The organism is Mycobacterium sp. NGS18, from assembly GCF_059813185.1.
In genome coordinates, this window is sequence record NZ_JCALEC010000006.1 from 169,337 (window position 1) to 226,398 (window position 57,062).

Sequence of the window (57,062 nt, forward strand, 5' to 3'; positions counted from 1 at the left end):
TCCGAACACGCTGGTGTTGGCGCCGTCGAAGCCGTCGATGCCGTCGCCGATCAGGTCGCGGCCGAACAGCATGACGAACGGTGCGTTGATCAGGACGGCGCTGAACTCTCCGAACGGGCCGGCGAGCCACTCCTGCAGGCCGGCGTGCAGCGGGGCGTAGAAGAGTTGGTCGAACCAGGCGGCAAGGTCGAAGGCCTGGCCCGGCCCCGCCCACCCCGACACCGCGTCGATCACGCCGGACAACAGCGTGTGGGTCGACGGATCGAGTTGGTCCACCCAGGCCTGGGCAATCGTCATCAGGCTGCCCAGGTCGGTGCCCGCCGCCGGTGCGGCCGCCATCGGCTCGGCGAAATCGATTGCCCAGTCCCAGTCCGCCTGCGCGGGTGCGGCGGTGAGCACCGGTGTGGTTGCCAGCAGCGCGGCGCTCAGTGCGGCGCCGAAACCGGCCGCCCGGACGCCGCGGGAAGGCCGGACGGTGGCGATGCTCCGCCGTGGTGTGCGCATGACTCGAACGTCCTCCCGGAAGACACCTGTCGAACTAACAGGTGATGTTCAGGAGACTGTAAGCCACTTCTGGCGCCTATGAAGGTCGGACGGTGGAAGTACTTCCGGTGTTCGCGGTCAGCGGTTCAATTCGGCGAGGGCGGCGACGATCTCCGGCTTGTCGGATTGCAGGGAGCCGCGCCAGCCGACGTCTCGTAACGGGTAGTCACGTAGTTCGATGCTTCGCCGTGACCGGAGACGAACCAGAACTGGTTACCGATCAGCCGTCCTCCGATCGGGGTTTACCAGAGATAGGGGACCAAGCGGTACCGAACCCGCCGGGTGTACTCGCGGTAGCCGCTGAGCTCTTCGGTGAGCAACCGCTCCTCGTCCCGGATGCGCAGCACCAGCACGATAAGTCCAACCGGCAGGACGACCAGCCCCCAGTAGGAGTCGAGCGCGAGTGGGACCCCGGCCATCAGGAAGACGTTGCCGGTGTACATCGGGTGGCGCACCAGTCCGTACAAGCCTGTCGAGACCAGCGTCTGGCCAGACTCCACAGTGACATTAGCGGCCGCATAACCGTTTTGAGCGACCACCAACATCGCGACGCCAAGCCCGGTCGCCACCAGGACATCGCCGAAGAGGCAGACCGGCGTCGGTACCGTCGACCATCCGAGTCGGTGATCCAGCGCGCTCAGTACGAACATCGCCGGGAAGCAGATGAATATGACGGTGATGACGACCCGCTGCAAGGTCCGCGTCTCCGCCAGCGGTCCGACGCGCATCCGCCGATCCAGCGCGGCCGGATTGGTACGTAACAAGTAGATGCTGGGAATCCAGGTGGACACCGCGAACACCGCCAGGAACACCCAGGCTTGCCAGTAGTGCAGTGTTCCGGCCGGCACGAACAGCAGCAGCCCGAACGCGATCAGGCCTAACGCAGCTGAAAGGAGACCTTTGCCAACAGTTTTCACCTCTGCCTCCTCAGGCCTTCAGGTCTCGGCGGCGGAATGCCCAGCCGCCGAGGGTGATCAGTGCGGCGTCGAGCACCAGCAGCATCACCAGCGGCACGACGCTGAAGTCACCGGTGCCGACTAACGGGACGTGGGCGAACGGCTCGAGGTCCAGCAGCCACTGCGGCAGGCCGGAGATCGAGCCGAGCAGATACAGCGCGACGAACCCGATCAGCACCGTCCACCCGGCGGGAGCAAACCGCGGGGCCAGACCGAACAGCGCCACCACTACCGCCGCGGGCAACCAGACCGCGGGCAACTGCACCGCGGCGCTGGCGACCACCGTGGCCAGCTCTCCGCCGACGTCGCCGACCGCAGCCCCGTAGACGGTGCCGGCCACCACTCCGGCGGCCAGCATCGCGAGCGCCGATCCGGCCAGCGCGATCACCAGATGGCTTGCCAGCCAACGGTCACGCCCGAGCGAACCGGCGAACAGGGTCTCGGCGCGCGCTGCGGCTTCCTCCTGGTGCAGCCGCAACACCAGCGACACCGCGAAGGCGGCTGCGACCATGCCCAGCATGGTGAACGCCACCGCGACGAAAGCCTGCTCCAGTGCCGCGGTCCCGCCCAACCGGACGACGATGTCGCGAGCGCTGTCACTGCCGACCTCGTCGCCGATGCCGTGAACCACGCTGCCGACCAGCAACCCGTAGAGCACCAAGCCCGTCGTCCACAGCAGCAGTGCGCCGCGATCCAGCCGCCACGCCAAACCGAAGGCCCCGGCCAGCGCCGGCGCCGCCCGGCGCGGACCGGGACGATCGGCCAGCAGCCCGGCGCCGACATCGCGACGGGCGGCGAGCCGGTAGGCCAACCCGGTGAGGGCGGCCGCCGCCGTCAGATGCAGCAGCAGCACCCACCAGCGCTCACCCGCGTAGGGCCGGACCTGTAGTGACCAGCCGAGCGGTGAGAGCCACGACAGCGCGCCGGAGCCGGCGTCACCGACCGCGCGCAGCGTGAAGGCGGCGGCCAGCACGCCGAACGCGGCGCCGCGGGCGAACCGGGCGCCCGGAGACAGCTGCGCTGCCACCGCCGCCACCGCGGTGAACACCAGCCCGGAACAGGCCAGCGCCGCCCCGAACGCGAACGATCCGGCTGCCGGCACCTCGGTGGTGAGCAGCCCTGCCGCGCCGATGATGCCGGTGGCCACCGAGGCGCCGGACGCCAGCAGCAGTGCGCCGGTCAGCCCGGCATAGCGGCCCACCGCGGTCGAGTCGATCAACTCGGTGCGGCCGGTCTCCTCGTCGGCGCGGGTGTGCCTTATGACGGTCAGTATCACCGCCACCGCGATCAGCAGGTGGAAGATCCCGGCCTTCCAGATGCCCACCGCGCCGAGACTGTCGTTGTAGACCTGCCCGTACATGGCGCGCTGGGCCGGGCTGGCCATGATTGTCGCGGCCAGGCCGGCGCGGTCGGCTGCGGTGGGGTAAATGGCCTGGATGCTGCCGATGTAGACGCCGGCCAGCGGCAATGAGAGCAGCAGCACCCAGAGTGGCAGGACGACGCGGTCGCGGCGCAGATAGAGCCGAAGCATGCCGACGGTGCCGGAGAGCTCTGAAGTGTTCCCGGACGGCCGAAAGCCCGGATGTGCTTGGTGGGCAACAGCGGTGGTCATGCTCGCACCGTGTCGTAGTGCCGCAAGAACAACTCTTCCAGGGTCGGCGGGCGGCTGGTGAGGCTGCGCACGCCGGCGGCACCGAGCGCGGCGATGAGCTCGCCGAGGCTGGCGCTGTCGACCTGCGCGTGCAGCACGGTGCCGTTGTAGTGCACGTCCGACACGCCCGGGATTCGGGTGAGATCGCCGGGGTCGCTCGCCAAGTCGGCTTGAATCGAGGTGCGGTGCAGGTGGCGCAGCGAATCCAGCGAGCCGCTCTCGATGACGCGCCCGGCCCGGATGATCGTCACCCGCTGACACAGTTTCTCGGTCTCGGCCAGGATATGGCTGGACAGCAGGACGGTGGCCCCGCGCCGGCTCGCCTCGGCGACGCACTGCTGGAATACATTCTCCATCAACGGATCCAGTCCGCTGCTGGGCTCGTCGAGCAAAAGCAGCCGGGCCTGGGAGGAGAACGCCGAGATCAGCGAGACCTTCTGGCGGTTGCCTTTCGAGTAGGTGCGGGCCTTCTTGCTGGGGTCCAAGTCGAAGCGTTCGATCAACTCGTCACGCCGCCGTTCGTCGATTCCGCCGCGCATCCGGGCCAGCAGGTCGATGATCTCGCCGCCGGTCAGGGACGGCCACAATGTGACATCGCCTGGCACGTAGGCGATCTCCCGGTGCAGATCGACCGCGTCGGTCCAGGGGTTGCCGCCGAGCAGGCGCACCGTCCCACTATCGGCCCGGACCAGGCCCAGCAGGATCCGGATAGTGGTGGACTTGCCGGCGCCGTTGGGCCCGAGAAAGCCGTGGACCTCGCCGGCGTGCACGGTCATATCCAGGCCGTCGAGTGCCTTGACCGCACCGAAATTCTTTTCCAGTCCGCGGATTTCGATCGCCGGCCAACGGTTGTCAGATCGCATCGGGTCCCCCTTGTTCTTTCAGGAAGGCGTCGTACATGGTGCGGTCGGTCATCAGGCCCTCGGTGTAGACCTCGAGTGCGGGCAGCACCATGTCTTGGGCGTAGTCGCGCAACACGGCGCGCAGATCGGTGGGGTTCTCGTGCATCTGCAGATACAGGAGGAATCCGCCTCCGCTGGTGATGGCCAGGTATCTCGCCCTGGCCTGGGGGTTGCGGCTGGGTTTGAGGGTGCCGGCGCGCACACCCTCGTCGAGGTACCCCTCGGCGTTGTCGATCATCCGCCGCCACAAGGTATTTGCCAGTTCACCGCCGGACTGCATGGTGCGGACCACGTACGCCATCATTGGTGCGTAGGACTCGATTTCGGCCATTGCGGCGAACCAGGTCGCCGGATCCGTCGAGCGCATCGCCTCGGATTTTCCGCTGCGGATCTCCTCGGCGACGAACTCGTCGCAGGCCCTGCGCAGTCCTTCTTTGGAGCCGAAGTGGTGAATGACCAGGGCGGCGCTGACCCCGGCCGCTTCGGCAATCGCCCGCACGCTGACCCCGAAGCCATGCCGGCCGAACTGCTCGATCGCCGCGTCACGAATCTTCGCGCTGGCCGTCAGGTCGACTGAACGCATGTTCAGTATGCTAAACGCGCGTTCAGTCTTCGGTCAAGCACCTTGGCGCGAGCAGTCGCGAAAGCCCCTATTTCAGGCCCGGAATGGGGGCTTTCGTGACTGCTCGGCGGAAAAAGAGGGGAACTAGTCGCGGACGGCTGCCAACAGGCCGTCGCCTAGCGGAATCAGAGCCGGGGTCAGTCGCTCATCCTCGGCGATCAACCGCGCCGCCTCGCGCACCGCGATCACCTCGGCGTCGTTGGCCGTCGGGTCGCCCGCCCGGCCACCGAGTGCCGCTCGGTGCAGCACCACCACCCCGCCGGCCCGCAGCAACCGCACCGCCTCCAGCACGTATCCGGGCTGGTCGATCGGGTCGGCGTCGACGAAAACCAGGTCGTAGGACTCGTCGGCGAGACGGGTCAGGACTTCTTGGGCGCGGCCGCTGATGAACCGGGTCCGCGACGGCCCGATACCGGCGTCGCCGAACGCCTGCTTGGCGGTGCGCTGGTGCTCGGGCTCGATGTCGATGGTGGTCAGAACACCGTCTTCGCCCATGCCCGACAGCAGCCACAGCCCGCTGACGCCGGCCCCGGTGCCGACCTCGACCACGGCCTTGCCGCCACTGAGCTTGGTCAACAGGGCCAGCAGCGCGCCCACCGCCGCGCTGATCGAGGCGACGCCGATCTCGCCGGCCCGGTCGCGGGCGGCGGCCAGGACCGCGTCTTCGGACATCGAGGCCTCGGCGTGCGCCAGGAGGGCGTCCGCGCGGCTTTGCGGCGGCTGCGGCCCGGAAGTGTCGTCGGTGCTGGCCATGTGCGCAGCGTAGGACACACCCGGGGACGCCGGGGTAGCGGCTCGCCTGCGCGACACGCCCGGGACGCAGTCCGTGTCCGAACTGTTATCCGGATCCATCGACGCACCCTGCGGCGTATTCGAACACAAGTTCACAGTCGGCGTTCAGGGCCGACACAGAGCCGACATACCGCGATAGGCAACGGTAGCGGCATGGAACGAGGTAGGAACCGGCCTCGAGACGCTCGGAATACGAGGGGCCCGGCGCACGTTGACCGCGATAACACGCTGTCGTCGCCTGACGGCTGCCCGGATACGGAGGACGTCGCCATAACCACTTTGCTGCCCCCGGTCGCCATGTCGCACCCGACCACCCACTCGGACCGCTACGCCGACGCCGAATGGGTGGAGCCTTCGGAGGAGCCGCAGGGCACCGCGGTGTTCGACGCCACCGGGGACGTGGCGGCCATGCCGTCGTGGGACGAATTGGTGCGGCAGCACGCCGACCGGGTGTACCGGCTGGCCTACCGACTGTCGGGTAACCAGCAGGACGCGGAGGATCTGACCCAGGAGACCTTCATCCGGGTGTTCCGCTCGCTGCACAACTACCAGCCCGGGACATTCGAGGGCTGGCTGCACCGGATCACCACCAACCTGTTCCTGGACATGGTGCGCAGGCGTGGGCGGGTGCGGATGGAGGCGCTGCCCGAGGATTACGACCGGGTCCCGGCCGACGAGCCCGACCCCGAGCAGATCTACCACGATGCACGGCTGGATCCTGACCTGCAGGCGGCGCTGGACTCGTTGGCCCCGGAGTTCCGGGCGGCCGTGGTGCTGTGTGACATCGAAGGACTGTCCTACGAAGAGGTCGGCGCCACCCTGGGGGTGAAGCTGGGCACCGTGCGCAGCCGCATTCACCGGGGTCGCCAGGCGCTGCGCGACTATCTCGCCGACCGTCCCGGCCAGCGCGACGGGGCCGCTTTCGGCGGTGTCGCGGCAGGCTGAGTCACGCCGCCGCCACCTCGGGTTGCCGCGTGGACGCGCCGTATCGCGCTACATTCTTATAAGGACGATTCTTATAGGGAAATTTTCGGTGTGAACGCCAGGCGTATCGCCGTGTGACGGAAGGAGTCCGGAGGTGACGGAACGCGGAGGTGTCTTCCGTCGCGCGTTCTCCTGGCTTCCCGCGCAATTCGCCTCGCAGAGTGACGCCCCGGTCGGCGCCCCACGCCAGTTCGGATCCACCGAGCACCTGTGCAGCGAAGCGATCGCCGCCTACGTCGACGGCGAGTTGCGGATGAACGCCCACCTGCGCGCCGCTCACCACCTGTCGTTGTGTCCCGACTGCGCAGCCGAAGTGGAGTATCAGGGCCGGGCCCGGTCGGCGCTGCGGGATTCGCATCCGATCCGGATTCCCTCCTCGCTGCTCGGCCTGCTGTCCCAGATCCCCGACTGTCCCGCCGACTCTCCACCCGATGAGCCCACGACGCCGATGCCCAACCGGTTCGCCGACGGCAAGCCGCAGGATCGCCGCAAACGTCGGTAAGGTGGATGCGATGCGGCGCCAGCGCGCCAGTAGCGCTTCGCTTGCGGCGCCTGGAAGCCGACGGGGACCGGAAGAGGAATAGGTGAGCTCCAACAACGAGAACGCCGGCGGTAACCGCCTGGCGCCGCGGCCTGTCTACCGGCCTCCCGTGGACAACGCGTCCCAAAAGGCCTTCGGCCGGCCCGACGGGGTGCCCGGATCGTTCATCCCCGCCGACGTGCGGCCCAAGAAATACCGCGATCAGGGCGAGTACGCCCCGCGCGACCTGCCGCCTGACCCGGTGCTCAAGGAGGCTTTCGGCCGTCCCTTCGGTGCCGGTCCCTCGTTGCAGCGCCATCCGGCCGACGCCGGCGCGCTGGGACGCAACGGCAAGCCCGACGAGTTCGAAGAGACCAATGACCCGTGGCGTGACCCCGCCGCGGGCGCCGGACTGGGTGCGCCCGCCATCGTCGCGCCGCCGCCGCGGGCGTCGGGGGACCTGGGCGGGCGGCTCGGCGTGCGCGACGTGCTGTTCGGTGACCGCGTCTCCTACCGCGCGCTGGGCGTCCTGGCCGCGATCGCGCTGGCCATCGGGCTGGTCGGCGGCTGGGTCGGGCGTACCACCGCGCAGGTCGTCGAAGCGTTCACCACCTCGAAGGTGACCTTGTCGACCAAGGGCAACGCCGAGGAGCCGGCTGGCCGGTTCGCCAAGGTCGCTGAAGCCATCGCCAATTCCGTGGTGACCGTCGAATCGGTCAGCGACGATCAGGGCATGCAGGGCTCCGGGGTGGTCATCGACGGCAAGGGCTACATCGTCACCAACAACCACGTCATCTCCGAAGCGGCCAACAACCCCAGCAAATTCAAGACCACCGTGGTGTTCAACGACGGCAAAGAGGTGCTGGCCAACCTGGTGGGCCGCGACCCCAAGACCGACCTGGCCGTGCTCAAGGTGGACAACGTCGACAACCTGTCCGTGGCTCGTCTCGGCGACTCCGACAAGATCCGGGTCGGCGACGAGGTGATTGCCGCCGGTGCGCCGCTGGGCCTGCGCAGCACCGTCACCCACGGCATCATCAGTGCCGTCCACCGGCCGGTGCCGCTGTCGGGCGAGGACTCCGACACCGACACCGTCATCGACGCGGTGCAGACCGACGCCTCGATCAACCACGGCAACTCCGGTGGCGCGCTGATCGACATGGACGCGCAGCTGGTCGGGATCAACACCGCCGGAAAGTCGCTGTCCGACAGCGCCAGTGGCCTGGGATTCGCGATTCCGGTCAATGAGATGAAGACGGTCGCCGAAGCGCTGATCAAAGATGGCAAGATCGTGCACCCCTCGCTGGGGGTGAGCGCGCGGTCGGTCAGCAACGCGATCGCCTCGGGCGCGCAGATCGCCAACGTCAAGGTCGGCAGCCCCGCGGAGAAGGGCGGCATCCTGGAGAACGACGTGGTGGTCAAGATCGGTGACCGCACCGTCGCCAACGCCGACGAATTCGTCGTCGCGGTGCGCCAGTTGACCATCGGCAAGGAAGCGCCCGTCGAGGTGGTCCGCGACGGGCGCAATGTCACGTTGAACGTGACCCCCACCGGCGACGGCTAGATGTTCGGCTGATGTTCGCCAATGTCGGCTGGGGGGAGATGCTGGTCCTCGTGGTGGTCGGGTTGGTGATCCTGGGCCCGGAGCGGCTCCCGGGGGCGATCCGCTGGACCGCGAACGCGTTGCGTCAGGCCCGCGAGTACGTCACCAACGCCACCGATCAGCTGCGCGACGAGATGGGCCCGGAGTTCGACGACCTGCGCGCGCCGCTGAGCGAACTGCAGAAGCTCCGCGGGATGACCCCGCGGGCCGCGCTGACCAAGCATCTGCTCGACGGGGATGATTCGCTGTTCTCCTCGGTCGGCTCCCTGGCCGAGGATCCGCGCGCCGCGATACCCGCGCCGATCGCGGCTCCCGGACCGGTTTCCGGGACTTCCGGGGCACCGTTCGACGCCGACGCCACCTGACCCGCTGGCGGTAGCCCTTCAGCGCTGGGTGTTGCCGGTGTTCAGTCCCAGCGACATCCCGACCAGCCCGCGTCCGCGGGTGGCCAGCTGATCGGCGATCCGGCGCAGCTCCTTGCCGGCTACCGAGTCCGGCTGGAGCACCACCGGGGAGCCGGAGTCGCCGCCGGTCACCATCTCACTGTCGATCGGCACCTGACCCAGCAGCGGCACGTCGCGGCCCATCGCCCGGGTCAGCCGCTCGGCGACCCGCTCGCCGCCGCCCTCGCCGAACAGGTGCATGGTAGATCCGTCGGGCAGCGCCAGCCCGGCCATGTTCTCCACCACGCCGACGACCTGCTGGCGGGTCTGCAGGGCGATCGCCCCGGCACGCTCGGCCACCTCGGCGGCCGCCTGCTGCGGAGTGGTCACCACCAGAATCTCGGCCGGCGGGACCAACTGGGCCACCGAGATCGCGATGTCGCCGGTGCCCGGCGGCAGGTCGAGCAGCAGCACATCCAGGTCGCCCCAGTAGACGTCGGCGAGGAACTGCTGCAATGCACGGTGCAGCATCGGGCCGCGCCAGACCACCGGGGTATTGCCCTTAGTGAACATCGCGATCGAGATCACCTTCACGCCGTAGCCGATCGGCGGCATGATCATCGAGTCGACCTGCGTGGGCAGCGCCGTGACGCCCATCATCCGCGGCACCGAGTGGCCGTAGATGTCGGCGTCGAGCACCCCGACCGACAGGCCGCGCTCGGCCAGCGCCACGGCGAGATTGACCGTGACACTGGACTTTCCGACCCCGCCCTTGCCCGAGGCGATCGCGTACACCTTGGTCAGCGAGCCCGGTTGGGCGAACGGGATGACCGGCTCCTTGGCGTCGCCGCGCAGCTGTTTGCGCAGCTCGGCGCGCTGCTCGTCGCTGAACACGTCCAGCGTGACCTTGACCGGGCCGGTGCCGGGCACGTCGCTGACCGCCCGGGTCACCATGTTGGTGATCTCGGTCTTCATCGGGCAGCCGGCGATCGTCAGGTAGATCGTGACGTGCACGCTGTGATCGTCAGCGATCTCGATGCTCTTGACCATGCCCAGGTCGGTGATCGGGCGCTGAATGTCGGGGTCCAACACGGTGCCCAGTGCGGCGTAGATCGCGTCGTGCAGGGCGGCGGTGTCGTCTTGTGTCTTGGACATCGAAGACGAGTCTAGGCCAGTGGGCGACAGCCCCTCACCGCGATCTCGGTCAGGCCGGCGGGCCGGCCTGCGGCGCTTCCGGGGGCGTGCCCGCGGGAACGGGCGGAGCCGCGACCGCGGGGGCCTGGGCCTGGGGTGCGGGTGGTTCGTCGGCGGCCATCGGGGCGGGCGGGACGGCGTCGGCCGGCATCGGCGCGGGCGCCGGCTGCGGCGCGTCCGGGGGACCGAAAGGTGCCGGTGGGACGGCATTGGGTGGTCCCGCCGGGGTGGTGCCGGCCTGCGGCTCCAGGCAGATCATCCGGCACGCCGCCGAGGGACGCGGCAGCTGTTGTTGCTGCCGCTGCTCGGGGGAGGCCATCCACGGCGGGAGCCAGGGCACGTTGGCCAGCTGGTTCTCCATGCTCGGCTGACCCAGGTCGATCAGGGAGGATCCGGCGGTCTGCTGGATCGGCGACATCCCGTGCATGCTGAACGATTCCGGCCCGAGGCCCTCCGGGTGTCCCAGGTGCTCGAGGTGCAGGTCCGCGATCGGCGGCGCCGGACCGATGATCGGCGGCAGATCCACCGGCGCCACCCCGGTGGCGTAGGCCGCCGCCCAGCCCATCACGTTCTCGGCATAAGCCATCGAGTTGTTGTAGCGCAGGATCGCGGTCAGGACATGCGACTGCTCGCGCAGGTTGAGTCCGCCGCTGCACAGGTACCGCGCTGCCGCCAGCGTCGCGTCGTAGACGTTCTGCGGGTCGGCGCGGCCGTCGCCGTCACCGTCGGCGGCGTAGCGCGACCAGGTTCCCGGCAGAAACTGCATCGGCCCCATGGCGCGGGCGTAGACGACTCGTCCGGGAGCACTGCTGGCCACGATGACCTCGTTGCCCGGCAGCGTCCCGTCCAGCGCCGGTCCGTAGATCGGCTGCAGCGCGGTGCCGCGCGCGTCAGTGGCGCCGCCGTTGGCATGCGCCGACTCGATGCGGCCGATCCCGGCCAGCAGATTCCAGCTGATCCCACATTCGGGGGCGGCGACCGACATCTGATGTTCGGCGTTGCGGTAGGCCGCCAGCGCCGTCTTGGGGATGCCCAGGGTGCCCGGCGCGTAGACGACGGCCGCCGGCGGCGCCGCCGGGGCGCCCGCCGCCACGCGCACGTTCGGCTGGGCACGCTGCACCGCGACGACGGCTGGACCCGACGAGCGCCCGGAGGACCCGGGGGATGAAGTGTGCACCGCCGCCAGCGGGGTCACCGCGGCGTTGCGCAGGGGGAGCGAGCTCGACGGGGAGCGCGGCGTTGCACCCACGGCACCGGCGAACACCAACGGGGTGATGAACGCCAGGCCGAACGCGGGGCGCAGCGCAGCACGGGCTGCCCGCCGCCATCTGGCCGCGCGGGACAGGTGCTCGGCTGCACCGCCCCCTGTAGGCACTCGACCGCCCCTTGTCCGCCTCGGAAAGGCGTTGGAAAAGCCTCGGAAACGCCTGGGTGAAGCCGCTTCCGCTTCGTGAACTAGGTCACCATACCTAACACCGGTCTCGCTGGTGTCGGTTATGCCCGTCCGTCACGCGGTAGAGCCGAGCGGGCGGGTGCGGACTCCGGGCCGGCCAGGTCGGACTCGGGCCGCATCTCCTCGAGCAATTCCCGGACCCGCTCGAGCTCGTGGTGCAGGTAATCGCGGGTGGCGACCTCGCCGACCGCCAACCGCAACGACGCCAGTTCGCGGGCCAGGTACTCGGTGTCGGCCTTGGTCTGCGCGGCGCGGCGGCGGTCTTCGTCGAGGCTGACCCGGTCACGGTTCTCCTGCCGGTTCTGGGCCAGCAGGATCAGCGGTGCGGCGTAGGCGGCCTGGGTGGAGAACGCCAGGTTGAGCAGGATGAACGGGTAGGGGTCCCACTTCAGACTGACCGCGTAGACGTTCAGCAGAATCCAGCCCACCACCAGCACGGTCTGAATGGCCAGGTAGCGCCCGGTGCCGAAGAACCGTGCCACCCCCTCGGTGAACCGGCCCAGCGCATCCGGGTCCATCCGCAGGCCGGGCAGCCGTGAGGTGCGCGGGGTGGAGAGCCGCTGCGATGACGAGCGGTCGGTCATGACGGCCTCCCGGCGAGTTTCGGCCCCAGGTCCGGCTCGGGGGTTTCGCGCCAGTCGCGCGGCAGCAGGTGGTCCAGCACGTCGTCGACCGTCACCGCGCCCAGCAGGTGATTCTGTTCGTCGAGCACCGGCCCGCAGACCAGATTGTAGGCGGCGAAGTAGCGGGTCAGCTCCGCCAGCGACACCTCCGGGTTCAGCACCGGCAGGTCGGAGTCGACGAATCCGCCGATGAGTTCGGCCGGTGGCACCCGCAGCAACCGCTGCAGCGGAACACAGCCCAGGTAGTGGCCGGTCGGCGTGGCCGTAGGCGCCCGGGTGACGAACACCAGCGACGACAGCGCCGGGGTCAGGTCGGGGTCCCGGACCCGGGCCAGCGCCTCGGCGACCGAGGTGTCGGCGGTCAGCACCACCGGGTTGGACGTCATCAACCCGCCCGCGGTGTCGGGGGAGTGCTCCAGCAGGCGGCGCACCGGATCGGAATCGTCCGGGTCCATCCGCGCCAGCAGCGCCTCGGCCTCGGTCGGGTTCATCGCCCCCAGCAGGTCGGCGGCGTCGTCGGGATCCATTTCCTCCAAGACATCGGCGGCGCGTTCGGTGCCCAGCTGACCCAGCACGACGGTCTGGCGCTCTTCCGGGAGTTCCTGCAGGATGTCGGCCAGTCGCGCGTTGTCCAGCGCGTTGATCACCTCGTAGCGGCGCTTGGGCGGCAGCTCGCGGATCGCGTCGGCCACCTCGATCGGCCGCCAGCCCTCGAATTGCTGCAGCAGCTGGGCCACGCCCTGTCCGGGCATGGCCAGAGCGGAGGGGGTCAGGCCCTGCACGTTGCGCCAGTCCACGATGTGTACGGCGGCGCGCCGGCCCAGCCGTCGGGAGTGCCGCACCGCGATCCGCGTCACCAGCCAGTCGCGCGTGCGGCTCTGCTCGATGGCCAGGTCGGTGATCGTCACGTCGACGTCGGCCAACTCCGGCAGCTCGGGATCGGTGACGCGGACCTTGGTGTCGAGAACCTGCCCCAGCGCCAGCACCTCACCGGGCCGCTGATCGAACTTGCGCAGTGACACCGTTCCGGTGTTGAGCGTCACCGCGTTGGGCTCGATCGCCGCGACCCGCAGAATCGGGACGAAAATGCGTCTGCGGGTGGGCAATTCGACGACGAGTCCCAACACACGCGGCTGCTGACGCACGATGCTGAGACTGAGCACCACATCGCGCACCCGGCCAACGGATTCGCCGAACGGGCCCAGCACCAGCATCCGCGCGAGCCGCGCTGCGTAAACCCTGTTGCTCGACGCCATGGTTGAAAGGGTAGGAGTGTTTAGGTGACCAACGCATATCGCCCCCGCCGTACCTGCCTGTCGGTGCCCGGCAGCAGTCAGAAGATGATCGACAAGGCCAAGGGTCTGCCCGCCGACGAGATCTTCCTCGATTTGGAGGACGCCGTTGCCCCGGCCGCCAAGGAGCAGGCTCGGACCCGAGTGGCCGAAGCGCTCACCGCACCAGGCTGGACGGCGCCGTTGCTGGGCGTGCGGGTCAACGACTGGACCACGCCGTGGACCCACGCGGATCTGATCGAGGTGGTCTCGGCCGTCGGCGTCGCCGGGTCCCGCCTGGATGTGGTGGTGTTGCCCAAGGTGTCCGACGCCTCCCACGTGCAGGCCCTCGACCTGCTGTTGACCCAGTTGGAGACGGTGCACGACCTGCCGGTCGGGCAGATCGGCATCGACGCCCAGATCGAGGACGCCCGCGGCCTGACCAACATCAACGCCATCGCCGCCGCGCCCCGCGTGCAGGCGCTGGTGCTCGGTCCGGCCGACCTGATGGCCAGCCTCAACACCCGCACCCTGGAGGTCGGCGAGCAGCCCGAGGGTTACACCGAAGGAGACGCCTACCACCATGTGCTGATGACGATCCTGGTCGCCGCGCGCGCCCACGGGATCGCCGCCGTCGACGGCCCCTATCTGAAGGTCCGCGACGTCGAGGCGTTCCGGCGGGTGGCCGGGCGTTCGGCCGCCCTCGGGTTTGACGGCAAATGGGTGCTGCACCCCGACCAGATCGCGGCGGGCAACGAGATCTTCAGTCCCAGGCAGGCCGAGTATGACCATGCCGAGCTGATCCTGGAGGCCTACGCCTGGCACACCTCGCACGCCGGCGGCGCCCGCGGCGCGGTGATGCTCGGCGACGAGATGCTCGACGAGGCCAGCCGCAAGATGGCATTGGTGGTGGCCGGCAAGGGCCGCGCGGCCGGAATGCGCCGGGAGGCACCGCCGTTCGAGCCGCCAGCCTGAAGGACGGCCGGCATCAAGGCCGTCAGTGCAGCGCGACCATCGCGAGGATGAACGAGAGCACGACCGCGACAGCGCCGACGGCGGTGCCGGCCACCGCCATGCCATGGCCGGCCTCACCGGTCCGCTTGATCTGGCTGAGCGCGACGACACCCAGCACCACGCCGACGATCCCCAGCGGCCAGAACAGTAGGCCGAGCAAGGCGACCACCAGGGAGCTGACCGCCAAGACGTTGGTCTTCTGCGGCTGGCCCGGATTGAAGTAGCCGCCCGGATACGGCGTGCCGTAGCCGCCCGGCGGGTAGCCCGGTGGTGTGCCGTAGCCGGTGGGGTAGCCGGGTGCGCCGAAGCCCGGGTAGTCGCCCGGTGCGCCGTAACCCGGCGGCGGCGGATAGCCGCCGGGCGGTGCGTCGTAGCGCGGCTGAGCCGGATAGCCGCCTGCCGGCGGGGGCGGTGGGTAGCCGCCGGGCGGTGGAGGCGGAGGGTAGCCGCTCGGCGGGTAATTCGGTGGCGGAGGAGAATAACCATCGAAGCCCGACGGATAGGGCCAGCCGCCCTGTTCAGGCCCGGACGGGCCCGGCGCAGCCCAGGGTTGATCGGCATTGGCTCGTGGATTCTCGCCAGAATCCTCGCCGGGAGCTGTCATGCTGTTCAACCTAGCGGATTCGCCGGGACCGGCCTGTTGTCCGACAGTCGCTTCCCGGTGCGAGGAGAGAGAAATCCCATGACCAGCCCTTTTCAGTCCGGACAGACCCCCGATCCGCTCGGTGGGGCGGCAGCCTCGGGCCGGCGTGACGCGGCCCGGCTGCCCACGCCGCCCAAAGGCTGGCCGATCGGGGCATATCCCACCTACGCCGAGGCGCAGCGCGCGGTGGACTACCTGTCCGATCAACAGTTTCCGGTGCACCAGGTGACCATCGTCGGTGTCGACCTGATGCAGGTCGAACGGGTCACCGGTCGGCTCACCTGGCCCAAGGTGCTCGGCGGCGGGGTGCTGACCGGGGCGTGGCTGGGCCTGTTCATCGGCCTGGTGCTGGGCATCTTCAGTGCCAACCCCACCCAGGCATTGGTGACCGGTTTGATCGCCGGCGTCTTCTTCGGTCTGATCACCTCGTCGGTGCCCTACGCGATGGCCCGCGGCACAAGGGATTTCAGCTCGACCATGCAATTGGTGGCGGGGCGCTACGACGTGCTGTGTGACCCGCAGAGCGCCGAGCAGGGCCGGGACCTGTTGGCGAAGCTGACGCTCTGACTTCGCGTTGTTGCGTAGCGCGGCCGGGCGGCCTTACCGTCGTGGCACGAAGCGGCAACGGGAGGCGGGTGGGGTGGCGAGTCGGCGCGGTCGCGTACGGCGGCTGGGCGCGGCCGCGCTGGCGGCGCTGAGCGTCGCCTCGGCGGGAGCGGCCTGCGGCTCGGCCGGACACGCCGGTGACGGCCTGGTGATCAGTGTGTACACCCCGGCCAACGACACGGCCACCTTCCGGGCCATCGCCGCGCGCTGTACCGAACAGACCGGTGGACGCTACCGGATTCAGCAGTTCAGCCTGCCGAGAGCCGCCGACGACCAGCGCCTGCAATTGGCCCGTCGGCTCACCGGGAACGACCGCACGCTGGACGTGATGGGCCTGGATGTGGTGTGGACCGCCGAGTTCGCCGAGGCCGGCTGGGCGCTGCCGCTGTCGGCCGACCCGGCCGGAAAAGCCGAAGCCGATGTCGCAGACGACACCCTGCCGGGGCCGCTGGCGACCGCCCGCTGGCGAGACCGGCTCTATGCCGCCCCGCTCATCACCAATACCCAATTGCTCTGGTACCGACCAGATCTGATGAGCACTGCCCCGGCGACCTGGGACGGGATGGTCGCCGAGGCGGTGCGGTTGCACACCGCCGGCGAGCCGAGCTGGATCGCGGTGCAGGCCAAGCAATATGAGGGCCTGGTGGTGTGGTTCAACACCCTGCTGGCCAGCGCCGGGGGCCGCGTGCTCGACGACGACGGCAAGACGGTCACCCTGACCGACACCGCCGAACACCGGGCCGCCACCGTCGCCGCACTGCGGATCATGCAGGCGGTGGCGAGGGCGCCGGGTGCTGATCCGTCGATCACCCAGAGTGACGAGGGCACCGCTCGGCTGGCGTTCGAGCAGGGCAAGGCGGCACTGGAGGTCAACTGGCCGTTCGTGCTGCCGTCCATGCTGGAGAACGCGGTCAAGGGCGGCGTGGGGTTCCTGCCGCTGGACCGGCGGCCGGATCTGGCCGGCAGCATCAACGGTGTGGGCTCGTTCGCGCCCAGCGACGAGCAGTACCGGATCGCCTACGAGGCCAGCCGCCAGGTGCTCGGATTCGCGCCGTATCCGGCAGTCTTCCCGGGCCATCCGGCCAAGGTGACCCTGGGCGGGCTGAACCTGGCGGTGGCCAGGACCAGCCGTCATCGCGCGGAGGCGTTCGAGGCGGTGCGTTGCCTGCGCGACGCGGCCAACCAGAAATATGTCGCGATCGAGGGCGGCCTGCCCGCGGTGCGCGCCTCGGTGTACTCCGACCCGCAATTTCAGCAGAAGTACCCGCACCACAACCTGATTCGCGACCAACTCACCCACGCCGCGGTGCGCCCGGCCACACCGGTCTATCAGGCGGTGTCCACCCGCATCTCGGCGACGCTGGCACCGATCACCGCGATCGACCCGGAGCGCACCGCCGACGAGCTTGCCGTGCAGGTGCAAAAGGCCATCGACGGCAAGGGGTTGATCCCGTGACCGCGCACGCCGACGAGAGGTCACAGCGCCGGCTGGCCCTCGTGCTCGTCGCCCCGGCGGTGATCCTGATGCTGGCGGTGACGGCCTACCCGATCGGCTACGCGATCTGGTTGAGCCTGCTGCGCTACAACCTGGCCACGCCGGATGACACCGCGTTCGTCGGCTTGGCCAACTACCAGACCACCTTGGCCGACTCCTACTGGTGGACCGCCTTCGCGGTGACGCTGGGTATCACCGTCGTCTCGGTGGCCATCGAATTCGTGCTGGGGCTGGGGCTGGCGCTGGTGATGCACCGCAGCCTGTTCGCCAAGGGGATGGTGCGCACCGCGGTGCTGGTGCCCTACGGCATCGTCACGGTGGCCGCCGCCTACAGCTGGTACTACGCCTGGACTCCGGGCACCGGCTACCTGGCGAACCTGCTGCCGGCCGGCAGCGCGCCGCTGACCCATCAGCTCCCGTCGCTGGGCATCGTGGTGCTGGCCGAGGTGTGGAAGACGACGCCGTTCATGGCGCTGCTGCTGTTGGCCGGGTTGGCGTTGGTGCCCGAGGACCTGCTCAAGGCGGCGCAGGTCGACGGCGCGGGCGCCTGGCGGCGCCTGGTCAAGGTCATCCTGCCGATGATGAAACCCGCCATCCTGGTGGCCCTGTTGTTCCGCACCCTGGACGCGTTCCGGATCTTCGACAACATCTACGTGCTCACCAACGGCTCCAACAACACCGGTTCGGTGTCGATCCTGGGCTACGACAACCTGTTCAAGGGCTTCAATGTGGGGTTGGGTTCGGCGATCTCGGTGCTGATCTTCGTTTGTGTCGCGTTGATCGCTTGGGTGTTCGTCAAGGTGTTCGGCGCCGCGGCGCCGGGATCGGACCAGAAATGACCGATGTTCGCCGCCGCGCGGCCTGGCTGATCATCGATGTGGCGGTGGTGGTCTACGCACTGGTGCCGGTGTTGTGGATCCTGTCGCTGTCGCTCAAGCCGACTTCGACGGTGAAGGACGGCAAACTGATTCCGTCGTCGGTGACCTTGGACAACTACCGCGGCATCTTCGCCGGGGACGTGTTCGGCTCGGCGCTGGTCAACTCGGTGGGCATCGGGCTGATCACCACGGTGATCGCGGTGGTGATCGGCGCAATGGCCGCCTACGCGGTGGCGCGGCTGGACTTCCCCGGCAAGCGGCTGCTGGTCGGGGCCGCACTGCTGATCGCGATGTTCCCCCAGATATCGCTGGTCACACCGATTTTCAACATCGAGCGGGCGACCGGGCTATTCGACACCTGGCCGGGGCTGATCATCCCCTACATCACCTTCGCGCTTCCGTTGGCGATCTACACCCTGTCGGCGTTCTTCCAAGAGATTCCGTGGGACCTGGAGAAGGCCGCCAAGATGGACGGCGCCACCCCCGGCCAGGCGTTCCGCAAGGTGATCGCGCCGCTGGCGGCGCCGGGCATCGTCACCGCGGCGATCCTGGTGTTCATCTTCGCCTGGAACGACCTGCTGCTGGCGTTGTCGCTGACGGCGACCAAAGCCTCGGTCACGGCGCCGGTGGCGATCGCCAACTTCACCGGCAGTTCGCAATTCGAGGAGCCGACCGGTTCCATCGCCGCGGGCGCGATGGTGATCACGGTGCCGATCATCATCTTTGTTCTAATCTTCCAGCGACGGATCGTGGCCGGACTGACCTCCGGTGCGGTGAAGGGATAGGCCGATGGCAGAGATCGAACTCTCGCACGTCACCAAGAGCTACCCCGACGGCGCCGTGGCGGTCAACGATCTGTCGCTGAGCATCGCCGACGGCGAGTTCATCATCCTGGTGGGTCCGTCGGGCTGCGGAAAATCCACGACGCTGAACATGATCGCCGGCCTGGAGGAGATCTCGTCGGGGGAGTTGCGGATCGGCGGCGAACGCGTCAACGAGCGCGCCCCCAAGGACCGCGACATCGCCATGGTGTTCCAGTCCTACGCCCTTTACCCGCACATGACGGTGCGGGGCAACATCGCGTTCCCGTTGACCCTGGCCAAGATGAAGAAGGCGCAGATCGCCGAGAAGGTGGCCGAAGTCGCCAAAATCCTTGATTTGACCGATTTTCTGGACCGCAAGCCGTCGCAGCTGTCCGGTGGGCAGCGTCAGCGCGTGGCCATGGGGCGAGCGATCGTGCGGCACCCCAAGGCATTCCTGATGGACGAGCCGCTGTCGAACCTGGACGCCAAGCTGCGGGTGCAGATGCGCAGCGAGATCGCCCGGCTGCAGCGGCGGCTGGGCACCACCACCGTCTACGTCACCCACGACCAGACCGAGGCGATGACGCTCGGAGACCGGGTGGTGGTGATGCATGGCGGAATCGCGCAGCAGATCGGCACTCCCGACGAGCTCTATGAGCGGCCCGCCAACCTGTTCGTCGCCGGGTTCGTCGGCTCGCCGGCGATGAACTTCTTCCCCGGCACCCTGACTGCGGCCGGCGCGCGACTGCCGTTCGGTGAGGTCCCGCTCGACGCGGCGACTCGCGACGCGATCGGCAAGCATCCGGCGCCGGCCGGCGGCGACGTGGTCATCGGGGTGCGTCCCGAACATCTCGGCGATGCCGGATTGCTCGATGATGCCCAGCGCGGGCGGGCGGTCACGTTCGGGGCCCGCGTCGACCTCGTCGAATCGCTGGGCGCCGACAAGTACCTGTACTTCACCCCGAACGAGCCGGCCGGGACGTCCGGTGAAACCGAACTGGTGGCACGGGTTCCCGCCGCGTCCAAGGCGGCCGGTGGGCAGCCCATCGAGCTGGCCCTCGACGCCGGCAAGGTGGTGGTGTTCGACGCCAAGTCCGGGGTGAACCTCAGCGTCGGACCGGCCGGACGGTGAACCGCCGGTGAGCGACGAGCTGGAGCGGGTGCGCGAACACCTGCGGGCGCATTTCACCGCCGCGGGCATCACCTCGCAGCCCGACGCCGCGCGCGTGACGTTCCTGGGTGTCGAGCCCATCGAGGTGTTGCGGTTCGGTCCCGGACCCGACCGGATGGTGCACTACGTCTCGGTGGGTTGCTCGCGGCATCCGATGGGCGATCCGGGCCAGATCCTGGCCGACCCGGTGCACGGCCCGCGCGCTGAAGTGGTTCTGCGCCTGCGGGTTTCGGGTTCTGATGTCGGGCTGGCCCGCAGCCTCGCCGCGGTGGCGGCCGCTCCGGTGGTGGAGGGCGTGGTGCTGGCGCCCGACGCGTTGATGGACCTCGGCGGGCCGCTGTGGACCCGGCAGTCGGGGGCGGTGCCGTTCACCGCGATGCTGCTGGGCGACAGCGATATCGCCGAGTTGCCGCTGGCGCAGCCGCGCGAACCGGTGCGGTTCTTCTCGGCCACCCCGATCACCGCGACCGAGGCGGCCTGGGTGCGGCTCAAGGGCGCCGACGCGATGCGGGAGGCCTGGCGGACCGACGGGGTGGACGTGTTCGACCCCGACCGCCGGGCCTCTGAACCCTAACCGCGAGCAGACACGAAAGCGCCCTTGGGCCGCGCAAATTGGGGGCTTTCATGTCTGCTCGCGAGGGAGACCGGGGCGCTTAGAGCCAGCCGTTGCGGCGGAACGCGCGATACAGCAGGGTGCAGATGCTCACCATCGCCACCAATACCACCGGGTAACTGAACGTCCAGTGCAGGGCGGGCATGTGGTCGAAGTTCATTCCGTAGATCCCGGCGATCATGGTGGGAACGGCGATGATGCCCGCCCAGGCCGACATCTTGCGCATATCGGTGTTCTGCTGCATTCCCACTCGCGCGAGCGCCGCCTGCACCAGCGAGCTGAGCATCTCGTCGTAGCTGGCGATCTGCTCGGCGGCGCGGGTCTGGTGGTCCCCGACGTCGCGCAGGTAGCGCCGCACCTCCTTGGAGATCAGATCCTTGTAGTCGGTCTGCATCCGCTGAAACGGAATCGACAGCGGCGCCACCGCGCGTCGCAGTTCCACGACTTCGCGTTTGATCTGGTAGATCGGTTCGACGTCGGTGCGGGTGCCCGGCGCGAACGCCACCTCCTCAATGGTGTCGATGTCGCTTTCCATCAGGTTGGTGACCTCGACGTAGCGGTCGACCACGTAGTCGGCGATGGCATGCATCACCGCGTACGGGCCCAAGCGAAGATGCTCGGGGTCGGCGTCCATTCGTTTGCGGACATTGGACAGGCCGCTGTGTTCGCCGTGGCGCACGGTGACGACGAAGTTCTTGCCGACGAAGATCATGATCTCGCCGGTCTCGACGATCTGGCGGGGGAGCACCACTGATTCGTGCGGGACGTAGTTGACGGTTTTGAGCACCAGGAACAGCGTCTCGTCGTAGCGCTCCAGCTTGGGCCGCTGGTGGGCATGCACGGCGTCCTCGACGGTCAGTTCGTGCAGGTCGAATGTCGCCGCCACCGCCTGCATCTGGCGCTCGTCGGGCTCGTGCAGTCCCACCCAGACGAACGCATTGCGGCCGCTCGCCTCGACGTCGCGCACCTTGGCCATCGCCCCGGCCGGGGTGAAGTCGCCGGCAATCCGGTCGCCGTCGGCATAGACGCCGCAGTCGATCAACACCCGGGGAACCGGGTCGCGCAACGCGGTCATGGCGCCCTCCCTCCCGGCACATGTGCCGGTGAAATGCTACGCGCCCAGAGCCAAAGTGACCGGTCAGCGCGGTTCGGTCGGGGTCCGGAGTTTCCGTGCCGCCGGCGGTGCGCTAGTTTCGACCCGGACCAATCCCAGCCAAGCCGACCCCGTTCGAGGAGCACTTGACGTGAGCACAACCCCACTGAAGGTGGCCGTCACCGGCGCCGCCGGCCAGATCGGCTACAGCCTGCTGTTCCGCCTGGCCAGTGGCTCGCTGCTGGGCCCCGACCGGCCGATCGAACTGCGTCTGCTGGAGATCGAGCCCGCGCTCAAGGCGCTCGAGGGCGTGGTGATGGAGCTCGACGACTGTGCCTTCCCGCTGCTGTCGGGGGTGCAGATCGGCTCGGATGCGAGCAAGATCTTCGACGGGGTGAACCTGGCGCTGCTGGTGGGCGCCCGCCCGCGCGGTCCTGGCATGGAGCGCAGCGACCTACTTGAGGCCAACGGCGCGATCTTCACCGCGCAGGGCAAGGCGCTCAACGCGGTCGCGGCCTCCGATATCCGCGTGGGTGTGACCGGTAACCCGGCCAACACCAACGCGCTGATCGCGATGACCAACGCCCCCGACATCCCCAAGGAGCGCTTCTCGGCGCTGACCCGCCTGGACCACAACCGGGCGATCTCGCAGCTGGCAGCCAAGACCGGCGCCAAGGTCACCGACGTCAAGAAGATGACGATCTGGGGCAACCACTCGGCCAGCCAGTACCCCGACATCTTCCACGCCGAGGTCGGCGGGCGTAACGCCGCCGAGGTCGTCGGTGACCAGGCCTGGATCGAGAACGACTTCATCCCGACCGTCGCCAAGCGTGGTGCGGCGATCATCGACGCCCGCGGTGCCTCCTCTGCCGCCTCGGCGGCCTCGGCCACCGTCGACGCCGCCCGGGACTGGCTGCTGGGCAGCCCGGACGGGGACTGGGTGTCGATGGCGGTGGTCTCCGACGGTTCCTACGGTGTGCCCGAGGGCCTGATCTCCTCGTTCCCGGTCACCACGAAGAACGGCGACTGGAGCATCGTGCAGGGCCTGGAGATCGACGACTTCTCCCGCGGCCGGATCGATGCCTCGACCGCGGAGTTGGCCGAGGAGCGCGAAGCGGTCACCGGGCTGGGATTGATTTAGCCCACAACGTCTGCCGACGCGGCCGGTTCGTCTCCTGGACGGACCGGCCGTGCTCGTTGGAACGTCATCCCGCCACGTCGGATGCGGCCGACCGAAGCGCCAGAGGACCGGCGCAGTACCCTTGCTGACGATGTCTGAGAACTCGTCTGCGACGCAGAACGCCCCGATGGTCATCGGCGATGAAGAGATCTTCGAGGCCCACCTGGGCGGGAAGATCGCGGTGGACCTGAAGAGCCCACTGGACACCCAGCGCGCGCTGTCGATCGCCTACACCCCCGGGGTGGCGCAGGTCAGCCGCGCCATCGCGGCAGATCACACGTTGGCAGCCCGCTACACCTGGGCGCACCGGCTGGTGGCGGTGGTCAGCGACGGCACCGCGGTGCTGGGGCTGGGTGACCTCGGTCCGGCCGCGTCACTGCCGGTGATGGAGGGCAAGGCCGCCCTGTTCAAGACATTCGCCAACCTGGACTCCATCCCGATCGTGCTGGACACCAAGGATCCCGACGAGATTGTGGAGACCCTGGTGCGGCTGCGGCCGACGTTCGGTGCGGTCAACCTGGAGGACATCTCCGCCCCGCGGTGCTTCGAGATCGAGCGCCGCGCGATCGAGGCACTGGACTGCCCGGTGATGCACGACGACCAGCACGGCACCGCGATCGTGGCGCTGGCGGCGCTGATGGGTGCGGCCAAGGTGCTGGGCCGGGACATCACGTCGCTTCGGGTGGTGGTGTCCGGCGCGGGCGCGGCCGGTGTGGCCTGCGCCAACATCCTGCTCTCGGTGGGCATCTCGGAGATGATCGTGCTGGATTCGCAGGGTGTATTGCACCCCGAGCGCACCGACATGAACAACGTCAAGGCCGAGCTCGCCCAGCGCACCAACCCCGACGGCCGCACCGGCGGATTGACCGAGGCTCTCGCCGGCGCCGACGTATTCCTGGGCGCCTCGGGAGGAGTGGTGCCCGAGGAGTTGATCGCGTCGATGAACCCCGGCGGTGTGGTGTTCGCGCTGTCCAATCCCGACCCGGAGATCCATCCCGAGTTGGCGGCCAAGTATGCGGCGGTGGTGGCGACCGGCCGCAGCGATTTCCCCAACCAGATCAACAATGTGCTGGCCTTCCCCGGCGTGTTCCGCGGTGCGCTGGACGCCGGCGCGCAGCGGATCACCGAGGCGATGAAATTGGCTGCCGCCGAGGCGATTTTCTCCGTCGTTGCCGACGACCTGGCGTCGGACCGGGTGGTGCCGAGCCCGCTGGACCCCCGGGTCGAACCGGCCGTTGCCGCGGCGGTCGCGGCGGCCGCCGGCTCAGCGTCCTGAGCCCGCGGTGCCCCGGCCGCACAGACAGCACCTGCGCCGACTGGTGCTGGCATGGGTGGCGCTGCTGATCGCAGGTTGCGGTGGCCACTCGCAACCCCCGACCTTGAGTGTCGGAATGTCACCGGACCCGCAATCGCAGGTTCTCGCCCATCTGTACGCCAGTGCTTTGCGCGGCACCGGCGCCGCGGTGCGCGTCGCACCGGTCGCCGACCCGGTCGCCGGGCTCGACACCGGAGATCTCACCGTCGTACCGGGCTTCACCGGCCGATTGCTGGCGGGATTCGCTCCGGATTCCACCGCGCGCTCGGACCGGCAGGTCTACTGGGCACTGGCCGGAGCGCTGCCGGAGGGCATCGCAGTCGGTGACTACGCCATGACCGCCACCGACAAGCCCGCGGTGGCCGTGACGAAAGCCACGGCGACGGCCTGGGGAGGCACCGATCTGCGCGCGCTGGTACGACACTGCGCCGCGCTGACCGTCGGCGCTGTCGCGGGCCGGCGGCCACCGGCCGCGGTGGGCCGGTGTACACCGGCGAAGTCACGCGAATTCCCCGATGACGCAGCGTTATTCGCGGCATTACGTAGCCGCCAGATCACTGCGGCGTGGACCAGCACCGCCGATCCCGGCGTTCCCGACGACGTCGTGCTGCTCGCCGACGGCCGGCCGGCGCTGGTGCGCGCGGAGAACGTCGTCCCGCTGTATCGGCGCAATGCGCTGAGCGAATCACAACTGCTGGCGATCAACCAGGTGGCCGGTGTGCTGGACACCGCTGCCCTGACCGACATGCGCCGCCAAGTCGAGGCTGGCGCCGACCCCCAGGCGGTGGTGGACGCCTTCTTGGACGAACACCCGCTGGGGCGGTAGCGCGGCTAGCGGGGTCCGAACCGGGGGATGACGTAGGCGAATAGTCGCTGGTATCGCGAGCCGGTGAGGCGCACGAGCAGATCGAGGGCCCGCGCGTCGTTTCCGATCAGCACGCGGGCCCGGCTCTTGCTGACCCCGTCGAGGATCACCCTGGCGGCTTCCTCTGCGGTGGTGGAGGCCAGTCGCCGATCGAAGAAGTCGGCCATCGCCGCGGCATCCACCCCCTCCGCGGTGGTCGCGTTACGGGCGATCGCGGTCTTGATGCCGCCCGGATGCACCGTGGTGACCTTGACCGGATGCTTGGCAATGGCCATCTCCTGGTGCAAGGCCTCGGTGAACCCGCGGACGGCGAACTTGGCCGCGTTGTAGGCGGCCTGGCCGGGCATCGACAGCAGCCCGAACAAGCTGGAGATGTTGATGACGTGGCCGTCCCCGGAGTCGATCAGGTGTGGCAGGAAGGCCTTGGTGCCGTTGACCACGCCCCAGAAGTCGACGTCCATCACGCGCTCAATGTCCTTGAACTGGCTGTCTTCCACGTCGCCGCTGAACGCGATGCCGGCGTTGTTGTAGATCTGGTTGACCTTGCCGAAGTGCTCCTTGACCTCGTCGGCGTAGGCGATGAACGCTTCCCGCTCGGTGACGTCGAGGCGGTCGTCCTTGACCCGCACGCCCAGCGCGGCCAACCGCTGCTCGGTCTGCGCAAGACCCTCGGTGTCGACGTCGCTGATCGCCAGCTGCGCGCCCGCGCGGGCCAGTTCGACGGCCAGCGCCTGGCCGATGCCCGACCCGGCTCCGGTGACAACGGCGACTTTCCCGGCAAATCCCTGCATGTGCTCTCCCAGCGGTCGGTTGACCATTAGAGCCTATCCGGTACCGCCGGTACCGTGTTCACGCAGTCCGGTACGCGCGACGAGGGTGCACAGTAGTACGTGTCAGAACGGCGTGTCCCTGTGCAAACACGCACCCTCGCCGGAAGGGGAGGGAACGCTTACCCGAATGCGAGGTCGATGATCTCCTGCTGCTCGACGGCGTGCACCTTCGACGAACCCGACGACGGCGCCGACATGGCCCGCCGCGAGATCCGCTTGATCCCGCTCAGCTTGTCGGGCAACAGCTCCGGCAGCTCCAGGCCGAACCGCGGCCACGCCCCCTGGTTGGCCGGCTCCTCCTGCACCCAGAAGAACTGCTCTGCATTCGGATAGCGGTCCAGGGTTGCGCCCAGCCTGCGCTTGGGCAGCGGCGCCAGTTGCTCGACCCGCACGATCGCCACGTCGTCGCGGCCGTCCTTGGCCTTGCGTGCGGCCAGCTCGTAGTAGATCTTGCCGCTGGTCAACAGGACCCGGGTGACTTTGTTGCGGTCGCCGTCGCCGTCGCCGTAGGTGGGCTCTTCGAGCACCGAGCGGAACTTGACGTCGGTGAAGTCCTTCAGGTCGCTGACGACCGCCTTGTTGCGCAGCATCGACTTCGGGGTGAACACGATCAGCGGCCGCTGGATCCCGTCGAGGGCGTGCCGGCGCAGCAGATGGAAGTAGTTCGACGGAGTCGACGGCATCGCGATCGTCATCGAGCCCTCCGCCCACAACTGCAGGAAACGTTCGATGCGCCCGGAGGTGTGATCGGGGCCCTGGCCCTCATGGCCGTGCGGCAGCAGCAGCACCACGGTGGACAGCTGGCCCCACTTGGCCTCACCGGAGCTGATGAACTCGTCGATGATCGACTGGGCGCCGTTGACGAAGTCGCCGAACTGCGCCTCCCACAGCACGAGCGCCTCGGGGTTGCCGACGGTGTAGCCGTACTCGAAGCCGACCGCGGCGAATTCGGACAGCGGTGAGTCGTAGACCAGGAACTTGCCGCCGCTCGGGGTGCCGTCAGGGTTGGTGGCCAGCAGCTGCAGCGGGCACAACTCCGCGCCGTTGGACTGGTCGATGATCACCGAGTGCCGCTGCGAGAAGGTGCCGCGGCGGGTGTCCTGCCCGGACAGCCGGATCAGCTTGCCGTCGGCGACCAGCGAACCCAGCGCCAGCAGTTCGGCGAACGCCCAGTCCACCTTGCCCTCATAGGCCATCTCCCGGCGCCGCTCGAGCACCGGCAGCACCCGCGGGTGCACCGTGAAGCCGTCGGGAATCGTCATGAACGCATCACCGATGCGGGCCAGCGTCGCCTTGTCCACCGCGGTGTTCAGGCCGCGGGGGACCTGTTGCTCGGATTCCACCGACTCGCTGGGCAGCGCGGCGTGCTTCTCCAGTTCGCGGATCTCGTTGAACACCCGCTCCAGCTGACCGTGGTAGTCGCGCAGGGCGTCCTCGGCCTCTTTCATCGAGATGTCGCCGCGGCCAATCAGGTCTTCGGTGTAGCTCTTGCGGACGCCGCGCTTGGTGCCGATCACGTCGTACATGGACGGGTTGGTCATCGACGGGTCATCGCCCTCGTTGTGCCCGCGCCGGCGGTAGCACAGCATGTCGATGACGACGTCCTTCTGGAACTTCTGCCGGAAGTCCACCGCCAGCCGGGCCACCCAGTCGCACGCCTCCGGGTCGTCGCCGTTGACGTGGAAGATCGGCGCGCCGATCATCTTGGCGACGTCGGTGCAGTATTCGCTGGAGCGGGAGTGGTCCGGCGCCGTGGTGAACCCGATCTGGTTGTTGACGATGATGTGGATAGTGCCGCCGACCCGGTAGCCGGGCAGCAGTGCCATGTTCAGCGTCTCGGCCACCACGCCCTGGCCGGCGAACGCCGCGTCGCCGTGCAGCATCATCGGCACGACGGAGAATGCCGGCTGCCCGCTGCCATCCGAGGCGCCCTTGTCCAGCAGGTCCTGGCGGGCCCGGACCAGTCCCTCGAGCACCGGGTCCACCGCTTCCAGGTGCGACGGGTTGGCAGTCAGCGACACCTGAATGTCGTTGTCGCCGAACATCTGCAGATACACCCCGGTGGAGCCGAGGTGGTACTTGACGTCGCCGGAGCCGTGCGCCTCGGCCGGGTTGAGGTTGCCCTCGAACTCGGTGAAGATCTGCGAATAGGGCTTGCCGACGATGTTGGCCAGCACGTTGAGCCGGCCGCGGTGCGGCATGCCGATGACGACCTCGTCGAGCCCGTACTCGGCGCACTGGTCGATCGCGGCGTCCATCATCGGGATGACCGACTCGGCGCCTTCCAGCGAGAACCGCTTCTGCCCGACGTACTTGGTCTGCAGAAAGCTCTCGAACGCCTCGGCGGCGTTGAGCTTGCTCAGAATGTATTTCTGCTGCGCCACAGTGGGTTTGATGTGCTTGACCTCGATGCGCTCCTGCAGCCACTGCTGCTGCTCGGGCTCGAGGATGTGGGTGTACTCCACACCGACATGGCGGCAGTAGGCGTCGCGCAGCACCGAGAGGATCTCGCGCAGCTTGCGGATGTCGCCACCGGGCAGTCCCTCGACTTTGAACTCCCGGTCCAGGTCCCACAGCGTCAGACCGTGGGTCAGCACGTCGAGGTCGGGGTGGCTGCGGAAGCGGGTGTTGTCCAGCCGCAGCGGGTCGACGTCGGCCATCAGGTGGCCGCGGTTGCGGTAGGCGGCGATCAACTCGACGACCCGGGCGTTCTTGTCCACGACGGAGTCGGGGTTGTCGGTGCGCCACCGCACCGGCTCGTAGGGGATGGACAGCTCGAAAAAGATCTCGTCCCAGAAGGCGTCGGACAGCAGCAACTCGTGCACCGTGCGCAGGAAGTCGCCCGATTCCGCGCCCTGGATGATCCGGTGGTCATACGTCGAGGTCAAAGTGATCAGCTTGCCCACCCCGAGTTCGGCGATGCGCTGCTCGCTGGCGCCCTGGAACTCGGCGGGATACTCCATCGCGCCGACCCCGATGATCGCGCCCTGGCCGGCCATCAGCCGCGGCACCGAGTGCACGGTGCCGATGGTTCCGGGGTTGGTCAGCGAGATCGTCACCCCGGCGAAGTCCTCGGCGGTCAGCTTGCCGTCCCGGGCGCGCCGCACGATGTCTTCGTAGGCGGCGACGAATTGGGCGAACCGCAGCGATTCGGCGCCCTTGATGGCCGCCACCACCAGGGAGCGCTTGCCGCCGGCGCCCTGCAGGTCGATGGCGAGCCCCAGATTGGTGTGCGCCGGGGTGACGGCGTTGGGCTTGCCGTCGATCTCGGCGAAATGCCGGTTCATGTTCGGGAACTGCTTGACCGCCTGCACGATCGCGTAGCCCAGCAGGTGGGTGAACGAGATCTTGCCGCCACGGGTCCGCTTGAGCTGATTGTTGATGACGATGCGGTTGTCGATCATCAGCTTGGCCGGCACGGCGCGCACGCTGGTGGCCGTCGGCACCTCCAGCGAGGAGGACATGTTCTTGACCACCGCTGCGGCTGCTCCGCGCAGCACCTGCACCTCGGCGTCGTCGGCCGGAGCGGGGGACTGGGACTGGGCCGGCTTGGTGGCCTTGGCGGGTGCAGGCTTGGTCGGGGCGGGCTTCGGCGCGGCGGCCGGCTTCGCCTGGGCGGCCGGTGCAGGTTGGGCGGGCGGCGGCGTGGACTTAGCGGGCGGGGCGGCGGGAGTCGGTGCGGACGGCGCTGCGGACGAGCCGTCACCGCTGTGTTCATGCGCCGGTTCCAGCTTCGCCTCTCCTCCGTCGAGGCTCACTGAACCGCCGGGCTTGTAGTCGGACAGGAACTCGTGCCAGCTCGGATCCACCGATGACGGATCGTCGCGGAATTTGCGGTACATCTCCTCGACTAGCCACTCGTTCTGACCGAAGGGTGAACTCATACCGCTCACGTCTGTTACTCGCCTCGATTCCTGGTCGTCCGGCGAGGCATGTGCGCCGCGCCCGCCTGCCTCATAAAGGCTAGCCCCTCCCCGTTATTCCGCCAGGCTCGCCGCCGAATGTCGGCCCTGATCAGGCCGACGGTTGGGCGGGACTGACATCGTCGTCGTGCAGGGCCGGAAGCAGATGCAAGGTGACCGGCCAGCGGTCGGCGGCGGGACCGAACGCCGCGCGGGCGTTCTTGATGATCTTCTTGCCCATCATGCGGTTGCCGAGGGCCCCGATCAGCGCGCCCAGACCGACCGGCAACAGCTTGCCGAACGCCAACGCGCCGCGTCGCAGGGTGAAGCGCTTGACCGAGTACCGCAGCAACCGGGAGTTCAGCTCCGATACCGCCGGCAGCGGCAGCGCCGCGGTGCCCTCGGTAAGCCAAGCGCCGCTGGTGCGGCCCGAGCCCAGCAGCTCGGCCATCGCGCCCTTGCCCTGATCGCCGACCAGTACCGCCAGCACCAGGGCGCGGCGTCGCTCCCTGTTGTCGACCGGAATGCCGTGCGCCTCGGCGACGGACAGCACGAAGAACGCGGTGGCCTCCAGGAAGACCGCGGTCTCCCCGGCCACCGCCGACAGCGCAAGCAGGGTGCCGATCGCCGGCACCGCCGCGGTGGCGCCTACCGCGGCACCGCTGGCTGTGGCCGCCGCCAGGTAACGCTTCTCCAACTTCGCCACCACTTGCGCCGGGCTGGTGCCGGGCTCGCTGTGGCGCAGTCGCTCCACGTAGGCGCGCACGGCCGGACCCTGTACCCGCTCACTGCGCTCGATGACCCGGGACAGCACCCGGGCCGCCATGCTGGGCTTCTCCGCGCCGGTCGCCGGCGCCGGTTCCTGCGCCGACCGCCGTCGTCGAAAGATGCCCATGGTGCCTCCCGTTCGGCTCGCGTGATGTTCAGGCTAACGCCCCGGTGGGTGTTTACCCGCTTCAACGGCGCAGTAGCCCTCCGGCAGCGAATCACCGTGTCGGCGCTGCGAGTTGTTCAACACAACATCTGTCCGTAGCGTCGCATCAAGTGGCTTCATGCCCGGAACCGCAGAGCGCAGCGAGGGGAGGGGCGGCGCTTGTGAGCACCGCGAGCAGCCGGACTCGACCCGGTCCGGTGGATTCGACCGACCCGTGGAACGCGCTCTGGGCGATGATGCTCGGCTTCTTCGTGATCCTGGTGGATTCGACGATCGTGGCGGTCGCCAATCCGAGCATCATGGCGGCGCTCGGCGTCGGCTACGACACCGTGATCTGGGTTACCAGCGCCTACCTGCTCGGTTACGCGGTGCCGCTGCTGGTGGCCGGACGGCTCGGCGACCGGTTCGGCCCGAAGAACCTCTACCTGGTCGGGCTGGCGGTTTTCACCGGCGCCTCGCTGTGGTGCGGCCTGGCCGGCGGGATCGAGATACTGGTCACCGCGCGTGCGGTGCAGGGCGTCGGCGCCGCGCTGCTGACGCCGCAGACCCTCTCGGTGATCACCCGCACCTTCCCCGCCGATCGTCGCGGGATGGCGATGAGCGTGTGGGGAGCGACCGCCGGTGTCGCGACGCTGATCGGGCCGCTGGCCGGCGGGGTGCTGGTGGACCGGCTCGGCTGGGAGTGGATCTTCTTCGTCAACGTTCCCGTCGGCGTCCTGGGCTTGGTCCTGGCGTTCGTGCTGATCCCGGACCTGCCGGTGCACCGGCATCGGTTCGACTGGGTCGGGGTGGCGCTGTCGGGAATCGGGATGTTCCTGGTCGTCTTCGCTCTGCAGGAAGGCGAGTCGCAGGGGTGGGCGCCGTGGATCTGGGCGCTGATCGTCGGGGGCATCGGCTGCCTGGCGGTCTTCGTCTACTGGCAGGCGGTCACCGGAGGCGAGCCGCTGGTCCCGCTGCACATTTTCCGCGACCTCGACTTCGGGCTGGCCAACCTCGGGGTGGCCGTCATCGGCTTCGCCGCCACCGCGATGGTGCTGCCGGTGATGTTCTACGCCCAGGTGGTATGCGGGATGTCACCGACCCGATCGGCGTTGCTGACCGCGCCGATGGCGATCGCCAGCGGCGTCCTGGCCCCGGTGGTCGGCAAGATCGTCGACCGGGCTCACCCGCGCTCTATGGTCGGGTTCGGCTTCTCGGTGCTGGCGATCGCGCTGACGTGGCTGTCGATCGAGATGACGCCCACCACCGCGATCTGGCGGCTCGTGTTGCCGTTCGCGGCGGTCGGCGTCGGGATGGCGTTCATCTGGTCGCCGCTGGCAGCTACGGCGACCCGCAACCTCCCGCCGCATCTGGCCGGCGCCGGCTCCGGGGTCTACAACGCCACCCGTCAGGTCGGCGCGGTGCTGGGCAGTGCCGGCATGGCCGCCTTCATGACGTCGCGGATCTCGGCCAACCTGCCGCCGATGCCGGGCGGCGCGCACCCGGGGGCCCGTCAGCTGCCCGGGTTCCTGCACGAGCCGTTCGCGGCGGCGATGTCGGAGTCGACGCTGCTGCCCGCCTTCATCGCCCTGTTCGGCGTGGCGGCCGCGCTGTTTTTGGTCGGCATCGTCATCCCGCCGGCGCGCCGGACGTCCCGGTACTTCGACGAGCTCGACGGCTCCGACGATGCCGGCGACTTCGAGGACCTCGACGAACTCGACGAACTCGACGAACTCGACGACGGGATTCACCTCGCCGAAGCGCGCGTCGTAGAACGGGTCAGTCTGCCGCGCCACATCGCGGCGCTGCACGCGGCCCGCGAGGCCGACGAGCCGACCGAGCTGATCCCGATCGTCGCGCCGCCCAGCCAGCCGGAGCCCCGCGCGCCGGTCCGGCGCCACTCCCACCGGCCGGCCCGGCACTTCCGCCGACCGGCCCGGCACGAAGCACGTCAACTGATCCGGCATGACGATGCCGTCACCGAGCCGCTGACCGTCGAATTTCCGCCGGTGGCACCCTCGGCGCCGGAGCCGCCGCCGGTGAGCCGCAACGGCTTTCATGTCGGGACGGGACAGCACTTCCGCCCGATCGTCAACGGGGCACCGGTGCCCGACGTGCTGGCCAAATTCGGCATCACCGGAAGGGCCTCGGGGCGCCGCAACCGGCACTACCGCGACGACCCCGACGACACCGACGAGCTCGGGCAGCACTCCGGCCGCGACACGTAGTCCCGGATCTGCGGCTACCGGGCGGTGTTGCCGATGATCTCCACACCGGTGCCGTTCCACCGGAATTTGGCCAGACCGGTCAGCCCGGCGATGCCGCTGGCGTTCTTCAACGCCACCGTGTCGGGGGTGCAGTGCGCAAGGTCGATCCCGTTGAACCCGTAGGTGTCCGGCACGGCCTGCGGAAGGAACACTCCACGATGGAACAGCACCGCCCGGGTGCCCGGATGGTCAGCGTTGGTGTTGGCCTTGACGATCACCGCCGACAGGTCCGCGCACTCGCTGTAGTTGCCGGCCAGCGGTTCCGGGCTCCAGGGTTGTCCGCTGCGCGGGTCGTGGGGCAGCTCCGAGACGGCCTTGGCGATCGCCGGGGCGGCCAGGTTGACCGCGCACGGGTCGGCCGGCGCCGGCATGCTGCCGGTCGCCCCCGACGAGGTGGTGGGGGCCGCCGTACCGTCGGGTGCGGCGGGAGGGCTGGTGTTCTGCGGGGTCTTGGCGACGGTGGAATCGCCGGAACTGCACCCGGCCAGCAGCGCCACGGACAGCGCGCCGACCACGGCTAACGGTCTAGCGGCGGCAAACACACCGGGCACCGTACCGTCGTGCCGGGGTTAACTCCGGGAGGCGCGGCCGAGCATCGGGCAAGGCACGAACCGCTGTGGCGATCGGCAGGCGTTGTTGCCCGTAGACTGCTAAGCGCCATGACCTCGCTTGATACCCCTCCCGGGTCCGATTCCCACCCACCTGCCGCGACCTTTGCTGACCTGCAGATCCACCCGTCGGTATTGCAGGCCGTCGCCGACGTCGGCTACGAGACGCCCTCGGCGATTCAGGCCGCCACCATCCCGGCGTTGCTGGCCGGCTCCGATGTGGTCGGCCTGGCCCAGACCGGCACCGGCAAAACGGCGGCGTTCGCCATTCCGATCCTGTCGCGCATCGACACCGCCAGTAAGGCCACCCAGGCGTTGGTGCTGGCCCCCACCCGGGAGCTGGCCTTGCAGGTCGCCGAGGCATTCGGGCGCTACGGCGCGCACCTGCCGCGGGTCAACGTGCTGCCGATCTACGGTGGCGCCTCCTACACCGTGCAGCTGTCAGGGCTGCGACGCGGTGCCCAAGTGGTGGTCGGCACCCCGGGCCGGGTCATCGACCACCTGGAACGCGGCAGCCTGGACCTGTCACACCTGGACTACCTGGTGCTCGACGAGGCCGACGAGATGCTGCAGATGGGATTCGCCGAGGATGTCGAGCGCATCCTGGCCGACACCCCGGAGTACAAGCAGGTGGCGTTGTTCTCGGCCACCATGCCGCCGGCGATCCGCCGAATCACCACCAAATACCTGCACGATCCGGTCGAAGTCACCGTCAAGGCCAAGACCGCCACGGCGGAGAACATCACCCAGCGCTATATCGAGGTCGCCGGCCCGCGCAAGATGGACGCCTTGACCCGGGTGCTCGAGGTCGAGCCTTTCGAGGCGATGATCGTGTTCGTCCGCACCAAGCAGGCCACCGAAGAGGTCGCCGAAAAGCTGCGCGCCCGAGGCTTTTCCGCCGCGGCGATCAATGGTGATATCGCTCAGGCGCAACGCGAGCGGACCATCGCCGCGCTCAAGAGCGGCAACCTCGACATCCTGGTCGCCACCGATGTCGCCGCCCGCGGCCTGGACGTGGAGCGCATTTCCCACGTGGTCAACTACGACATTCCCAACGACCCCGAGGCCTACGTGCACCGGATCGGGCGCACCGGGCGGGCCGGGCGCTCGGGGACCGCGCTGCTGTTCGTCAGTCCGCGGGAACGGCACCTGCTCAAACTGATCGAGAAGGTGACCCGGCAGAAGCTGATCGAGTCCGAGCTGCCCAGCGTCGACGACGTCAATGCGCAGCGGGTGGCCAAATTCGCCGACGCGATCACCAATCACCTCGGCGCGTCGGGCATCGAGTTGTTCCGGCGCCTGGTCGAGGACTACAGCCGCGAACACAACGTGCCGATGGCCGACATCGCCGCGGCCCTGGCGCTGCAGTCCCGCGACGGTGAGGCGTTCCTGATGGTGGAACCGCCCCCGGACAAGCGACGCGAACGCGCCAAGCCGGATCGCGACGGCAGTCGGGACGACCGGAAACGGGCGGGCCCCAAAGAGGGATTCGCCACCTACCGGGTCGCGGTCGGCAAACGCCACCGGGTCAACCCGGGCGCGATCGTCGGCGCGCTGGCCAACGAGGGTGGCTTGCGGCGCAGCGACTTCGGCAACATCACCATCAAGGTGGACCACTCGCTGGTGGAACTGCCGGCCAAGCTGCCGGGCAAGACGTTCAAAGCGCTTGAGCAGACCCGCATTCAGGGCCAGCTGATCAACTTGCAGCGTGACCGGCCGTCCGGTAAGCCCGAGCGTCGCGGGGAGGGCGGGACGCACCGGAAACGGATGGGATGACGCTGCCGCAGGAGGAGGTCGCCCAAGGCGGGCTGGAGCAGGTCGGTCACGTCGATCGGGTCGCCTCACTGACCGGTGTGCGCGCGGTGGCCGCGATTCTGGTTGTCGGCACGCACGCGGCCTACACCACCGGCAAGTACACCCACGGCTACGCCGGACTGCTGGGTTCCCGGATGGAGATCGGGGTGCCGATCTTCTTCGTGCTCTCCGGTTTCCTGTTGTTCCGGCCCTGGGTGCGCGCCACCGCATTCGATCGTCCCGCCCCCTCGGTGCGCCGCTACGCCTGGCACCGGGTGCGGCGCATCATGCCCGCCTACGTCGTCACCGTGCTGCTGGCCTACCTGATCTACCACTACCGCACCGCCGGACCGAATCCCGGCCACAGCTGGATCGGGTTGTTGCGCAACCTCACGTTGACCCAGATCTATGACGGCACCTACCCCTACGGTGGTTATCTGCATCAGGGGCTGACCCAGATGTGGAGCCTCGCGGTGGAGGTCGCCTTCTATGTGGCGCTGCCGGCGCTGGTCTACCTCACGCTGGTGTGGCTGTGTCGGCGACAGTGGCGGCCGGTGCGCCTGCTGGCCGGGTTGACGGTACTGGCGGCGATCAGCCCGATCTGGCTGACCCTCGCGCACCTTCCCGATCTGTTGCCCGGCGGTGCCCGAATCTGGCCGCCGACCTACCTGATCTGGTTCGTCGGGGGCATGGCCCTGGCGGTGCTGCAGGCGATGGGTGTGCGTTGCTACGGCTTCGTGGCGATTCCGTTGGCGCTCATCAGTTATCTCGTTGCGGCCACTCCGATCGCCGGGGAACCCACCACGTCGCCGACCAAACTTTCCGAGGCGCTGGTCAAGGCGGTCTTCTACGCTGCGATCGCCACCCTGGCGGTGGCGCCGCTGGCGCTGGGCAACCAGGGTTGGTACGCCCGCTTGCTCGCCAGCAGGCCGATGGTGTGGCTGGGGGAGATCTCCTATGAGATCTTCCTGGTCCACCTGGTGCTGATGGAGGTGGTGATGGTGGAGGTGCTACGAGCCCCGGTCTATACCGGGTCGATGCTCAACCTGTTCGTGCTCACGATGGCGGTCACCATTCCGGTGTCCTGGCTGCTGCACCGGTTCACCCGGGTCAGGTCCTGAGCCGATCCGGCGCCACAACGACCGGAACCACGAACTGCATCAGCATCGCCCGCTCGTCGTCGGCGTCGCGGCCCGGAAAGCTCAGCAGCGACGTCATCACCCGCACCACCCAGCGGGCGCGCTGCTGGGTGTCGCTGTCGTCGGTCCCCAGCGCGGACAGGAATGTCGTGACCATCGCGGTGATGACCTCGGAGCGCTCGGCCATCGCGGCACCGATCGGCGGCCCGGTCTCGGCGAACCACGACGCCAGCGCCGGGTTGGCCCGCACCAGCGCCAACGACTCGGTGATCCCGGTGACCAGCCGCCCGGCCGGATCGTCGATACCGGCCAGCCGCTGGGTCAGCTCCTGATACAGCGTGTTGGCCCAGCGGTGTACGTAGGCGCCGTAGAGCGCGTCGCGGCTCTCGAAGTAGCGGTACAGCGTGGCGCGCGAACACCCTGCGGCGCGGGCGATTTCATTCATGCCGACCGAGCCGGGGTCGTGCTGGGCGAACAGGGTCTCGGCCGCGTCGAGGATCTTCTCGGCGGCCAGCTCGCCGCGCTGATCCGACAACCAGGACCGCCCGGCCATCATGAGGCGGCGGTGAACGGAATCGACATCGGCCGGCGCACGTAACCGCCACCGGCCCAGCGGATCCCGGCCTCGTCTATCGCATAGTCCGGGCAGCGGGCGAGCAGCTCCTCCAGCGCCACCCGGGCCTGCATGCGGGCGGCCTGGTTGCCGATGCAGTGGTGTGCGCCGTAGCTGAAGGTGAGGATCTGGTGTGGCTTGCGCAGCACGTCGAGTTCGCCGGCGTTGGGCCCGAACTGGCGCTCGTCGCGATTGGCCGAGCCGTAGAGCAGCAGCGCCTTGCGGCCGGCCGGAATGGTGGTGTCGCCGATGGTCACATCCCGGGTGGTGGTGCGGGCCAGACCTTGCACGGGTGAGGTCAACCGCAGTAGCTCCTCGACGGCATCGCGGATCAGCTCGGGCCGGTCTACCAGCAGCTGGCGCTGGTCGCGGTGGTGTTGCAGCAATTGCACTGAGCCGCCGAGCATCCCGGTCGTGGTGTCGTTTCCGCCGGTGACCATGGTGAAGGTGAACGCTAGCACCGCCAGCAGCCCCTTGATGTCGCCGTCGGCGCCCATGCCGGCCGCCACCAGATGCGAAACGGTGTCGTCTTCGGGTTCGGATCGCCGGCGTTCGATGAGCGCGGTGAAGTAGCCCATCATCTCGCCGATCGCGTCCCCGGCCGAGGCGACTCCATCTTCGCTGGTGGTGGCCGCGACGATCGCGTCGGTCCACCGGTCGAACTGGGCGCGGTCCTGCTCGGGTACCCCCAGGTAGTGCGCGACGACCATTGACGGCAACGGCTTGAACAGGTCGACGACGATGTCCCCACCGCCGTCGGCCTGCAGCCGGTCGAGGCGCTCGACGACGAACTCGCGAACCTTCGGCTCCAGCAGCTCGACCTGCCGCGGCATGAAGCCACGGGCCACCAGCTTGCGGAACTCAGTGTGCACCGGCGGATCCTGCATCACCATCGGCGGGTTGTCGGCCAGGCCGATCATCTCCAGCTCGCCGTAGTTGATCGTCAGCCCCTGCGCGGAGGAGAAGGTCTCGTGGTCGGCGGCGGCCGTCCAGATGTCGGCATGCCGGGACAGCACGTAGTAGTCGTGGTCGGGCTTGTCGGTCGGGACCACGTGGTGGACCGGGTCGTGATCGCGCAGCGCGGCATACATCGGCCAGGGGTTCGGCCAGGTGTCAGCGTTGCACAGCTCGAACTTCGGATGAGACAAAGCAGTCGTCATGTCTCATGGATACGACATGGATGATCGTCTGTCAATCCCCGAGACGGAAATTCACGACGCGGCGCACCGGGGCGGCGTCGCCAGATTCCGGATCGGGAGGGGTCAGATCCCCGAGCCCGGATTGAGAATGTTCAGCGGGTCCAGCGCCGCCTTGACCCGCTGGTTCAGCGCCATCGCGTCAGGGCCCAGCTGCTGGGCCAGCCACGGCCGCTTCAGCCGCCCGACCCCGTGCTCGCCGGTGATGGTCCCGCCCAAAGCGATTGCCAGATCCATGATCTCGCCGTATGCGGTCTCGGCGCGGTGGACCTCGTCGGGATCGTTCGGGTCGTGCACGATCAGCGGGTGGGTGTTGCCGTCGCCGGCGTGCGCGATCACCGCGATCATCAACCGGTGTTCGGCGGCGATCTTCTCAATGCCGGTGATCAGCTCGCCCAGCCGCGGCAGCGGCACCCCGACGTCCTCGAGCAATAGCGGCCCCTTGGCCTCGACAGCCGGGATGCAGAACCGCCGGGCCGCGACGAAACCTTCGGCCTCGATGGGGTCGTCGGTGGAGAACACGTCCTTGGCGCCGTGCTCGGTGCACACCCGGGCGATCAGCTCGATGTCCTCCGCACCGGCGTGGCCCCGCTCATCGGAGGCCGCCACCAGCATGGCGGCGGCGTCACGATCAAGCCCCATCCGAAGCTGGTCCTCGACGGCGTTGATCGCCGCGGCATCCATGAACTCCAGCATCGACGGGCGCAGCCGCCCGGAGACGTCGAGCACTGCCTCGGCCGCGGCGGCCACCGAGTCGAAGGTGGCCACCACCACCGCGGACTTGGGTTGGGCCGGCAGCAGCCGCAAGGTCACCTCGGTGATCACCCCGAGGGTGCCCTCGCTGCCGACGAACAGTTTGGTCAGCGACAGCCCGGCGACGTCTTTGAGGCGCGGGCCGCCCAGGCGCACCGCGGTGCCGTCGGCCAACACCACCTGGAGGCCCAGCACGTAGTCAGTGGTGACGCCGTACTTGACGCAGCACAGCCCGCCGGCGTTGGTGGCGATGTTGCCGCCGATGCTGCAGATCTCGAACGACGACGGGTCCGGCGGGTACCACAGGCCGTGGGCGGCGACGGCCTTTTTCACCTCGGCGTTGAGCAGGCCGGGCTGGCACACCGCGGTGCGGGTGACCGGGTCCACGGTGATCTCGCGCATCTTCTCGGTGCACAACACGATGCCGCCGTCGACCGCGGTGGCGCCGCCGGACAGCCCGGTGCCCGCGCCGCGCGTCACCACCGGCACCCGGTGCGTGCTCGCCCAGCGCATGACGGTCTGCACGTCTTCGGTGCGCAGCGGGCGCACCACCGCCAGGGGTTGGCCCGCCAAGGGGTCCAGGGCGTTGTCCTGCCGGTAGCCCGCGGTGATCGTCGGATCGGTGACGACCATGCCGTCGGGCAGGTCGGCGATCAACTGGGCCAGGGCGTCGGCGGTCACGCAGTGATCCTAGCTGCGGGTTCGCCGGTGGCCGGGGACAGTTCTGCACAGCGTCGCAGTCGTCAGCGAAGCAGCCATTCGACGCTGTGGCCATGTTCGTGCAGGGTGGATTCCATGGACTTCGCGCAACGCACCATTGATCTCGCGCGCGGCAACGTCGAGGAGGGCGGCCGGCCATTCGCCACCGTCATCGTCAAGGACGGCGCGATTCTGGCTGAAAGCCCGAACCTGGTCGCCCAGACCAACGACCCCACCGCCCATGCGGAGATCCTCGCCATCCGGCAGGCGTGCACGAAGCTGGGAACCGAGCACCTGACCGGGGCCACCATCTATGTGCTGGCCTCACCCTGTCCGATGTGCCTGGGTGCGCTGTATTACTGCTCGCCGGACGAGGTCGTGTTCGTGGCCACCCGCGAGGAGTACGAACCGTATTACGTCGACGACCGAAAGTACTTCGAGCTCAACACCTTCTACGACGAGTTCGCCAAGCCGTGGGACCAGCGGCGGCTGCCCATGCGACACGAGCCCCGCGACGGCGCGATCGACGTCTACCGCTTGTGGCAGGAACGCAACGGCGGCAAGAGCCACGTCGAGTAGCAGCCGTTCGCGGCGGCGTGCACAGTAGAGCGATGCATCCGCATCCGCGCACCGGCCGGCCGTTCGGCTCCCCGGTGCCCCCCGGTACCGGCTGGCCGGGGGACCCGGCGACGCACAAGACCCCGCAAGCCGACGACGCCGCGCACGTGGTGCAGCTGGCCGACCAAACCGCGTCGATCCCCGAACTGGACGCGCTGATCAGCGTGTGCCGGGCCTGCCCGCGGCTGGTCAGCTGGCGCGAAGAGGTCGCCGTCACCAAGCGGAAATCCTTTGCCGACCAACCCTATTGGGGCCGTCCGGTACCGGGATGGGGGTCGCCCACGCCGCGGATCGTGATCGTCGGGTTGGCGCCGGCGGCCAACGGCGCGAACCGGACCGGGCGGATGTTCACCGGTGACCGCTCCGGTGACCAGTTGTATGCCGCGTTGCACCGCGCCGGCCTGGTCAATCAGCCGATCAGTGTCGACGCCGCCGACGGCTTGGACACCGACACGGTCCGGATCATCGCCCCGGTGCGCTGCGCACCACCGGCCAACGCCCCGACCACGGCCGAGCGCAACACCTGCGCGCCCTGGCTCGACGCCGAGTGGCGGCTGGTTTCCCCGCACGTGCGGGTGATGGTCGCACTCGGCGGCTTCGCCTGGCAGGTCGCACTGCGGCTGGCGGCCGAGCGGGTGCCCAAACCCAAATCGAAGTTCGGACACCGGGCGGTCGCCGAACTCGGGCCCGGCCTGCGGCTGATCGGCTGCTATCACCCCAGCCAGCAGAACATGTTCACCGGCCGGCTGACCCCGGCGATGCTCGACGACGTCTTCGCCGACGCGGCGGCGCTGGCGGGACTATCCGGCTGAGGCGCGACGTTGACTAGCAACGTGCGTCTTTCCGTCCTCGATCTCGTCCCCGTCCGTACCGACCAGTCCACCGCCGACGCGCTGGCCGCCACGGTGCGGCTGGCCCAGACCGCCGACCGGCTCGGTTTCACCCGCTACTGGCTGGCCGAGCACCACAACATGCCGTCGGTCGGGGCCACCAGCCCGCCGGTGCTGATCGCCTACCTGGCCGCCCAGACCGCGCGGCTGCGCCTCGGATCCGGCGGGGTGATGCTGCCCAATCACGCTCCGCTGGCCGTGGCCGAGCAGTTCGCGCTGCTGGAAGCCGCCGCGCCGGGCCGCATCGACCTGGGTATCGGCCGGGCGCCCGGCTCGGACCCGGTCACCTCGTTCATGCTGCGCGGCGGTCACAACGAGGAAGAGATCGCGAAGTTCCCCGACTATCTCGACCATGTGCGGGCGATGATGAGCAGCCGCGGCGTGCAGGTGCAGCTGCGCGACGGCGACTACCTGCTCAAGGCCACCCCGGCCGCTGCCAGCGAGCCGCGGCTGTGGCTGCTGGGTTCGAGCATGTATTCGGCGCGGCTGGCCGCGGCCAAGGGCCTGCCGTACGTGTTCGCGCATCACTTCTCCGGGCACGGCACCGAGGAGGCGTTGGCCACCTACCGGGCGGATTTCGTGCCGAGCGCATTGTGTCCCGAACCGACCACGTTTCTGACGGTCAACGCCGCGGTCGCCGAAACCCGCGAGGAGGCAACGGCGCTGATGCTGCCGAACCTGCAGATGATGGCCCGGCTGCGGACCGGGCGACCGCTGGGGGCCGTCGACCTGGTCGAGGACGCCCACCTGGGACAGGTCTCGGATGCCGAACAGCGCATCGTCGACGGCGGGCTGCGGCGCGCGGTCGTCGGCGCGCCCGCCGAAGCCGCCGACCAGCTCAAGGCGCTGGCCGAACACTTCGACGTCGACGAAGTGATGGTCAATCCGGTGGCCTCGGCCCGCCGCGGCACCGACCCTGCCACCGCCCCCGGACGCGAGCACACCCTGGAACTGCTCGCCAAGGAGCTGTTCTAACCGCTGAAGACCGTCGACCCGAAACCGCTGGGACGGTAGTCGATGTAGATCGGGTTGTCCGCGAACGGCCAGTACCCGGAGTTCATCGACGTGCTCGACCAGACGTATGGGCTGTTGGTCGCGGTGGTGGTGAAGGAGTACAGCAGCGTCTGGCCGTCGGCGGAGTACACCGAGATCTCTGTGCCGACCGGTACCTGCGTACCGATCCCTGCGCTGGGGAACAGCCACTGCGGAACGCTGCCCAACATGCCGCCGGAGTCGATCGAGGTGGATACCGCCACCGGAGCGCCACCGTTGATCGACACCATGGTGTCGGCGAAGGGGGAGCCGGGCACGGAGATCTCCGGGGTCAGGGTGTTGGGGCCGAACACCACCTCGCCGCGGGCTTCATCGATGAGCACACCTTGGTTGAGGGCGCCGGGCAGCGCCGAGATGATCGTCGACGTTCCGGTGAAGCCGTTGTTCGGCCCGATTCCGAGGACGCCCTGGATGCCGTACTGGTTGAAGTAGCTCGTCATGAGAGCGTTCGATGCCGGGTCGACGATATTGACCGCGGTGGGATCGGTGGTCAGACCGTCGGGGCATACACCTGCCTTGTCGCAGAAGCCCACCGTGGTGTCGTAGGTGTGGTAGCTGTAACTCTGTCCGTTCAGGCCGGCGTAGCTTGCGCTACCGGAGAAGACCGAGTCGCCGAGGCCCGAGCTGTTGCCCAGCATGGTCAACCCGGTCGAACCGGTGTCGATCTGGACCGCTACCGGTGGACCGTCGTTGATCGAGATGTAGACGATGGGGCTGATCCCGCCGCTTTCCAGATACAGCGGAATGGACGCGTTGACCGGACCTTCCGGGCCGCCGGTGGCACCAGTGCCGGCCCCTCCCGAACCGGTGCCGCCGGCACCCCCGGCGCCGTTGGCGCCGGTGCTGCCGACCGTTCCGCCGTGGCCACCCACTCCGCCGTCGCCGCCGTCGCCGCCGCGGGCCCCGGCGCCGCCTGCGGCGATATGACCCGCGGCCCCGCCGTCGCCGCCATCGCCGGCCGCCCCGCCGTGCACATTCGTCCCGGCCAGCGTCGCGGTGCCACCGTCGCCGCCGTCACCGCCGTGGCCGCCCGCACCGGCATTGCCGCCGGCGCCGGCTTGCGCACCCGAACCGCCTGCCCCGCCGGCACCGGCGTTGCCGCCGGCGCCGCCCGATCCACCGTTGCCGCCGCTGGAGCCCTGCGAGTAGAAGCTGCCGGTCGCGTTGCCGCCGTGGGCGCCGTTACCGCCCACACCGCCGTTTCCGCCGGTGCCGCCGTTGAACCCGGCAGCGCCGGCGCCACCGGAACCGCCCGCTCCCGCGGCACCACCGGTGCCGCCGTTACCGCCGATCCCGACGGGCGCCTTGTTGATGCCGGGCTGTGCGTAGTTGCCGCTGCCGGGGGCGCCGCCGTCTCCGGCCGTTCCGCCGCTGCCGCCGTTGCCGCCGGCACCCCCGGCACTGCCGGCCCCGGTGCCGCCGGTGCCGCCACCGCCGCCGGTGCCGCCGGTGCCGCCGTTGCCGCCGTCGCCGCCATTGCCGTTGGTGCCGAAGCGGCCGTGCTCGCCTTGGGCGGCGTTGCCCTGGTAGGCCGATCCGGCCGCCCCGCCCTGGCCACCGGCGCCGCCGTTGCCGCCGTCGAAGCCGCGGTTAGGGCCTGCGGCGCCGTGATCACCGAGGCCGCCGTTGCCGCCGGCGCCACCGGCCCCGCCGTCGCCGCCACTGCCGTATTGGACGCTGTTGGCCACGTCCAGGGTGGCGATGCCGTTGCCGCCGCCGTTGCCGCCGGCCCCGCCCTTACCGCCGGCGCCGCCGTTACCGGTGCCCGCGCTGTGCGCGGTGGCGCTGCTGCCGCCCGCACCACCGGCTCCGCCCTGCCCGCCGTTGCCGCCGCTGCCGGGCAAGGTGGCGCTCGGGGGAAGCTGGGATTGGTCCAGGCCGCGGCCGCCATCGCCGGCCGCACCGCCGTCGCCGCCCTTGCCGCCGGTGCCGTCGCCGAGGGAGTTGCCGCCCGCGCCGCCGGCCCCGCCGTTGCCGCCGTCACCGGCATTGCCGCCGTTGCTGCCGGCGACGCCGTTCTTGCCGGTCGCTCCGTTGCCGCCGTCACCGCCGTTGCCGCCGTTGCCGTGGGCGCCGCCGGTTCCGCCGTCGCCGCCCTTGCCGCCGGTGGCGCCCGCGACGGTCGCGTTGTAACCGTTGCCGCCGTCACCGCCGTTGCCGGCCGCGCCGGTGGGCGCCGCTCCGGTCGCCCCGGTGGCCCCGGCGGTCGAGCCCGCCCCGCCGGCGCCGCCTGCGCCGCCGGCCCCGGCATTGCCGCCGTTGCCGCCCGCTCCACCGTCGGGATGGGCGGCATCGCCGTCGCCGCCCCGTCCGCCGTCACCCGGATCGCCTCCGGTGCCGCCGGTCCCGCCGGCACCGCCGACGCCCTGCAGGCCCGCGGCGCCGTGGGCGGACGCGCCTCCCGCTCCGCCGACGCCGCCGGTGCCGCCGGTGCCGCCGATGCCACCGTCGTCTCCGCGGTCGCCGGCACCACCGGCGATGGTGGCGGCGGTACCGTCGGATCCGGCGCGGCCCACTCCGCCGGTCCCGCCGATGCCGCCCGTCCCGCCCTGGCCGCCATTTCCGAATTGCGCTGTCAAGCTTGCGCCGCCGGCGCCGCCGGCACCACCAGTTCCGCCGCTGGCGCCCACGGCGGCCCCGGCTCCTCCGGCACCGCCGGCACCGCCGGCTCCGCCACTGCCGAAGAACCAGGCCAGCGCGTCGCCGCCGGCCCCGCCGGTCGCCCCGGCTCCGCCGAGCACACCCTCGCCGCCGGCCCCGCCGGCGCCGCCGTTGCCCATGAACGACCCGCCGGCCCCGCCGATGCCTCCTGCGGCACCGGCGCCGCCGTCGCCGCCGGCCCCGCCGTCACCGAACATCCCGGCCGCACCGCCGTTGCCGCCGGCGACCCCGGCCAGCGTCTGGTCATATCCGTCGCCGCCGTCGCCGAACCACAGGCCGCCCGCGCCGCCGTGGGGGTTGTCCACGGTCCCGTCGATCCCGTTGCCGATCAGATACGCACCGGCGAACTGGTTGATGGTGTTGTCGATCTGAATGCCCAGCGGGCTGGTGATCCAGGACTGAACCTGGTCGTGCAGGACGGTGTAGAAGTCCAGGCCGAACAGGTCGGGGGCGTCGAGCGGATCCGAGCCGGCGGCCAGGCCCGCGGCCGGGGCGAAGAGTTCGACCAGCCAGTCCAGCTCTGCGTCGGCATGCGCCGGTGGCGCGGGGGCGAGCGGACTCAGCCCGAATGCCCCGCCGATGGTTCCGGCGGCCACAACGGCCCCGAACGCGGCGCGTGCCGTGCGCCGGCGCGTCGGCTGCGGATTTCGTCGTCGGCTCATCGCCCCACCTTGTCTGGATCGAGGGCGAACCCTGCTCGGCAGGCGACACACAGGAAGCCTGGTCAAGTCAAAGTACTACCGAAGCAACCACTTAACAACGGATAAGTGTTTTCCGAAGGAAGAAAGACGGCCAGTTAGGTGGACGATTCGGGCGTGAGCACCACGACCGGGATCGGCCGGGAAGTGCGCCGCTGGTAGGCCTCGTAGCGGTTGGCGTTGTTGGCGTTGACGATCCGCCACAGCCGGGCATAGTCCGGATCGTCGGGAAGTACCGGCCGCGCGGTGGCCCGCAGGCGTTGTGGTCCGACGTTGATCTCGACATCCGGGCGCGCCTTGAGGTTGTGGTACCAGCCCGGGGAGCGCGGAGCGCCACCCATCGACGCGACGATCAGGTAGGTGTCGCCGTCACGGGCGTAGGACAGGGTCGACGTGCGGGGCTGACCGGTCTTGGCGCCGACGGTGTGCAGCAGCAGGCTGGGCGGGACACCAGGAAACCGGTGGCCGATGCGCCCGCTGGTGCTTTGGTACAGCTTGTCGTGCAGACGCAGCAGTCGCGCGCCGACCCGTTGTTCGACCCAGCTGGCAATGTCCATGGCTTCAGTCTGACGGCGCGGTGTCGGCATCCGCCAGTGCCGCCCGCAAGATCTGCCCGGTCTTCGCCCGGTCCGGGTCGCGGCGCAGCAGCATGCCCTTGGCGAACGACAGCTTGTCGCCGCTGCGGCGCGGCACCACATGCAGATGAATGTGGAACACGCTCTGAAAGGCGGCCCGCCCGTCGTTGATCGCCAGGTTGTTGCCGTCGGCATGCAATCCGGAGGCCCGCGACGCTCGGGCGATCCGCTGGCCGACCGCGAGCATGCCGGCCAACGTCTCCGCCGGGGTATCGGTCAGATCCACGGTGTGCCGCTTGGGAATCACCAGGGTATGGCCGCGGGTGAACGGCCGGATGTCGAGGAACGCCAGGTAGTCGTCGTCTTCGAAGACCCGCTCCGCCGGGGCTTCACCGGCGACCACAGCGCAGAATACGCAGGACATTCCGCCACGGTAGCGGTTCAGCGCAGCGTCAAGGCCATCGCCTCGATCGCCCGATCCAAGATCGCCCGGGTGGTGCCGAAGTTCAGCCGCGCAAAGCCCCGGCCACCGCCGAACGGGATTCCAGGGCTCAGCGCCACCCGCGCATGGGCCAGCAGATGATCGGCCGGTTCGGCCGGCAGCTCCAGCGCTCGGAAGTCCACCCACGCCAGGTAGGTGGCCTGCGGATGGCCGACCCGCACACCCGGCACCGCCTCGGGCAATACCCGGCTCAGGTGATCACGGTTGCCCCGCAGGTAGACCAGCAGGCGGTCCAGCCAGGCGCCGCCGCCGGTGTAGGCGGCAATGTTGGCGCGGATGCCGACGGTGGCCGCACCCATGGTGTGCATCATGTTGATCTTGTCCCAGGCGTCGGCGTCACGCTGGTTGGACAGCATCACCTGCGCGCACATCAGACCCGGCAGGTTCCAGCCCTTGGACGCCGACATCAGCGTGATCACGGTGTCGGCGGCGGCCTCGGACACCGAGGCGGCCGCGACGTGCCGACGGTCATAGACCAGCGGGGCGTGGATTTCGTCGGCGATCACCCGCGCGCCGTGGCGGGCGGCGACATCGATGATCGCGCGCAGCTCCTCAGCGGTGAACGCGGTGCCCAGCGGATTGTTCGGGTTGCACAGGATCAGTGATCCCGCACCCGCGGCGAACGCGGCATCCAACGCATCCAGGTCGATCAGATAGCGTCCGGAATCGTCTTGTGTCATGAGGATTTCCACCCGCTGCCGGCCGGTGACCTGCAGCAGATCGAAGAACGGCATGTAGGCCGGAACCGGCAGCACCACCGGGCTCTCCGGGCGGGTGAGAAACCCGATGACCACCTCCATCCCTTTGAGCACATCGGGCACCACCCGCACCCACTCCGCCTGAGCCGCCCAGCCGTAGCGCTGTTGGCACCAGCGCGCCGCCGCCACCGGCAGCGCATCAGAACCAAACGTCGGGTAGCCGAACTCCTCGGCGGCCACGCAGGCACGCACGCCGTCGAGCACCGCCGGAGCGGTGGGGAAATCCATCTCGGCGATCCACAGCGGCAAGACGTCGGGGTCGAAGTGGTTCCATTTGATCGTCCCGCGGGCTCGGAGTTGCTCGGCGGTCAGCGCATCGAAGACTTCAGCCACCCCGACAGTCTGCCGGGCGATACGTTTGCTGCGTGGCTGATCCCAAGATCGACGAATTGCTCGACGGGCTGGACGGCCGTGCGCGCGCCGAACGCGCCGAATTGATCGAATGGCTGCTGGGACAGGGCATCACCACTGACGAGATTCGCGGGAACGTCTCACCGATGCTGTTGGCGTCACGCCGGCTGGTCGGCGATGACGGCAGGTATGTGTCGGCCCGCGAGATCTGCGAGTCGACCGGGGTGGACCTCGAGCAGTTGCAGCGGCTGCAGCGGGCGGTCGGGCTGCCCTGGGTCGATGATCCCGACGCCCCGGTGCTGATGCGTGCCGACGCCAGCATCGCCGTGCATGCGCGCCGCTTTGTCGAGGCCGGTATTGACGCCGAGCATGCCCTGCAAACCGCCCGGGTGCTGGCCGACGGGCTGGCGCACACCGCTGATTTCATGCGCTTCACGGTGTTGTCGGCGATCGGCGAGCCGGGCGTCACCGAGCTGCAGATCGCGCAGCGGTCGCGGGATCTGGTGGCGGAGCTGTCGCCGATGCTGGGCCCCTTCGTCCAGGACATGCTGATGCTGCAGCTGCGCCATCAGCTCGACATCGATGCCGTGACCGCCAGCGAGCGCATGGCGGGCGCACCGCTGCCAGGGGCGCGGCAGATCACCGTGGCCTTCGCTGACCTGGTCGGGTTCACCCGGCTCGGGGAGATGGTGCCGCCCGAGGAGCTGGTTCAGCTGGCCGAGCGGTTGGCGGTGCTGGGCCGTGAGATCGCCGTTCCGCCGGTGCGATTCATCAAAACCATCGGCGACGCGGTGATGTTCGTCTGCCCGGAACCGGCGCCGATGGTGGATGCGGTGCTGAGGCTGAACGAGGCCGCCGAGGCCGACGCCGATCTGCCGCGGCTGCGAGCCGGTATCGCGGCGGGGCAGGCGGTGAGCCGGGGCGGAGACTGGTTCGGCAGCCCGGTGAACTTGGCCAGCCGAGTGACCGGGGTGGCGCGTCCCGGTTCGGTGCTCGTCGCCGGGCCGGTGCAGGCTGCGCTGGCGGACGACGACACATTCCGCTGGTCGTTCGCTGGGGCGCGGCACCTCAAAGGCATCAAGGGCGAGGTGAGCGTCTTCCGCGTCCGGCACAACGGAGACTCGACATAGTTGGGCAGGCCCGGCTGACGTGGGGGGCGGCTCACACTTCCTGCGCGGCTGGCTTCCACCCACTGGACCAGCTCTTCGGTTCGGTCATGTCCGGGCCTGCTTCGCGGTCGAATCTACGCCGATGACCAGCGGTCAGCAATGGGTGACGCGGGCCGAATTCAGCTGCCCTCGGCCATCGCCCAGTACGCCCCGCGGCGGGCCAGCAGCTCGGTGTGGGTGCCCTGTTCCACGATCCGGCCGGCCTGCATCACCAGGATCACATCCGCGTCGCGGATCGTCGAAAGCCGGTGGGCGATGATGAAACTGGTGCGGTCCCGGCGTAGTTCGCGCGTCGCCCGCTGGATCAACAGTTCAGTGCGGGTGTCCACTGAACTGGTCGCCTCATCGAGGATGAGCAGTTGCGGGCGGGCCAGGAACGCCCGGGCGATGGTGATCAGCTGTTTCTCTCCGGCGCTGATCCCGGCCGCGTCGTCGCTGACCCGGGTGGCGTAACCGTTCGGCAGCGCCTCGGCGAAGCGGTCGACGTGCGCGGCGCGGGCGGCCTGCAGCACTTCATCTTCACCGGCGTCGGGGCGTCCGTAGCGGATGTTGTCGGCGATCGTCCCGGTGAACAGCCAAGTGTCCTGCAGCACCATGCCGATCGAGGACCGCAGTGCCGAGCGGTCGACCGTGGTGATGTCGACGCCGTCGATCAGGATCTGGCCACGGTCCACGTCGTAGAACCGCATCAGCAGGTTGACCAGGGTCGTCTTGCCCGCCCCGGTCGGCCCGACGATCGCCACCGTGCTGCCCGGCTCGACGGTCAGCGACAGGTCTTCGATCACCGGGACCCCGGGCCGGTAGCCGAAGGCCACGTCGCGGAACTCCACCCGGCCGCGCGGCCCGGAGCCGTTGAGCGACAGCGGCTTTACCGCAGACGGCGCCTCCTCGGGCTCGTCGAGGAAAGCGAACACCCGCTCGGCGCTGGCCGCCCCGGATTGCAGGGTGTTGTACATGCCCGCGAGGTTGCCCAGCGGCTGGTTGAACTGCCGCACGTAGGCGATGAACGCCTGGATGCTGCCGAGAGTGATCTGCCCGGTGGCCACCTGGAAGCCGCCGATCACCGCGACCGCGACATAGCCCAGGTTGGCGACCAGCCCGGTCGCCGGGGCCACCAGCCCGGACAGGAACTGAGCGCCGAATCCGGCCCGGTACAGCTCGTCATTGCAGTCGTCGAAACGCTGCTGCGCCCAGTCCCGGTGGCCGAACGTGCGGACCAGGGTGAAGCCGCTGTAGGTCTCCTCCAGGTGGGCGTTGAGCCGCCCGGTGGCCGCCCACTGTGCGGCGAACAGCCGCTGCGAGCGCCGGGTGATCGCCCGCACCGCCAGCAGCGACACCGGCACGCCGAGCAGCGTGATCGCCGCCAGCAGCGGCGAGATCGACAGCATCATCGCCAGCACCACCACCACGGTCAGCACCGAGCTGAACAGTTGGCTGACCGTCATTGACACCGACGTCGCGGTGTTGTCGACGTCGTTGGTGACCCGGCTCAGCAGCTCACCGCGGCGCTGAGTATCGAAGTAGCGCAGCGGCAGCCGATGCATCTTGTCCTCGACATCGCGGCGCAGCGTCCGCAGGGTGCGCTGCAGGATCACGTTGAGCAGCCGCGCCTGGATCCAGACCATCAGCGCCGCAACCAGATACAGGACCATCGCCAGGGCCAGGGTGCGCGCGACCGCGCCGAAGTCGACGCCGGCGCCAGGCAGCACGTCCATTCCCGACAGCATGTCGGCGTAGGTGCCCCGGCCGGCAGCGCGGGCGGCCTCGACGGCCTGCTGCTTGCTCATGCCCGATGGCAGTCCGCGGCCGATCACTCCGTTGAACACCAGGTCGGTGGCGTGGCCGAGGATGCGCGGGCCGGCCACCCCGATCGCAATGCCGCCCAGCGACAGCGCGATCACCGCGGCGATCCACCGGCGCTGCGGGCCCAGCCGCCGCACCAGACGCATCGCGGTGGCCGAGAAATCAGCGGCCCGCGCGGCGGGATCCGTCACCGGCGCGCTCACGGCAGCTCACCGGCCATCACCGACTGGGATTCGGCGAACTCGGCGTAGGTGGGGCACTCGGTCAGCAATTGCTGGTGGGTTCCCGTGCCGACCACCCGCCCGTCGTCGATCACGATCACCTGATCGGCCTGCACCACTGTCGAGATCCGCTGCGCCACAACGATCACCGTCGCCTGCTCGGCCACCTCGCGCAGTGCGGCGCGCACGGCAGCGTCGGTGCGGGTGTCCAGCGCGGAGAACGCGTCGTCGAACAGATAGATCGACGGTCGCCGGATCACCGCCCGGGCGATCGCCAGTCGCTGCCGCTGCCCGCCGGACAAGTTGATCCCGCCCTGGGCCACCGGCATCGCCAATCCTTCGGGGTGCGCGGCCACGAAATCGTCGGCGGCGGCCACCCGCAACGCCTCCCACATCTGTTCGTCGCCGACCTGGGCGCCGGCTGGGGCGCCGTAGCGCAGGTTGTCGGCGACGGTCCCGGAGAACAGGTAGCCGCGCTGCGGCACCAGCCCGATACCCGACCACAGCTCTTCGGGGTCGCGGTCGCGCACGTCGACGCCGTCGATGAGCACCGCACCGTCGGTTACGTCGCGCAGCCGGCAGATCAGCGACACCAGGGTGGATTTTCCCGACCCGGTGGAGCCGACCACCGCGGTGGTGGTGCCGGGCCGCGCCGTCAGCGACACGTCGTGCAACACCGCCCGGTCGGCGCCGGGGTACGCGAAGCCGACCCCGGCCAGTCGGACTTCGCCCGCGATGGCGGCAGGTATCACCGGCTGCACCGGCGATCTCAGCGTCGGCTCGGTGGACAGCACCTCGGTGATCCGCTCGGCACACACCGAGGCGCGCGGCAGGATCGCCACGACCATGGTGGCCATCAACACCGCCATAAGGATCTGCATGAAATAGGACAGGAACGCGATCAGCGAGCCGACCTGCATCTGCCCGGCATCGATGCGCAGCCCGCCGAACCAGATCAGCGCGACGCTGGAGGCGTTGATGGTCAGCGTGGTCGCCGGCAGCATCAGCGCCTGCAGGTTGCCGACGGTCATCGAGGTGTCCGCCAGCGCCAGGTTGGCGCGAGCGAACCGGTCGCGCTCTTTCGCTTCGCGGGCGAACGCACGGATGACCCGGATGCCGGTGAGCTGATCGCGCAGTACCCGGTTGATGTTGTCGATCAGCATCTGCATGCGGCGGAACAGCGGCAGCATCCGCACCACGATCGCGTAGTTGGCCCCCGCCAGCACCGGAACGGCGACCGCCAGCAGCCAGGACAGCCCGACGTCCTGGCGCAGCGCCATCAGCAGCCCGCCGATGCTCATGATCGGCGCGGCGACCAGCACGGTGGCGCCCAGCTGCACCACCAGCTGGATCTGGCGGACGTCGTTGGTGGTGCGGGTCAGCAGCGTCGGCGTGCCGAACCGGGTGGTCTCCCGCTCGGAGAACCCGATCACCCGGCTGAACACCGCCCGGCGCAGGTCGCGGCCGAACCCGGTTCCGGTGCGCGCGCCGTAGTAGACCGCAGCGACCGCGCACAGCACCTGCAGGACGGTGACGATCAGCATCACTCCGCCCAGCCGGGTGATGACGGCGGTGTCGCCGCGGATGACGCCGTCGTCGATGATCGAGGCGTTGACGGTCGGCAGGTACAAGGAGGCCAGGGTGCTGATCAGCTGCAGGGTCATCACCGCCGCGACCGGCCACCGGTACGGCCTGATGTAGCAGCGCAGCAGCGCCAGGAGCATGGGGTTACTGTCGCACATCCGTACGGGCCGCATGCGGTGGTGACAGTGCCGGGGCGACACAAACCAACTGGTCACCCGGTGTGTCGTGGTTGCCCGGCGGTGGTGCCGCTACAGTGCATCGTGTGCGGCTCAAACTGACGGTCCCGGCCCTGGCGGTCGCTACCGTGATTCCGATGGTCGCCGGATGTTCCGACTCCGGTTCGACCGAAGCTCAGTCCGGCGAGGCCTCGGCGACCAAGTCCGACCAGGGCAGTCACGGGCCGTCGTTCCCGCAGTGCGGGGGCATCAGCGACGAGACCGTCACCAACCTGACCCGGGTGTCCGGCCTGGTCAACACCGCGCAGAACTCGGTGGGCTGCCAGTGGCTGGCGCGCGGCGGGATCATGGGCCCGCACTTCTCCTTCTCCTGGTACCGCGGCAGCCCGATCGGGCGTGAACGCAAGACCGAGGAGGTGTCGCGGACGTCGGTGGAGGACATCAACATCGACGGCCACAGCGGCTTCATCGCGATCGGCACCGCCCCGACGATGGGCGACAACCTGTGTGAGATCGGCATCCAGTTCAAGGACGACTTCATCGAGTGGTCGGTGAGTTTCGCCCAGAAGCCGTTCCCGGATCCCTGCGACGTCGCCAAAGAGCTGACCCGCCAGTCGATTGCGAACGCCAAATGAGCCGCCGGATTTTTGCCAGTGCCGCCTGCGTGCTGACGGTGTTGATCGGCTTGACAGGCTGTTCCCGCGAGGTGGGCGGCACCGCAGTCAAGGCGGGCGCCGGCGACACTCAGCGCAACAACAACTCCGAACGGCAGTACCCCAACCTGCTCAAGGAGTGCGAGGTGCTGACCACCGACATCTTGGCCAAGACGGTGGGGGCGGACCCGCTGGACATCCAGAGCACCTTCGTCGGCGCGATCTGCCGCTGGCAGGCGGCCAACCCGGCCGGGCTGATCGACATCACCCGGTTCTGGTTCGAGCAGGGCAGCCTGGACAACGAGCGCAAGGTCGCCGAGTTCCTGAAGTATCAGATCGAGAACAAGACCATCGTGGGCGTGCCGTCGATCGTGATGCGCCCTGGGGACCCGAACGGCTCGTGCGGGGTGGCCAGCGACGCCGCCGGCGTGGTCGGCTGGTGGGTGAATCCGCAGGCGCCGGGGATCGACGCGTGCGAGCAGGCGATCAAGCTGATGGAGTTGACGCTCGCGACGAACTCGTAGCTGCCGGGGCCGCGTTAGCGCGGCACGTGGAACTCGACCAGCTGCGCTGAACCCAGCTCCACCGCCGCCCAGCTGCCGGTGACGTGCAGCACCGCGATGCTCGACGTGGGGAACTTCTCGGAAATTTGTTGGGCGACAGCGGCGTCGGTTCCCGGTGCGCCGGCCAAGCCGAGTGCGACGCTCGACACCGCCGGTTCGTGCCCGATCACCAGTAGGGTGCGGATCGCGTCGTCGACCTCGTTGATCTCGGCGATGACACTGCCCGGGGCAGCATCGTAGAGTTCGTCACGGTAGCGCGTCGGCGATTGAATCCCGGTGCGCTCCAGGGTTTCCCGGGTCCGGGTTGCCGTTGAGCAGAGCACTTCGTCGATGGCGGGCACGTTGGCGCGCAGCCAGTCGCCGGCCAGCGCTGCCTCCCGAATGCCGCGCGGCGCCAGCGGCCTGCTGTGATCGACGGCCCCGGGCGGGTAGTCCGATTTCGCATGCCGCAGCAGGATCAGGGTCCGGTGTTCATCGCTCATGCAGCCAAGGCTAGGCCCCGGTCCGCCGAACGCGTCTCTTCTGCCACATGTGGAACTTGCGCCGTATGCGCCACGCAACGGCGGGGTAGAGATCTTTCCGGATTGGATAGCGCTGGTGATAGCAGCCGCCGGCAACGGCCGGTGTGATAGCGCATGCGACATCCGTTTTGAAGCTATATCGCCCTTCCCCTGGCGATGCCGATGTGGCTTATGTGACGCATGGGAGCACGCGATCACCCGGCCGTCCGGACCTGCCGAGCGAGGTCCGCGGACATGTCGGTGGGCGGCCATACACTCGCGTTGCCTCGGCTCACGGCCGGGTGGAAGGACGAGAGACATGCGATTCGTGCACACCGCCGACTGGCAGCTCGGCATGACCCGGCACTTCCTCGCCGGTGATGCTCAGCCCCGCTATTCGGCGGCCCGGCGCGACGCGGTGGCCGGGCTAGGTGCGCTGGCGGCCGAGACGGGCGCCGAGTTCGTCGTCGTCGCCGGAGACGTGTTCGAGGACAACCAGCTCGCCCCAGAGGTAATCAGCCAGTCCCTGGAAGCCATGCGCACCATCGGGATTCCGGTGTATCTACTACCCGGAAACCATGACCCGCTGGACGCCGCATCGGTCTACACCAGCACCTTGTTCACCGCCGAGCGCCCCGACAACGTCGTCGTCCTCGACACCGCCGGCGTGCATCCGGTGCGCCCCGGCCTGGACATCGTCGCCGCCCCGTGGCGGTCGAAACGACCCACCACCGACTTGGCGAGCGCTGTGCTCGACGGCCTGCCCGCGGACGGCACCATCCGGATTCTGGTCGCCCACGGGGGCGTCGACGTGCTGGACCCCAACCCGGATAACCCGGCGCTGATCCGGCTCGCAGCCCTCGAAGACGCACTGGGCCGCGGCGCGATCCACTATGTCGCGTTGGGGGACAAGCATTCCCGCACCGAAGTGGGCTCCACGGGCCGCATCTGGTATTCGGGCTCGCCGGAGGTCACCAACTTCGACGACATCGAACCCGATCCCGGCCATGTCTTGCTCGTCGATGTCGACGAAACCGACGGCGCTGTCACCGTCGATTCCCGCCGCATCGGCATGTGGCGGTTCCTGACGCTGCACCGCCAGCTCGACACCGGCCGTGACGTCACGGATCTGGATATCAACCTCGACCAGCTTCCCGACAAGGGACGCACGGTGGTCCGGCTGGCGCTGACCGGCGCACTGAGCGTCACCGACCGGGCCGCACTCGATGCCTGCCTGGACCGGTATTCGCGGCTATTCGCTTGGGTGGGCACCTGGAAACGCCACACCGACCTGGTGGTGGTTCCTGCCGACGGTGAGTTTACCGACCTCGGCATCGGCGGTTTCGCCGCCGACGCGGTCGAGGAACTGGTCACAGCGGCACGCAGCGAGGACACCGGTACCGCCGGCGACGCGAACGCCGCGCTGGCGCTACTGCTGCGGCTCGTCGACCGGGGTGCGGCATGAGGCTGCATCGGCTGGTCCTGACCAACTATCGCGGCGTGGCCCACCGCGTGATCGACTTTCCCGATCACGGCGTGGTCGTGGTGTGCGGCGCCAACGAGATCGGCAAGTCCTCGATGATCGAGGCGCTGGACCTGCTGCTGGAGTCCAAGGACCGCTCCGCCAAGAAGGACGTCAAGCAGGTCAAGCCCACCCACGCCGACGTCGGTGCCGAGGTCACCGCTGAGATCAGCACCGGCCCTTACCGTTTCGTCTACCACAAGCGTTTTCACAAATCGCCCCAGACGACGCTGACCATCGAGGCCCCGCGTCGCGAGCAGCTCACCGGTGACGAAGCGCACGAGCGGGTCCGCGTCATGCTGGCCGAGACGATGGACACCGGCCTGTGGCAGGCCCAACGGGTGCTGCAGGCGGCATCGACCGCGGCAGTGGACATGTCCGGATGCGACGCGCTGTCCCGCGCGCTGGATGTCGCCGCCGGCGATACCGCCACGCTCAGCGGAACCGAACCGGTGCTCATCGAACGCATCGATGCCGAATACGGGCGCTACTTCACCCCCACCGGACGCCCGACCGGGGAGTGGGCTGTTGCCATTGCGGCGTTGGCGGATGCCGACGCGGAGGTGGCGCGGTGCACCGCACTGCTCGCCGAGGTCGACGACCGGGTGCTCCGGCACGCCGAGCTGACCGAGGAACTCGCCCGGCTGACCGCAGAGCAGGCCGCCGCCGACGTCCGGCACAGCGCCGCCCAGGCCGCCAGTGCCAGGATCAACACGCTGCGCGACCATCTGCGCGACGCCCAGCTGGTGGCCACGGCCGCTGAGGCCACCGGCGCCGCCGCGCAATCCGCCCACACCGACCGGGAGCGGCTCTGCGCCCAACTCGAATCCCGGACGGCCGCGGTGGCCGCGTTGGACGCCGAGATCGCCGAGGCCGTT

49 protein-coding genes and 2 pseudogenes (2 of these 51 running past the window's edge) are annotated in these 57,062 nt (G+C 69.1%); 25 read left to right on the forward strand and 26 right to left on the reverse strand.

The window, feature by feature from the left end:
* From AC5Y31_RS13905 to AC5Y31_RS13930, 6 genes and pseudogenes are all read right to left on the reverse strand, one after another.
* Window positions 1-48 (reverse strand): annotated as a pseudogene (locus AC5Y31_RS13905) (hypothetical protein); its annotated part reaches 357 nt to the left of the window's first position; the annotation flags it as partial.
* Window positions 49-785: 737 nt separating this feature from the next.
* Complete coding sequence (locus tag AC5Y31_RS13910; RefSeq protein ID WP_499980976.1) at window positions 786-1,460, reverse strand: methyltransferase family protein; 675 nt, start codon at window positions 1,458-1,460, stop codon at window positions 786-788.
* A 10-nt stretch (window positions 1,461-1,470) separates the two neighbouring features.
* Window positions 1,471-3,111 (reverse strand): ABC transporter permease, encoded by a 1,641-nt coding sequence (locus AC5Y31_RS13915; protein WP_499980978.1) that lies wholly within the window; start codon window positions 3,109-3,111, stop codon window positions 1,471-1,473.
* Entirely contained in the window at window positions 3,108-4,013 is a 906-nt protein-coding gene (locus AC5Y31_RS13920) for an ABC transporter ATP-binding protein (protein WP_499980980.1), read from the reverse strand. The genes AC5Y31_RS13915 and AC5Y31_RS13920 overlap by 4 nt, the downstream gene beginning before the upstream one ends.
* Window positions 4,003-4,635, reverse strand: coding sequence for a TetR/AcrR family transcriptional regulator (locus tag AC5Y31_RS13925; protein WP_065022587.1), 633 nt, complete (start codon window positions 4,633-4,635; stop codon window positions 4,003-4,005). Before AC5Y31_RS13925 ends, AC5Y31_RS13920 begins: the two co-directional genes overlap by 11 nt.
* Before the next feature lie 123 nt (window positions 4,636-4,758).
* Window positions 4,759-5,427 carry an O-methyltransferase gene (locus AC5Y31_RS13930; RefSeq protein ID WP_065022588.1) on the reverse strand — a complete coding sequence of 223 codons (669 nt, stop codon included), beginning with the start codon at window positions 5,425-5,427 and terminating at the stop codon, window positions 4,759-4,761.
* A gap of 192 nt (window positions 5,428-5,619) precedes the next feature.
* On the opposite strand from AC5Y31_RS13930, the gene sigE reads away from it, so the two are divergent.
* The 4 genes from sigE to tatB all read left to right on the forward strand — a co-directional run bounded on the left by sigE (window position 5,620) and on the right by tatB (window position 8,938).
* Entirely contained in the window at window positions 5,620-6,411 is a 792-nt protein-coding gene (sigE, locus tag AC5Y31_RS13935) for an RNA polymerase sigma factor SigE (RefSeq protein WP_065022589.1), read from the forward strand.
* A 133-nt stretch (window positions 6,412-6,544) separates the two neighbouring features.
* On the forward strand, window positions 6,545-6,952 hold the full coding sequence (gene rseA, locus AC5Y31_RS13940) for an anti-sigma E factor RseA (protein WP_065022590.1): 408 nt from the start codon (window positions 6,545-6,547) through the stop codon (window positions 6,950-6,952).
* 82 nt (window positions 6,953-7,034) lie between these two features.
* Window positions 7,035-8,534, forward strand: a complete 1,500-nt coding sequence (htrA, locus tag AC5Y31_RS13945) for a serine protease HtrA (protein ID WP_499980983.1) — start codon at window positions 7,035-7,037, stop codon at window positions 8,532-8,534.
* A gap of 11 nt (window positions 8,535-8,545) precedes the next feature.
* The gene (tatB, locus tag AC5Y31_RS13950) at window positions 8,546-8,938 is read left to right on the forward strand and encodes a Sec-independent protein translocase protein TatB (RefSeq protein ID WP_499980985.1); all 393 of its coding nucleotides are present in this window, start codon (window positions 8,546-8,548) and stop codon (window positions 8,936-8,938) included.
* Between the two features lie 18 nt (window positions 8,939-8,956).
* Here tatB and AC5Y31_RS13955 read toward each other — a convergent pair whose 3' ends face one another.
* From AC5Y31_RS13955 to AC5Y31_RS13970, 4 genes are all read right to left on the reverse strand, one after another.
* Window positions 8,957-10,111 (reverse strand): Mrp/NBP35 family ATP-binding protein, encoded by a 1,155-nt coding sequence (locus AC5Y31_RS13955; RefSeq protein ID WP_065022593.1) that lies wholly within the window; start codon window positions 10,109-10,111, stop codon window positions 8,957-8,959.
* A gap of 49 nt (window positions 10,112-10,160) precedes the next feature.
* Window positions 10,161-11,525, reverse strand: a complete 1,365-nt coding sequence (locus AC5Y31_RS13960; protein WP_499980986.1) for a lytic transglycosylase domain-containing protein — start codon at window positions 11,523-11,525, stop codon at window positions 10,161-10,163.
* Window positions 11,526-11,644: 119 nt separating this feature from the next.
* Window positions 11,645-12,187, reverse strand: coding sequence for a DUF1003 domain-containing protein (locus tag AC5Y31_RS13965; RefSeq protein WP_499980988.1), 543 nt, complete (start codon window positions 12,185-12,187; stop codon window positions 11,645-11,647).
* On the reverse strand, window positions 12,184-13,482 hold the full coding sequence (locus AC5Y31_RS13970) for a magnesium transporter MgtE N-terminal domain-containing protein (protein WP_065022596.1): 1,299 nt from the start codon (window positions 13,480-13,482) through the stop codon (window positions 12,184-12,186). The genes AC5Y31_RS13965 and AC5Y31_RS13970 overlap by 4 nt, the downstream gene beginning before the upstream one ends.
* A 24-nt stretch (window positions 13,483-13,506) precedes the next feature.
* Here AC5Y31_RS13970 and AC5Y31_RS13975 point away from each other — a divergent pair, with 24 nt between their 5' ends.
* Window positions 13,507-14,472, forward strand: a complete 966-nt coding sequence (locus AC5Y31_RS13975) for an HpcH/HpaI aldolase/citrate lyase family protein (protein ID WP_499980989.1) — start codon at window positions 13,507-13,509, stop codon at window positions 14,470-14,472.
* A 22-nt stretch (window positions 14,473-14,494) separates the two neighbouring features.
* On the opposite strand, the gene AC5Y31_RS13980 is transcribed toward AC5Y31_RS13975, so the two are convergent.
* The gene (locus AC5Y31_RS13980; RefSeq protein WP_499980990.1) at window positions 14,495-15,115 is read right to left on the reverse strand and encodes a DUF4190 domain-containing protein; all 621 of its coding nucleotides are present in this window, start codon (window positions 15,113-15,115) and stop codon (window positions 14,495-14,497) included.
* Between the two features lie 78 nt (window positions 15,116-15,193).
* Here AC5Y31_RS13980 and AC5Y31_RS13985 point away from each other — a divergent pair, with 78 nt between their 5' ends.
* The 6 genes from AC5Y31_RS13985 (at window position 15,194) to AC5Y31_RS14010 (ending at window position 20,681) form a co-directional block, all read left to right on the forward strand.
* On the forward strand, window positions 15,194-15,721 hold the full coding sequence (locus AC5Y31_RS13985; RefSeq protein WP_065022599.1) for a YflT domain-containing protein: 528 nt from the start codon (window positions 15,194-15,196) through the stop codon (window positions 15,719-15,721).
* A 73-nt stretch (window positions 15,722-15,794) separates the two neighbouring features.
* On the forward strand, window positions 15,795-17,216 hold the full coding sequence (locus tag AC5Y31_RS13990; RefSeq protein WP_499980992.1) for an ABC transporter substrate-binding protein: 1,422 nt from the start codon (window positions 15,795-15,797) through the stop codon (window positions 17,214-17,216).
* A complete protein-coding gene (locus tag AC5Y31_RS13995; RefSeq protein WP_499980993.1) occupies window positions 17,213-18,094 on the forward strand; it encodes a carbohydrate ABC transporter permease in 882 nt (293 codons plus the stop codon). The genes AC5Y31_RS13990 and AC5Y31_RS13995 overlap by 4 nt, the downstream gene beginning before the upstream one ends.
* Window positions 18,091-18,918: a carbohydrate ABC transporter permease gene (locus AC5Y31_RS14000; protein ID WP_499980994.1), complete on the forward strand. Its 828-nt coding sequence runs from the start codon at window positions 18,091-18,093 to the stop codon at window positions 18,916-18,918. The genes AC5Y31_RS13995 and AC5Y31_RS14000 overlap by 4 nt, the downstream gene beginning before the upstream one ends.
* A 4-nt stretch (window positions 18,919-18,922) precedes the next feature.
* Window positions 18,923-20,068, forward strand: coding sequence for an ABC transporter ATP-binding protein (locus tag AC5Y31_RS14005; RefSeq protein ID WP_499980996.1), 1,146 nt, complete (start codon window positions 18,923-18,925; stop codon window positions 20,066-20,068).
* A 7-nt stretch (window positions 20,069-20,075) separates the two neighbouring features.
* A complete protein-coding gene (locus AC5Y31_RS14010; protein WP_065022603.1) occupies window positions 20,076-20,681 on the forward strand; it encodes a suppressor of fused domain protein in 606 nt (201 codons plus the stop codon).
* 79 nt (window positions 20,682-20,760) lie between these two features.
* Here AC5Y31_RS14010 and corA read toward each other — a convergent pair.
* A pseudogene (gene corA / locus AC5Y31_RS14015) lies at window positions 20,761-21,777 on the reverse strand (magnesium/cobalt transporter CorA); the annotation flags it as partial.
* A gap of 187 nt (window positions 21,778-21,964) precedes the next feature.
* On the opposite strand from corA, the gene AC5Y31_RS14020 reads away from it, so the two are divergent.
* The 3 genes from AC5Y31_RS14020 to AC5Y31_RS14030 all read left to right on the forward strand — a co-directional run bounded on the left by AC5Y31_RS14020 (window position 21,965) and on the right by AC5Y31_RS14030 (window position 25,134).
* Complete coding sequence (locus AC5Y31_RS14020) at window positions 21,965-22,954, forward strand: malate dehydrogenase (protein ID WP_499980997.1); 990 nt, start codon at window positions 21,965-21,967, stop codon at window positions 22,952-22,954.
* A gap of 130 nt (window positions 22,955-23,084) precedes the next feature.
* Entirely contained in the window at window positions 23,085-24,269 is a 1,185-nt protein-coding gene (locus AC5Y31_RS14025) for an NAD(P)-dependent malic enzyme (protein WP_499980999.1), read from the forward strand.
* A 7-nt stretch (window positions 24,270-24,276) separates the two neighbouring features.
* Complete coding sequence (locus tag AC5Y31_RS14030; RefSeq protein WP_499981000.1) at window positions 24,277-25,134, forward strand: glycine betaine ABC transporter substrate-binding protein; 858 nt, start codon at window positions 24,277-24,279, stop codon at window positions 25,132-25,134.
* Between the two features lie 5 nt (window positions 25,135-25,139).
* Here AC5Y31_RS14030 and AC5Y31_RS14035 read toward each other — a convergent pair whose 3' ends face one another.
* The 3 genes from AC5Y31_RS14035 to AC5Y31_RS14045 all read right to left on the reverse strand — a co-directional run bounded on the left by AC5Y31_RS14035 (window position 25,140) and on the right by AC5Y31_RS14045 (window position 30,800).
* The gene (locus AC5Y31_RS14035) at window positions 25,140-25,964 is read right to left on the reverse strand and encodes an SDR family NAD(P)-dependent oxidoreductase (RefSeq protein ID WP_499981002.1); all 825 of its coding nucleotides are present in this window, start codon (window positions 25,962-25,964) and stop codon (window positions 25,140-25,142) included.
* A 158-nt stretch (window positions 25,965-26,122) separates the two neighbouring features.
* A complete protein-coding gene (locus AC5Y31_RS14040; RefSeq protein WP_499981004.1) occupies window positions 26,123-29,896 on the reverse strand; it encodes a multifunctional oxoglutarate decarboxylase/oxoglutarate dehydrogenase thiamine pyrophosphate-binding subunit/dihydrolipoyllysine-residue succinyltransferase subunit in 3,774 nt (1,257 codons plus the stop codon).
* Window positions 29,897-30,017: 121 nt separating this feature from the next.
* Window positions 30,018-30,800 (reverse strand): hypothetical protein, encoded by a 783-nt coding sequence (locus tag AC5Y31_RS14045; RefSeq protein WP_301631026.1) that lies wholly within the window; start codon window positions 30,798-30,800, stop codon window positions 30,018-30,020.
* 236 nt (window positions 30,801-31,036) lie between these two features.
* Here AC5Y31_RS14045 and AC5Y31_RS14050 point away from each other — a divergent pair, with 236 nt between their 5' ends.
* Window positions 31,037-33,046, forward strand: coding sequence for a DHA2 family efflux MFS transporter permease subunit (locus AC5Y31_RS14050; RefSeq protein WP_499981006.1), 2,010 nt, complete (start codon window positions 31,037-31,039; stop codon window positions 33,044-33,046).
* Window positions 33,047-33,060: 14 nt separating this feature from the next.
* Here the strand turns inward: AC5Y31_RS14050 and AC5Y31_RS14055 are convergent, their stop codons facing one another.
* Window positions 33,061-33,636, reverse strand: a complete 576-nt coding sequence (locus AC5Y31_RS14055) for an LppP/LprE family lipoprotein (protein ID WP_301631025.1) — start codon at window positions 33,634-33,636, stop codon at window positions 33,061-33,063.
* Between the two features lie 108 nt (window positions 33,637-33,744).
* Between AC5Y31_RS14055 and AC5Y31_RS14060 the strand changes: the two genes are divergently transcribed.
* Both AC5Y31_RS14060 and AC5Y31_RS14065 read left to right on the forward strand, forming a co-directional pair.
* Complete coding sequence (locus tag AC5Y31_RS14060; RefSeq protein WP_499981008.1) at window positions 33,745-35,469, forward strand: DEAD/DEAH box helicase; 1,725 nt, start codon at window positions 33,745-33,747, stop codon at window positions 35,467-35,469.
* Window positions 35,466-36,608 carry an acyltransferase family protein gene (locus AC5Y31_RS14065; protein WP_499981010.1) on the forward strand — a complete coding sequence of 381 codons (1,143 nt, stop codon included), beginning with the start codon at window positions 35,466-35,468 and terminating at the stop codon, window positions 36,606-36,608. The genes AC5Y31_RS14060 and AC5Y31_RS14065 overlap by 4 nt, the downstream gene beginning before the upstream one ends.
* Here AC5Y31_RS14065 and AC5Y31_RS14070 read toward each other — a convergent pair.
* The 3 genes from AC5Y31_RS14070 to AC5Y31_RS14080 form a co-directional block, all read right to left on the reverse strand.
* Window positions 36,598-37,179 (reverse strand): TetR/AcrR family transcriptional regulator, encoded by a 582-nt coding sequence (locus AC5Y31_RS14070; RefSeq protein WP_065022682.1) that lies wholly within the window; start codon window positions 37,177-37,179, stop codon window positions 36,598-36,600. The two genes, AC5Y31_RS14065 and AC5Y31_RS14070, sit on opposite strands and share 11 nt — an antisense overlap.
* On the reverse strand, window positions 37,179-38,399 hold the full coding sequence (locus AC5Y31_RS14075; RefSeq protein WP_499981011.1) for a cytochrome P450: 1,221 nt from the start codon (window positions 38,397-38,399) through the stop codon (window positions 37,179-37,181). Before AC5Y31_RS14075 ends, AC5Y31_RS14070 begins: the two co-directional genes overlap by 1 nt.
* 102 nt (window positions 38,400-38,501) lie before the next feature.
* Window positions 38,502-39,869 (reverse strand): FAD-linked oxidase C-terminal domain-containing protein, encoded by a 1,368-nt coding sequence (locus AC5Y31_RS14080; RefSeq protein WP_301631021.1) that lies wholly within the window; start codon window positions 39,867-39,869, stop codon window positions 38,502-38,504.
* Window positions 39,870-39,983: 114 nt separating this feature from the next.
* On the opposite strand from AC5Y31_RS14080, the gene AC5Y31_RS14085 reads away from it, so the two are divergent.
* The 3 genes from AC5Y31_RS14085 to AC5Y31_RS14095 are packed head-to-tail and all read left to right on the forward strand — an operon-like array spanning window position 39,984 to window position 42,370.
* Window positions 39,984-40,466, forward strand: coding sequence for a nucleoside deaminase (locus AC5Y31_RS14085; RefSeq protein WP_499981013.1), 483 nt, complete (start codon window positions 39,984-39,986; stop codon window positions 40,464-40,466).
* 32 nt (window positions 40,467-40,498) lie between these two features.
* Window positions 40,499-41,317 (forward strand): uracil-DNA glycosylase, encoded by an 819-nt coding sequence (locus AC5Y31_RS14090; RefSeq protein ID WP_499981014.1) that lies wholly within the window; start codon window positions 40,499-40,501, stop codon window positions 41,315-41,317.
* A gap of 21 nt (window positions 41,318-41,338) precedes the next feature.
* Window positions 41,339-42,370 (forward strand): LLM class flavin-dependent oxidoreductase, encoded by a 1,032-nt coding sequence (locus AC5Y31_RS14095; RefSeq protein WP_499981015.1) that lies wholly within the window; start codon window positions 41,339-41,341, stop codon window positions 42,368-42,370.
* Here the strand turns inward: AC5Y31_RS14095 and AC5Y31_RS14100 are convergent.
* The 4 genes from AC5Y31_RS14100 to AC5Y31_RS14115 form a co-directional block, all read right to left on the reverse strand.
* On the reverse strand, window positions 42,367-45,771 hold the full coding sequence (locus AC5Y31_RS14100; protein WP_499981017.1) for a PecA family PE domain-processing aspartic protease: 3,405 nt from the start codon (window positions 45,769-45,771) through the stop codon (window positions 42,367-42,369). The two genes, AC5Y31_RS14095 and AC5Y31_RS14100, sit on opposite strands and share 4 nt — an antisense overlap.
* 134 nt (window positions 45,772-45,905) lie before the next feature.
* On the reverse strand, window positions 45,906-46,364 hold the full coding sequence (locus tag AC5Y31_RS14105) for a nitroreductase family deazaflavin-dependent oxidoreductase (RefSeq protein ID WP_499981018.1): 459 nt from the start codon (window positions 46,362-46,364) through the stop codon (window positions 45,906-45,908).
* 4 nt (window positions 46,365-46,368) lie between these two features.
* Window positions 46,369-46,806 (reverse strand): HIT family protein, encoded by a 438-nt coding sequence (locus tag AC5Y31_RS14110; protein ID WP_301631015.1) that lies wholly within the window; start codon window positions 46,804-46,806, stop codon window positions 46,369-46,371.
* Window positions 46,807-46,823: 17 nt separating this feature from the next.
* Window positions 46,824-47,975 carry a MalY/PatB family protein gene (locus AC5Y31_RS14115; protein ID WP_499981020.1) on the reverse strand — a complete coding sequence of 384 codons (1,152 nt, stop codon included), beginning with the start codon at window positions 47,973-47,975 and terminating at the stop codon, window positions 46,824-46,826.
* 32 nt (window positions 47,976-48,007) lie between these two features.
* Between AC5Y31_RS14115 and AC5Y31_RS14120 the strand changes: the two genes are divergently transcribed.
* A complete protein-coding gene (locus tag AC5Y31_RS14120; RefSeq protein ID WP_499981021.1) occupies window positions 48,008-49,123 on the forward strand; it encodes an adenylate/guanylate cyclase domain-containing protein in 1,116 nt (371 codons plus the stop codon).
* Window positions 49,124-49,281: 158 nt separating this feature from the next.
* Here the strand turns inward: AC5Y31_RS14120 and AC5Y31_RS14125 are convergent, their stop codons facing one another.
* Window positions 49,282-51,111, reverse strand: a complete 1,830-nt coding sequence (locus AC5Y31_RS14125) for an ABC transporter ATP-binding protein (protein WP_499981083.1) — start codon at window positions 51,109-51,111, stop codon at window positions 49,282-49,284.
* A 53-nt stretch (window positions 51,112-51,164) separates the two neighbouring features.
* Window positions 51,165-52,910: an ABC transporter ATP-binding protein gene (locus AC5Y31_RS14130; protein WP_499981023.1), complete on the reverse strand. Its 1,746-nt coding sequence runs from the start codon at window positions 52,908-52,910 to the stop codon at window positions 51,165-51,167.
* Window positions 52,911-53,083: 173 nt separating this feature from the next.
* Here AC5Y31_RS14130 and AC5Y31_RS14135 point away from each other — a divergent pair, with 173 nt between their 5' ends.
* Together AC5Y31_RS14135 and AC5Y31_RS14140 are read left to right on the forward strand one after the other, a co-directional pair.
* The gene (locus tag AC5Y31_RS14135; protein ID WP_065022683.1) at window positions 53,084-53,581 is read left to right on the forward strand and encodes a DUF3558 domain-containing protein; all 498 of its coding nucleotides are present in this window, start codon (window positions 53,084-53,086) and stop codon (window positions 53,579-53,581) included.
* Window positions 53,578-54,123, forward strand: a complete 546-nt coding sequence (locus AC5Y31_RS14140; protein WP_499981024.1) for a DUF3558 domain-containing protein — start codon at window positions 53,578-53,580, stop codon at window positions 54,121-54,123. The genes AC5Y31_RS14135 and AC5Y31_RS14140 overlap by 4 nt, the downstream gene beginning before the upstream one ends.
* Before the next feature lie 14 nt (window positions 54,124-54,137).
* Here the strand turns inward: AC5Y31_RS14140 and AC5Y31_RS14145 are convergent, their stop codons facing one another.
* A complete protein-coding gene (locus AC5Y31_RS14145) occupies window positions 54,138-54,644 on the reverse strand; it encodes a SixA phosphatase family protein (RefSeq protein WP_499981026.1) in 507 nt (168 codons plus the stop codon).
* Window positions 54,645-54,981: 337 nt separating this feature from the next.
* Here AC5Y31_RS14145 and AC5Y31_RS14150 point away from each other — a divergent pair, with 337 nt between their 5' ends.
* The gene (locus tag AC5Y31_RS14150; protein WP_499981027.1) at window positions 54,982-56,127 is read left to right on the forward strand and encodes a metallophosphoesterase family protein; all 1,146 of its coding nucleotides are present in this window, start codon (window positions 54,982-54,984) and stop codon (window positions 56,125-56,127) included.
* Window positions 56,124-57,062: the beginning of an AAA family ATPase gene (locus AC5Y31_RS14155; RefSeq protein ID WP_499981028.1), read on the forward strand. 1,677 nt of this gene lie beyond the right edge of the window; the window shows 939 of its 2,616 coding nt (coding positions 1-939); the start codon lies at window positions 56,124-56,126; the stop codon falls past the right edge of the window. The genes AC5Y31_RS14150 and AC5Y31_RS14155 overlap by 4 nt, the downstream gene beginning before the upstream one ends.

What these genes read in the sequence shown, in the direction of transcription:
- AC5Y31_RS14125 (WP_499981083.1), bottom strand. Translation starts at nt 51,111, where the DNA reads ATGCGTCTGGTGCGGCGGCTGGGCCCGCAGCGCCGGTGGATCGCCGCG.
- AC5Y31_RS14135 (WP_065022683.1), top strand. Translation starts at nt 53,084, where the DNA reads ATGGTCGCCGGATGTTCCGACTCCGGTTCGACCGAAGCTCAGTCCGGC.
- AC5Y31_RS13985 (WP_065022599.1), top strand. Translation starts at nt 15,194, where the DNA reads ATGACCAGCCCTTTTCAGTCCGGACAGACCCCCGATCCGCTCGGTGGG.
- AC5Y31_RS13930 (WP_065022588.1), bottom strand. Translation starts at nt 5,427, where the DNA reads ATGGCCAGCACCGACGACACTTCCGGGCCGCAGCCGCCGCAAAGCCGC.
- AC5Y31_RS14140 (WP_499981024.1), top strand. Translation starts at nt 53,578, where the DNA reads ATGAGCCGCCGGATTTTTGCCAGTGCCGCCTGCGTGCTGACGGTGTTG.
- AC5Y31_RS14070 (WP_065022682.1), bottom strand. Translation starts at nt 37,179, where the DNA reads ATGGCCGGGCGGTCCTGGTTGTCGGATCAGCGCGGCGAGCTGGCCGCC.
- AC5Y31_RS14035 (WP_499981002.1), bottom strand. Translation starts at nt 25,964, where the DNA reads ATGCAGGGATTTGCCGGGAAAGTCGCCGTTGTCACCGGAGCCGGGTCG.
- AC5Y31_RS13925 (WP_065022587.1), bottom strand. Translation starts at nt 4,635, where the DNA reads ATGCGTTCAGTCGACCTGACGGCCAGCGCGAAGATTCGTGACGCGGCG.
- AC5Y31_RS13965 (WP_499980988.1), bottom strand. Translation starts at nt 12,187, where the DNA reads ATGACCGACCGCTCGTCATCGCAGCGGCTCTCCACCCCGCGCACCTCA.
- AC5Y31_RS13955 (WP_065022593.1), bottom strand. Translation starts at nt 10,111, where the DNA reads ATGTCCAAGACACAAGACGACACCGCCGCCCTGCACGACGCGATCTAC.
- AC5Y31_RS14065 (WP_499981010.1), top strand. Translation starts at nt 35,466, where the DNA reads ATGACGCTGCCGCAGGAGGAGGTCGCCCAAGGCGGGCTGGAGCAGGTC.
- tatB (WP_499980985.1), top strand. Translation starts at nt 8,546, where the DNA reads ATGTTCGCCAATGTCGGCTGGGGGGAGATGCTGGTCCTCGTGGTGGTC.
- AC5Y31_RS14130 (WP_499981023.1), bottom strand. Translation starts at nt 52,910, where the DNA reads ATGCTCCTGGCGCTGCTGCGCTGCTACATCAGGCCGTACCGGTGGCCG.
- AC5Y31_RS14090 (WP_499981014.1), top strand. Translation starts at nt 40,499, where the DNA reads ATGCATCCGCATCCGCGCACCGGCCGGCCGTTCGGCTCCCCGGTGCCC.
- AC5Y31_RS13915 (WP_499980978.1), bottom strand. Translation starts at nt 3,111, where the DNA reads ATGACCACCGCTGTTGCCCACCAAGCACATCCGGGCTTTCGGCCGTCC.
- AC5Y31_RS14025 (WP_499980999.1), top strand. Translation starts at nt 23,085, where the DNA reads ATGTCTGAGAACTCGTCTGCGACGCAGAACGCCCCGATGGTCATCGGC.
- AC5Y31_RS14085 (WP_499981013.1), top strand. Translation starts at nt 39,984, where the DNA reads ATGGACTTCGCGCAACGCACCATTGATCTCGCGCGCGGCAACGTCGAG.
- sigE (WP_065022589.1), top strand. Translation starts at nt 5,620, where the DNA reads ATGGAACGAGGTAGGAACCGGCCTCGAGACGCTCGGAATACGAGGGGC.
- AC5Y31_RS14045 (WP_301631026.1), bottom strand. Translation starts at nt 30,800, where the DNA reads ATGGGCATCTTTCGACGACGGCGGTCGGCGCAGGAACCGGCGCCGGCG.
- AC5Y31_RS14110 (WP_301631015.1), bottom strand. Translation starts at nt 46,806, where the DNA reads ATGTCCTGCGTATTCTGCGCTGTGGTCGCCGGTGAAGCCCCGGCGGAG.
- AC5Y31_RS14145 (WP_499981026.1), bottom strand. Translation starts at nt 54,644, where the DNA reads ATGAGCGATGAACACCGGACCCTGATCCTGCTGCGGCATGCGAAATCG.
- AC5Y31_RS14105 (WP_499981018.1), bottom strand. Translation starts at nt 46,364, where the DNA reads ATGGACATTGCCAGCTGGGTCGAACAACGGGTCGGCGCGCGACTGCTG.
- AC5Y31_RS14005 (WP_499980996.1), top strand. Translation starts at nt 18,923, where the DNA reads ATGGCAGAGATCGAACTCTCGCACGTCACCAAGAGCTACCCCGACGGC.
- AC5Y31_RS13980 (WP_499980990.1), bottom strand. Translation starts at nt 15,115, where the DNA reads ATGACAGCTCCCGGCGAGGATTCTGGCGAGAATCCACGAGCCAATGCC.
- AC5Y31_RS14075 (WP_499981011.1), bottom strand. Translation starts at nt 38,399, where the DNA reads ATGACGACTGCTTTGTCTCATCCGAAGTTCGAGCTGTGCAACGCTGAC.
- AC5Y31_RS14060 (WP_499981008.1), top strand. Translation starts at nt 33,745, where the DNA reads ATGACCTCGCTTGATACCCCTCCCGGGTCCGATTCCCACCCACCTGCC.
- AC5Y31_RS13970 (WP_065022596.1), bottom strand. Translation starts at nt 13,482, where the DNA reads ATGGCGTCGAGCAACAGGGTTTACGCAGCGCGGCTCGCGCGGATGCTG.
- AC5Y31_RS14000 (WP_499980994.1), top strand. Translation starts at nt 18,091, where the DNA reads ATGACCGATGTTCGCCGCCGCGCGGCCTGGCTGATCATCGATGTGGCG.
- AC5Y31_RS13920 (WP_499980980.1), bottom strand. Translation starts at nt 4,013, where the DNA reads ATGCGATCTGACAACCGTTGGCCGGCGATCGAAATCCGCGGACTGGAA.
- AC5Y31_RS14150 (WP_499981027.1), top strand. Translation starts at nt 54,982, where the DNA reads ATGCGATTCGTGCACACCGCCGACTGGCAGCTCGGCATGACCCGGCAC.
- AC5Y31_RS14100 (WP_499981017.1), bottom strand. Translation starts at nt 45,771, where the DNA reads ATGAGCCGACGACGAAATCCGCAGCCGACGCGCCGGCGCACGGCACGC.